This is a genomic window from Streptomyces sp. NPDC028314 (assembly GCF_055565795.1).
The window spans coordinates 1-57,671 of sequence record NZ_JBVHTP010000004.1; the positions used below are offsets into that span (position 1 = coordinate 1).

The 57,671-nt window shown below is 72.7% G+C and carries 43 protein-coding genes, 1 rRNA gene, 1 other RNA gene and 1 pseudogene; 26 read left to right on the forward strand and 20 right to left on the reverse strand.

Annotated elements, in window-relative coordinates; all coding sequences use genetic code 11:
* Positions 1-137: 137 nt before the first annotated feature.
* Positions 138-255 (forward strand): 5S ribosomal RNA (gene rrf / locus ACZ4TG_RS10945).
* Positions 256-383: 128 nt separating this feature from the next.
* Here rrf and ACZ4TG_RS10950 read toward each other — a convergent pair.
* From ACZ4TG_RS10950 to ACZ4TG_RS10970, 5 genes are read right to left on the reverse strand one after another with little or no spacing between them, the layout of a single operon-like run.
* On the reverse strand, positions 384-1,694 hold the full coding sequence (locus tag ACZ4TG_RS10950) for a DUF58 domain-containing protein (protein WP_468161500.1): 1,311 nt from the start codon (positions 1,692-1,694) through the stop codon (positions 384-386).
* Positions 1,694-2,656, reverse strand: coding sequence for an AAA family ATPase (locus ACZ4TG_RS10955; RefSeq protein WP_468161502.1), 963 nt, complete (start codon positions 2,654-2,656; stop codon positions 1,694-1,696). Before ACZ4TG_RS10955 ends, ACZ4TG_RS10950 begins: the two co-directional genes overlap by 1 nt.
* Positions 2,653-3,873: a DUF4350 domain-containing protein gene (locus ACZ4TG_RS10960; RefSeq protein ID WP_468161504.1), complete on the reverse strand. Its 1,221-nt coding sequence runs from the start codon at positions 3,871-3,873 to the stop codon at positions 2,653-2,655. The genes ACZ4TG_RS10955 and ACZ4TG_RS10960 overlap by 4 nt, the downstream gene beginning before the upstream one ends.
* The gene (locus tag ACZ4TG_RS10965; RefSeq protein WP_468161506.1) at positions 3,870-4,550 is read right to left on the reverse strand and encodes a DUF4129 domain-containing protein; all 681 of its coding nucleotides are present in this window, start codon (positions 4,548-4,550) and stop codon (positions 3,870-3,872) included. The genes ACZ4TG_RS10960 and ACZ4TG_RS10965 overlap by 4 nt, the downstream gene beginning before the upstream one ends.
* A gap of 7 nt (positions 4,551-4,557) precedes the next feature.
* Positions 4,558-5,874: a hypothetical protein gene (locus ACZ4TG_RS10970; RefSeq protein ID WP_468161508.1), complete on the reverse strand. Its 1,317-nt coding sequence runs from the start codon at positions 5,872-5,874 to the stop codon at positions 4,558-4,560.
* A 235-nt stretch (positions 5,875-6,109) separates the two neighbouring features.
* On the opposite strand from ACZ4TG_RS10970, the gene mtrA reads away from it, so the two are divergent.
* From mtrA to ACZ4TG_RS11000, 6 genes are all read left to right on the forward strand, one after another.
* Positions 6,110-6,799, forward strand: a complete 690-nt coding sequence (gene mtrA, locus ACZ4TG_RS10975) for a two-component system response regulator MtrA (RefSeq protein WP_189973359.1) — start codon at positions 6,110-6,112, stop codon at positions 6,797-6,799.
* A gap of 1 nt (position 6,800) precedes the next feature.
* Positions 6,801-8,792 (forward strand): MtrAB system histidine kinase MtrB, encoded by a 1,992-nt coding sequence (mtrB, locus tag ACZ4TG_RS10980; RefSeq protein WP_468161510.1) that lies wholly within the window; start codon positions 6,801-6,803, stop codon positions 8,790-8,792.
* Complete coding sequence (locus ACZ4TG_RS10985; RefSeq protein WP_468161512.1) at positions 8,773-10,626, forward strand: LpqB family beta-propeller domain-containing protein; 1,854 nt, start codon at positions 8,773-8,775, stop codon at positions 10,624-10,626. Before mtrB ends, ACZ4TG_RS10985 begins: the two co-directional genes overlap by 20 nt.
* Before the next feature lie 77 nt (positions 10,627-10,703).
* On the forward strand, positions 10,704-11,438 hold the full coding sequence (locus ACZ4TG_RS10990) for a ComF family protein (protein WP_468161514.1): 735 nt from the start codon (positions 10,704-10,706) through the stop codon (positions 11,436-11,438).
* A gap of 353 nt (positions 11,439-11,791) precedes the next feature.
* Positions 11,792-12,487, forward strand: coding sequence for a ribosome hibernation-promoting factor, HPF/YfiA family (gene hpf, locus ACZ4TG_RS10995; RefSeq protein WP_468161516.1), 696 nt, complete (start codon positions 11,792-11,794; stop codon positions 12,485-12,487).
* 192 nt (positions 12,488-12,679) lie between these two features.
* Complete coding sequence (locus ACZ4TG_RS11000; protein ID WP_468161518.1) at positions 12,680-13,453, forward strand: response regulator; 774 nt, start codon at positions 12,680-12,682, stop codon at positions 13,451-13,453.
* Positions 13,454-13,474: 21 nt separating this feature from the next.
* Here ACZ4TG_RS11000 and ACZ4TG_RS11005 read toward each other — a convergent pair whose 3' ends face one another.
* Together ACZ4TG_RS11005 and ACZ4TG_RS11010 are read right to left on the reverse strand one after the other, a co-directional pair.
* On the reverse strand, positions 13,475-14,650 hold the full coding sequence (locus ACZ4TG_RS11005; RefSeq protein ID WP_468161520.1) for a winged helix-turn-helix domain-containing protein: 1,176 nt from the start codon (positions 14,648-14,650) through the stop codon (positions 13,475-13,477).
* A gap of 48 nt (positions 14,651-14,698) precedes the next feature.
* Positions 14,699-15,271, reverse strand: coding sequence for a GNAT family N-acetyltransferase (locus tag ACZ4TG_RS11010; RefSeq protein WP_468161522.1), 573 nt, complete (start codon positions 15,269-15,271; stop codon positions 14,699-14,701).
* Between the two features lie 228 nt (positions 15,272-15,499).
* Here ACZ4TG_RS11010 and secA point away from each other — a divergent pair, with 228 nt between their 5' ends.
* Positions 15,500-18,280 carry a preprotein translocase subunit SecA gene (gene secA, locus ACZ4TG_RS11015; RefSeq protein WP_468161524.1) on the forward strand — a complete coding sequence of 927 codons (2,781 nt, stop codon included), beginning with the start codon at positions 15,500-15,502 and terminating at the stop codon, positions 18,278-18,280.
* Positions 18,281-18,402: 122 nt separating this feature from the next.
* Here the strand turns inward: secA and ACZ4TG_RS11020 are convergent, their stop codons facing one another.
* Entirely contained in the window at positions 18,403-18,798 is a 396-nt protein-coding gene (locus tag ACZ4TG_RS11020; RefSeq protein ID WP_468161526.1) for an Rv3235 family protein, read from the reverse strand.
* Between the two features lie 394 nt (positions 18,799-19,192).
* Here ACZ4TG_RS11020 and ACZ4TG_RS11025 point away from each other — a divergent pair, with 394 nt between their 5' ends.
* From ACZ4TG_RS11025 to ACZ4TG_RS11035, 3 genes are all read left to right on the forward strand, one after another.
* Positions 19,193-19,693 (forward strand): DUF6912 family protein, encoded by a 501-nt coding sequence (locus tag ACZ4TG_RS11025; protein WP_468161528.1) that lies wholly within the window; start codon positions 19,193-19,195, stop codon positions 19,691-19,693.
* Positions 19,694-19,698: 5 nt separating this feature from the next.
* On the forward strand, positions 19,699-20,385 hold the full coding sequence (locus ACZ4TG_RS11030) for an HAD family hydrolase (RefSeq protein ID WP_468162096.1): 687 nt from the start codon (positions 19,699-19,701) through the stop codon (positions 20,383-20,385).
* Between the two features lie 376 nt (positions 20,386-20,761).
* Complete coding sequence (locus ACZ4TG_RS11035; RefSeq protein ID WP_468161530.1) at positions 20,762-25,729, forward strand: NAD-glutamate dehydrogenase; 4,968 nt, start codon at positions 20,762-20,764, stop codon at positions 25,727-25,729.
* A 104-nt stretch (positions 25,730-25,833) separates the two neighbouring features.
* Here ACZ4TG_RS11035 and ACZ4TG_RS11040 read toward each other — a convergent pair whose 3' ends face one another.
* Both ACZ4TG_RS11040 and ACZ4TG_RS11045 read right to left on the reverse strand, forming a co-directional pair.
* On the reverse strand, positions 25,834-26,649 hold the full coding sequence (locus ACZ4TG_RS11040) for an ABC transporter ATP-binding protein (RefSeq protein ID WP_468161532.1): 816 nt from the start codon (positions 26,647-26,649) through the stop codon (positions 25,834-25,836).
* Positions 26,642-27,538: an ABC transporter permease gene (locus ACZ4TG_RS11045; RefSeq protein ID WP_468161534.1), complete on the reverse strand. Its 897-nt coding sequence runs from the start codon at positions 27,536-27,538 to the stop codon at positions 26,642-26,644. Before ACZ4TG_RS11045 ends, ACZ4TG_RS11040 begins: the two co-directional genes overlap by 8 nt.
* A gap of 159 nt (positions 27,539-27,697) precedes the next feature.
* On the opposite strand from ACZ4TG_RS11045, the gene ACZ4TG_RS11050 reads away from it, so the two are divergent.
* Positions 27,698-28,333, forward strand: a complete 636-nt coding sequence (locus tag ACZ4TG_RS11050) for a TetR/AcrR family transcriptional regulator (RefSeq protein WP_468161536.1) — start codon at positions 27,698-27,700, stop codon at positions 28,331-28,333.
* A 31-nt stretch (positions 28,334-28,364) separates the two neighbouring features.
* On the opposite strand, the gene ACZ4TG_RS11055 is transcribed toward ACZ4TG_RS11050, so the two are convergent.
* The 5 genes from ACZ4TG_RS11055 to ACZ4TG_RS11075 form a co-directional block, all read right to left on the reverse strand.
* Positions 28,365-30,626: a bifunctional glycosyltransferase/CDP-glycerol:glycerophosphate glycerophosphotransferase gene (locus ACZ4TG_RS11055; protein WP_468161538.1), complete on the reverse strand. Its 2,262-nt coding sequence runs from the start codon at positions 30,624-30,626 to the stop codon at positions 28,365-28,367.
* Between the two features lie 128 nt (positions 30,627-30,754).
* Positions 30,755-31,609: a carbohydrate ABC transporter permease gene (locus tag ACZ4TG_RS11060; RefSeq protein ID WP_468161540.1), complete on the reverse strand. Its 855-nt coding sequence runs from the start codon at positions 31,607-31,609 to the stop codon at positions 30,755-30,757.
* A complete protein-coding gene (locus ACZ4TG_RS11065) occupies positions 31,606-32,970 on the reverse strand; it encodes a carbohydrate ABC transporter permease (protein ID WP_468161542.1) in 1,365 nt (454 codons plus the stop codon). The genes ACZ4TG_RS11060 and ACZ4TG_RS11065 overlap by 4 nt, the downstream gene beginning before the upstream one ends.
* 4 nt (positions 32,971-32,974) lie before the next feature.
* On the reverse strand, positions 32,975-34,381 hold the full coding sequence (locus tag ACZ4TG_RS11070) for an ABC transporter substrate-binding protein (protein WP_468161544.1): 1,407 nt from the start codon (positions 34,379-34,381) through the stop codon (positions 32,975-32,977).
* A gap of 113 nt (positions 34,382-34,494) precedes the next feature.
* Complete coding sequence (locus tag ACZ4TG_RS11075) at positions 34,495-37,632, reverse strand: FHA domain-containing protein (protein WP_468162097.1); 3,138 nt, start codon at positions 37,630-37,632, stop codon at positions 34,495-34,497.
* Positions 37,633-38,089: 457 nt separating this feature from the next.
* Between ACZ4TG_RS11075 and ACZ4TG_RS11080 the strand changes: the two genes are divergently transcribed.
* Entirely contained in the window at positions 38,090-39,850 is a 1,761-nt protein-coding gene (locus ACZ4TG_RS11080; RefSeq protein ID WP_468161546.1) for a serine/threonine-protein kinase, read from the forward strand.
* Positions 39,851-40,039: 189 nt separating this feature from the next.
* Positions 40,040-41,287, forward strand: a complete 1,248-nt coding sequence (locus tag ACZ4TG_RS11085) for a serine/threonine-protein kinase (protein WP_468161548.1) — start codon at positions 40,040-40,042, stop codon at positions 41,285-41,287.
* An 18-nt stretch (positions 41,288-41,305) separates the two neighbouring features.
* On the opposite strand, the gene ACZ4TG_RS11090 is transcribed toward ACZ4TG_RS11085, so the two are convergent.
* Positions 41,306-42,343: an isopenicillin N synthase family dioxygenase gene (locus ACZ4TG_RS11090; RefSeq protein WP_468161550.1), complete on the reverse strand. Its 1,038-nt coding sequence runs from the start codon at positions 42,341-42,343 to the stop codon at positions 41,306-41,308.
* A gap of 314 nt (positions 42,344-42,657) precedes the next feature.
* On the opposite strand from ACZ4TG_RS11090, the gene prfB reads away from it, so the two are divergent.
* Entirely contained in the window at positions 42,658-43,767 is a 1,110-nt protein-coding gene (prfB, locus tag ACZ4TG_RS11095) for a peptide chain release factor 2 (RefSeq protein WP_468161552.1), read from the forward strand.
* A gap of 88 nt (positions 43,768-43,855) precedes the next feature.
* Here the strand turns inward: prfB and ACZ4TG_RS11100 are convergent, their stop codons facing one another.
* Positions 43,856-44,044 (reverse strand): hypothetical protein, encoded by a 189-nt coding sequence (locus tag ACZ4TG_RS11100; RefSeq protein WP_468161554.1) that lies wholly within the window; start codon positions 44,042-44,044, stop codon positions 43,856-43,858.
* Positions 44,045-44,267: 223 nt separating this feature from the next.
* Between ACZ4TG_RS11100 and ftsE the strand changes: the two genes are divergently transcribed.
* From ftsE to ssrA, 5 genes are all read left to right on the forward strand, one after another.
* Positions 44,268-44,957, forward strand: coding sequence for a cell division ATP-binding protein FtsE (ftsE, locus tag ACZ4TG_RS11105; protein WP_468161556.1), 690 nt, complete (start codon positions 44,268-44,270; stop codon positions 44,955-44,957).
* Positions 44,958-44,966: 9 nt separating this feature from the next.
* A complete protein-coding gene (ftsX, locus tag ACZ4TG_RS11110; RefSeq protein WP_468161558.1) occupies positions 44,967-45,938 on the forward strand; it encodes a permease-like cell division protein FtsX in 972 nt (323 codons plus the stop codon).
* 67 nt (positions 45,939-46,005) lie between these two features.
* Positions 46,006-47,205 (forward strand): S41 family peptidase, encoded by a 1,200-nt coding sequence (locus ACZ4TG_RS11115; protein ID WP_468161560.1) that lies wholly within the window; start codon positions 46,006-46,008, stop codon positions 47,203-47,205.
* Between the two features lie 18 nt (positions 47,206-47,223).
* Positions 47,224-47,709 (forward strand): SsrA-binding protein SmpB, encoded by a 486-nt coding sequence (gene smpB, locus ACZ4TG_RS11120; RefSeq protein WP_468161562.1) that lies wholly within the window; start codon positions 47,224-47,226, stop codon positions 47,707-47,709.
* Between the two features lie 84 nt (positions 47,710-47,793).
* Positions 47,794-48,182: a transfer-messenger RNA gene (gene ssrA, locus ACZ4TG_RS11125) on the forward strand.
* A gap of 67 nt (positions 48,183-48,249) precedes the next feature.
* On the opposite strand, the gene ACZ4TG_RS11130 is transcribed toward ssrA, so the two are convergent.
* The 3 genes and pseudogenes from ACZ4TG_RS11130 to ACZ4TG_RS11140 all read right to left on the reverse strand — a co-directional run bounded on the left by ACZ4TG_RS11130 (position 48,250) and on the right by ACZ4TG_RS11140 (position 49,975).
* A complete protein-coding gene (locus ACZ4TG_RS11130; RefSeq protein WP_468161564.1) occupies positions 48,250-48,507 on the reverse strand; it encodes a Txe/YoeB family addiction module toxin in 258 nt (85 codons plus the stop codon).
* Positions 48,504-48,713 (reverse strand): annotated as a pseudogene (locus tag ACZ4TG_RS11135) (type II toxin-antitoxin system Phd/YefM family antitoxin); the annotation flags it as partial. The pseudogene ACZ4TG_RS11135 and the gene ACZ4TG_RS11130, both read right to left, overlap by 4 nt.
* 14 nt (positions 48,714-48,727) lie before the next feature.
* A complete protein-coding gene (locus ACZ4TG_RS11140; protein ID WP_468161566.1) occupies positions 48,728-49,975 on the reverse strand; it encodes an MFS transporter in 1,248 nt (415 codons plus the stop codon).
* An 84-nt stretch (positions 49,976-50,059) separates the two neighbouring features.
* On the opposite strand from ACZ4TG_RS11140, the gene ACZ4TG_RS11145 reads away from it, so the two are divergent.
* The 6 genes from ACZ4TG_RS11145 to ACZ4TG_RS11170 all read left to right on the forward strand — a co-directional run bounded on the left by ACZ4TG_RS11145 (position 50,060) and on the right by ACZ4TG_RS11170 (position 57,406).
* The gene (locus tag ACZ4TG_RS11145; protein WP_468161568.1) at positions 50,060-51,025 is read left to right on the forward strand and encodes a LysR family transcriptional regulator; all 966 of its coding nucleotides are present in this window, start codon (positions 50,060-50,062) and stop codon (positions 51,023-51,025) included.
* A 97-nt stretch (positions 51,026-51,122) separates the two neighbouring features.
* Positions 51,123-52,493, forward strand: coding sequence for a nitrate/nitrite transporter (locus ACZ4TG_RS11150; RefSeq protein ID WP_468161570.1), 1,371 nt, complete (start codon positions 51,123-51,125; stop codon positions 52,491-52,493).
* 105 nt (positions 52,494-52,598) lie between these two features.
* Positions 52,599-53,765: a uroporphyrinogen-III synthase gene (locus tag ACZ4TG_RS11155; RefSeq protein WP_468161572.1), complete on the forward strand. Its 1,167-nt coding sequence runs from the start codon at positions 52,599-52,601 to the stop codon at positions 53,763-53,765.
* 9 nt (positions 53,766-53,774) lie between these two features.
* Positions 53,775-54,317, forward strand: a complete 543-nt coding sequence (locus ACZ4TG_RS11160; RefSeq protein WP_468161574.1) for a GNAT family N-acetyltransferase — start codon at positions 53,775-53,777, stop codon at positions 54,315-54,317.
* 78 nt (positions 54,318-54,395) lie between these two features.
* A complete protein-coding gene (locus ACZ4TG_RS11165) occupies positions 54,396-54,965 on the forward strand; it encodes a CGNR zinc finger domain-containing protein (RefSeq protein WP_468161576.1) in 570 nt (189 codons plus the stop codon).
* A gap of 134 nt (positions 54,966-55,099) precedes the next feature.
* Positions 55,100-57,406, forward strand: coding sequence for a HelD family protein (locus tag ACZ4TG_RS11170; protein ID WP_468161578.1), 2,307 nt, complete (start codon positions 55,100-55,102; stop codon positions 57,404-57,406).
* The last annotated feature ends 265 nt before the right edge of the window (positions 57,407-57,671 follow it).

Sequence of the window (57,671 nt, forward strand, 5' to 3'; positions counted from 1 at the left end):
CAGATGTGGAAGCCCGGTAACGGGTGGAGCTGACTGGTACTAATAGGCCGAGGGCTTGTCCTCAGTTGCTCGCGTCCACTGTGTTAGTTCTGAAGTAACGAACTGTGTCCATATCCGGTTGGTTAACTTCATAGTGTTTCGGTGGTCATAGCGTTAGGGAAACGCCCGGTTTACATTCCGAACCCGGAAGCTAAGCCTTTCAGCGCCGATGGTACTGCAGGGGGGACCCTGTGGGAGAGTAGGACGCCGCCGAACAATCATTGTGGGAAAGCCCCGCACCTTATGGTGCGGGGCTTTTCTGCGTTCCGGGGTCTTTTTGCGGCCGGGGTCGAGTACGGAAACGCCGTACTCGACCCCGGCCGTTGGCCGTTGTGCCGAGGCTGTCAGAGTCGGCCGGCGGACTTGAGGGCGAGGTAGGCGTCCGCGAGCGCGGGGGCCAGGGTGTCCGGGGTGGCGTCGACGACGTGGACGCCGTGGCGGGTGAGCTGGTCGGCCGTGCGGCGGCGCTGGGACTGGGTCTGCGTGCCCGCGGCGGCCTCGTAGACGGCGTCGATGCTGCCGCGGGACTTCGTCATCTCCGTGACGTGGGGGTCCGCCACCGAGGCCAGGAGGACCGTGTGGCGCTGAGTGAGGCGGGGGAGCAGCGGGAGCAGGCCCTCTTCGATGGGGGCGGCGTCCAGGCTGGTCAGGAGCACCACCAGGGAGCGGCGCGGGGCGCTGCGCAGGATGGTGGAGACCAGGGAGCGGGAGTCCGTCTCGACGAGCTCCGGTTCCAGGGTGGCCATGGCGTTGACGAAGGCCGGGAGGGTGTCCGCTGCCGAGCGGCCCTGGACCTGGGTTCGCAGGCGGCGGTCGTGGGCCAGCAGGTCCACGCGGTCGCCGGCCCGGGTGGCCAGGGCGGTGAGGAGCAGGGCCGCGTCCATGGCGGAGTCCAGGCGGGGGGCGTCGCCGACGCGGCCCGCCGAGGTGCGGCCGGTGTCCAGGCAGATCAGGATGTGCCGGTCGCGTTCGGGGCGCCAGGTGCGGACGGCGACCTTGTTCTGGCGGGCGGTGGCCCGCCAGTCGATGGAGCGGGTGTCGTCACCGGGGACGTAGTCGCGCAGGCTGTCGAACTCGGTTCCCTCACCGCGCGTCAGGACGCTGGTGCGGCCGTCCAGTTCGCGCAGTCGGGCCAGGCGGGACGGCAGGTGCTTGCGGCTCGTGAACGGGGGCAGGACCCGGACCGCCCACGGGACGGTGTGGGCGCCCTGGCGGGCCATCAGGCCGAGGGGCCCGTACGAGCGGATGGTGACGCGGTCGGCCTGGCGGTCGCCGCGGCGGGTGGGGAACAGCCGGGTGGTCAGGCGGCGGCGTTCGCCCGCGGGGATCGACACCGTGTGGCGGGACGCCGCGCTCTCGGTGCCCGGGTGCCAGCTGCTCGGGGGCCAGGCGTCGCGGACGCCGGCGCGGAGCTTGCGGGTGCCCGGGTTGGTGACGGTGAGGTGGACGTCCGCGGCCTCGCCGAGGCGGACCGAGGTGTCGCCGGAGCGGGTCAGCCGGAGCGGGCGGACCGGGGCCGCGAGGGCGTAGTCCACCGCGCAGGCCAGGGCCAGGGAGCCGTTGACCGCCAGCATCCCCGTCCAGCTGGGTTCGAGGATGCCGACGGGGATGCTGCCGAGTGCCGCGAGCAGCGCGGCGCGTCCGGTGAGGGCCATCAGCGCGGGACGGGGACGTGGGACAGGATCGCGGTGATGACGGCGTCGGCCGTGACGCCCTCCATTTCCGCCTCGGGGCGCAGCTGGACGCGGTGGCGGAGGGTGGGCAGGGCGAGGGCCTTCACGTCGTCGGGGGTGACGTAGTCACGGCCGACGAGCCAGGCCCAGGCGCGGGAGGTGGCCAGCAGGGCGGTCGCGCCGCGGGGGGAGACGCCCAGGGTCAGCGACGGGGATTCGCGGGTGGCGCGGCAGATGTCGACGACGTACGCGGCGATCTCGGGGGAGACGCTGGTGAGTTCGACGGCCTTGCGGGCGGCTTCGAGTTCGGCCGGTCCGGCGACCGGGCGGACGCCGGCGGTGTGCAGGTCGCGCGGGTTGAAGCCGGCGGCGTGCCGGGTCAGGATGCCGATCTCGTCCTCGCGGGAGGGCAGGGGGACGGTCAGTTTGAGCAGGAAGCGGTCCAGCTGGGCTTCCGGGAGGGGGTAGGTGCCCTCGTACTCGACCGGGTTCATGGTGGCGGCGACGAGGAACGGCTCGGGGAGCTTGCGGGGGACGCCGTCGACGGTGACCTGGCGCTCCTCCATCGCTTCGAGGAGGGAGGACTGGGTCTTGGGGGGCGTGCGGTTGATCTCGTCCGCGAGGAGGAGGTTGGTGAAGACCGGGCCGTTCTGGAAGGAGAACTCGGCGGTGCGGGCGTCGTAGACGAGCGAGCCGGTGACATCGCTGGGCATCAGGTCCGGGGTGAACTGGACGCGCTTGGTGTCGAGTTCGAGGGAGGCGGCCAGCGCCCGTACGAGGAGGGTCTTCGCGACGCCGGGGACGCCTTCGAGGAGCACGTGGCCGCGGCAGAGGAGCGCGACGACGAGACCGGTGACGGCGGAGTCCTGGCCGACCACGGCCTTTCCGATCTCGGTGCGGAGCGCTTCCAGCGAGGAGCGGGCGCTGTCCGTGGTGGCCGTCATGAGGTGCGGACCTCTCTTTCGAGGGCGTCGAGGTGGTCGGCGAGCGCGACGAGTGCCGCGTCGTCGGCGGGTGTGGTGCCGAAGAGCAGGTGGGTGAGGTCCTGGGGGCCGTCGGCCGTGAGGCGGGCGGAGACGGCGGGGACCAGTGCGGTGGGTTCGTGGGCCTGGACGGCCGGTACGCCGACCAGCGCGGCGAGGCGTTCGCGGGTGGCGGCGCGCAGCACGGTGGCGGCGCGGTCGCGGGCTGCGGCCTTGCGGTAGAGGCGGGCGCGGCCTTCGGTGGCCTCGGAGGCGCGGATGGCGACGGGGAGCTTCTCGGTGACGAGCGGGCCGAGTCGGCGGGCCCGCCAGAGGGCGGCGAGGACGGCGGCCGCGAACAGCTGGAGCAGGGCCCAGTTCCAGCCGGCGGGGATGAGGTCGAAGAGGGACTTCTCCTCGGGGGCCTGGTCGGACTGGTCCGCGAGGCTGGGCATGTACCAGACGAGTTCCGGGCGGGAGCCCAGGAGTTGGAGGGCGAGGGAGGCGTTGCCCTGCTCGGCGAGTTCCTGGTTCAGCAGGATCGTCTCGGAGCCGAGGAGGACGGTGTCGCCGCCCTTGGTGGTGCTGGGCAGCACGAGGAGGGTGGGGTCGCCGTCGTGGGGGTAGCAGCCGGTGGCGCCGGGGAGGTCGGTGGCGTAGCGGGCGCCGCCTCCGGTGGCGGCGCGGCCGGCTGCGACGGCGGCGGGCAGGGTGCAGCCGGGGTCGAGGTCGTCCTGGCCGGTGAACGACTTGAGGCGTACGCCGGGGGCCAGGTCGGGGAGGCTGCGGCTGCCGGGGCCCAGGAGGACGGTGCGGCCGCCGGAGAGGTCGATGGTGGAGCGGATGGCGCGCTGCTGGGTTTCCCCGAGGGAGTCGGGGTCGGTGATCAGCAGGGTGGTGCGGGGGCCTGCGGCGTCGGCGGCTTCGCGGGCGGTGGTGACGACGCGGGTGGTGACGCCGCGTTCCTTGAGGAGCTCGGCGACGGCGCGGCTGCCGTAGGGGTCGGCGGCGCGCGGGTCGAGGTAGCCGTGGTGGCCGTCGGACTGGAGGGCGGCCAGGGTGACGGCGCCGACGATCAGGATGGCGAGGGCGATGAGGAAGCCGCGGGCGCGGACCCACCAGTGGGCGGCGCCCGTGGCCGCGCCGGGCGCGGCGAGGGGCGCGCGGGGCGTGCCGGTCGGGGCGGTGGTGCCGGTCATGCCGTGGGTCCCGTCAGGAGCGGCTTGGCGCGTTCCAGGGTGAGGTCGAGGGTGCGCAGGCGGTCGTAGGTGTCGGCGTCGCCGCTGCGGCCGCCGTAGGTGACGTCGTCGAAGGCGCGGGCCGCGGCGCGCAGGCCGTCCCGGTGGTCGGGGAGGGAGACGGCGGCTTCGGCTGCGGCTTCGTCGGCGGTGCGGCCGGGGCGCGGGTCGAGCAGGGTGCGCTCCTCCAGGGAGCGGACGACGGCCCGCATGCGTTCCTGGACGGCTTCGGTCCAGCGGCCCGCCGCGGCGTGGGCGTCGGCGGCCGCGCGGTGGTCGGCGGAGCTGCGGATGCCGTCGTCGAAGAGGACGCCGGTGCTGGTGGCGGCCCGGCGGGGGGAGCCGAGGCGCCACCAGAGGGCGGCCACGGCGAGGACGACCAGGACGAGGATCACGAGGAGGCCGACTCCGCCGCCGGGGGTCGCCCCGGAGGCGGAGTCGAAGAAGTCGCCGATCCAGTCCCAGAACTTGTCGAGGGCGCGCTGGACCGGGCTCGGGTCGTTCTGGTGGTAGGCCGGCTTGGACAGCTCGCGTTCGGCCGCCTCGCGGGCGGCGTCGCGCGGTGTCGTCAGCGGCGGCTCCTCGCCGCCGGGCAGCAGGGCCGTGGCGGCCGTGGTGATGAGTCCCCCCGTGCTCATCGGTGTGTCAGCCTCCGTAGCCCGGGCCGCCGGGCGTGGTGTGGTCCGCCAGGCCTGCGGCCCGGGCGAGTTCCAGGTCGAGGGCTTCGCGGCGGATGCGCTGGTCGACGTACAGGAGTCCGGTCACGCCCGTCTGCATGGGCAGGGTGACGGCGAGGCCGATGACCGAGCCGATCGAGCTGATGATCAGGAAGGTCCAGCTCTGCGTCATGCCACCGTCGAGGAAGCCGGAGACGCCGCCGGGGGCGACGAAGACGGCGATGACCGCGAACGGTACGACGATGATCCCGGCCGTGATCTTGGCCATGGCCGAGGTGAGCAGGCTGATGCCGAACATCCGCCACCAGGAGCCCTTGACCAGCTTCGCGGAGCGCTTGAAGGCGGCGCCCACACTGCCGCGCTCCAGCATGAGCGCGGGCGGCGCCAGCAGGAAGGTCACGTAGAACCAGACCACGAGGACGAGGCCGATCAGGCCGCCGAGGACGATCAGGCCGATGCTGCCCATCAGGAGGCCGGGGAGCATCGGGACCACCAGCGCGGCCACCGAGCCGAGGAAGAGGAGCAGCGTCAGGGCGAGGGCGCGGCCGGCCACGGGGCGGATGGCGCGCCAGGTGTCGGCCAGGGTGGCGCCGCGGCCCAGGACGGCGCGGCTGAGGACGGGCATGAGCAGGGCGGTGCCCAGCATCAGTCCGAGGGCTTCGATGTAGACGCTGAGGCCGTTGACCAGGTAGATGTCGCCCATGAAGCGGAGGGTTTCCGACGGGGTCGCCGTGTCCGCGGTGGCGATGTCGAAGCCTTCCAGCATGAAGCGCTGCAGGAGTACGACGCCCAGCTGTACGAGGACGGCGATGGCGAGGCTGATGGTGAGGACCGGGCGCCAGTGGCTGCGCAGGGTGGTGACGGCGCCGTCGAGGATCTCGCCGAGGCCCAGGGGGCGCAGCGGGATCACGCCGGGCTTGGCGGCCTGGGGCGGGCCCCAGGGGAGGCCGGGGCCGCCGGGGCCGCCGGGGTGGCCGTACTGGCCGGCGTACGGGGAACCGTACGGGGGCTGACCGGGCTGGCCCGGCTGCTGGCCGTGGGATCCCCATCCCGCGCCCTGCTGCGGTGCCTGTGCGGGGGCGGGCGTCTCCGTGCCGGGGCTGGACCACTGGCCGGGCGGCGGCTGGGCGGCGGACCACTTGGGGTCGCCGGCGGGCTGTGCGGGCGGCTGTGTGCCGTCGGCGGCGCCCTCGCCGCCCGCGCCCTGGCTCGCCTGGTCGCCCTGGCCGCCCTGACCGTCGGACGGGGAGGATCCGGGCGAAGCCCAGCCCGGAGTGTCGTTCATGTCGCTCCTTCACGTGCGTCTGCTGCGGCGGGGGCGCTGGTTTGGCTGCCATCGTGCCACGTGGGAACGTCGAGCGGACCGGGTGTCCCCCATGAACCGGGACCGCTCGTGCCGTCAATTGTCGCGCGGATCCGGGGCAGACTGGTCGCCCTGATCACCACGCAGGTCCGAGGGGCGATTTCCAGCCCTTTTGGCTGTGGGACAGCTCACCGCCAGGTAACGATTAGCTAATGGGATGATGTCAAGCATGAAGGGACGAGTCCTTGTCGTCGACGACGACACCGCGCTGGCCGAGATGCTCGGCATTGTGCTGCGTGGAGAAGGTTTTGAGCCGTCGTTCGTAGCGGACGGTGACAAGGCGCTGGCTGCCTTCCGGGAGGCGAAGCCGGATCTGGTACTGCTCGACCTGATGCTGCCCGGACGGGACGGCATAGAGGTCTGCAGGCTGATCCGGGCCGAGTCCGGGGTGCCCATCGTCATGCTCACGGCGAAGAGCGACACGGTGGATGTGGTGGTGGGCCTGGAATCCGGGGCCGACGACTACATCGTCAAGCCGTTCAAGCCGAAGGAGCTGGTGGCCCGCATCCGGGCCCGCCTGCGCCGGTCGGAGGAGCCCGCGCCCGAGCAGCTGGCCATCGGTGACCTGGTCATCGACGTGGCCGGGCACTCGGTCAAGCGGGACGGTGCCTCCATCGCGCTGACCCCGCTCGAGTTCGACCTGCTGGTCGCCCTCGCGCGCAAGCCCTGGCAGGTGTTCACCCGCGAGGTGCTGCTGGAGCAGGTCTGGGGCTACCGGCACGCGGCGGACACCCGCCTGGTCAACGTGCACGTGCAGCGCCTGCGCTCCAAGGTCGAGAAGGATCCCGAGCGCCCCGAGATCGTCGTGACGGTGCGCGGTGTCGGCTACAAGGCCGGACCGAGCTGACATGCAGCCCGGCACGCCCCGGGGCGGCTCCCGCGGGGGAGTCCTGCGGGGCGGCCGCCAGCTCCGCCAGATGACCGACGGAGCGCCCGGCGGCCCCGTGCTGCGGCTGTTCGTACGCCTCCTGCGACGGCCGCTGCTTCCGGCTGTCCGGATCTGGCGGCGCAACATCCAGCTCCGGGTGGTCGCCGCCACCCTGCTGATGTCGCTCGCCGTGGTCCTCGCGCTCGGTTTCGTCGTCATCGCCCAGGTCAGCATGGGACTCCTCGACGCCAAGGAGGAGGCCGCCCAGAGCCAGGCCGCCGGAGGCTTCGCGGTCGCACAGGAGAAGGCCAACACGCCCTTCGCCGCGGACGGCGCCGACGCCACCGACAACAAGGTCGGCCGGGACGCCAGCACCTGGATGAACTCCCTCGTCAAACAGCTCGCCAGTGGTGGCCAGACCGCCTTCGAGGTCGCCGCGCTCGGCGCCGGCACCGGAACCGGGGAGACCGGGCCCGCCACCCAGGGCGTCAAGGGCGCCCGCGCCTCCGGCAACGTCGACCCGACCGCCAGCGTCCCGCTGACCCTGCGCCGGGCCGTCAACCACGCCACCGGCACGTTCAAGACCTTCTCCAAGATCCGCTACACCGCCGGGGCCGGGGAGAAGGCGCCCCAGCCCGCGCTCGTCATCGGCAAGCGGCTCACCGACATCAACGGCGACCCCTACGACCTGTACTACCTCTTCCCGCTGACGCAGGAGGAGGAGTCCCTCAACCTGATCAAGGTCACCATCGCCACCGCGGGCGTCTTCGTGGTCGTACTCCTCGGCGCGATCGCCTGGCTCGTCGTGCGCCAGGTCGTGACACCCGTCCGGATGGCCGCCGGGATCGCCGAGCGGCTCTCCGCCGGGCGGCTCCAGGAACGGATGAAGGTCACCGGCGAGGACGACATCGCCCGGTTGGGTGAAGCCTTCAACAAGATGGCGCAGAACCTCCAGCACAAGATCCAGCAGCTGGAGGACCTGTCCCGGATGCAGCGCCGGTTCGTCTCGGACGTCTCGCACGAGCTGCGGACCCCGCTCACGACCGTCCGCATGGCCGCCGACGTCATCCACGACGCCCGGGTGGACTTCGACCCCGTCACCGCCCGCTCCGCCGAACTGCTCGCCGGGCAGCTCGACCGCTTCGAATCGCTGCTCGCCGACCTGCTGGAGATCAGCCGCTTCGACGCGGGCGCGGCCGCCCTGGAGGCGGAGCCCATCGACCTGCGGGACGTCGTACGCCGCGTCATCGACGGCGCCGAACCGCTCGCCGAGCACAAGGGCACCCGCATCCGCGTCCTCGGCGACACCCAGCCCGTCATCGCCGAGGCCGACTCGCGGCGCGTCGAGCGGGTCCTGCGCAACCTCGTCGTCAACGCCGTGGAGCACGGCGAGGGCCGCGACGTGGTGGTCCGCCTCGCGTCCGCGGGCGGTGCCGTCGCCGTCGCCGTACGGGACTACGGGGTCGGGCTCAAGCCCGGCGAGGCCACCCGCGTCTTCAACCGCTTCTGGCGCGCCGACCCGGCCCGCGCCCGCACCACCGGCGGCACCGGCCTCGGCCTGTCCATCGCCGTCGAGGACGCCCGGCTGCACGGCGGCTGGCTCCAGGCGTGGGGCGAGCCCGGCGGCGGCTCGCAGTTCCGCCTGACCCTGCCCAGGACCGCCGACGAACCGCTGCGCGGATCCCCGATCCCGCTGGAGCCCGAGGACTCGCGCTCCAACCGGGCCCGCGCCGCCGCCGAGGCCGCCGGACGCGGCAACGCGAACGGGCAAGGCCACGGGAACGGCAACGGGCGCGGCCCCGGCGGCCACGGAGCGGCCCCCGCCGAGCGCTCCGCCATACCGTCCCGCTCGGCCGTCGCCGGCGCCCTGCCCGTGCCCGCGGACCCGACGGCACTGCCCGGCAGCGGAGCCCGGGTCGTGGCCAGGCCCGCCGACCAGGCAGCACAGGAGGATGGAACCGGTGGACGCTGAGCGCGAGCTCGCAGACGTACGGACCGCACGGCGCGGCAGCGCCCGGGCGTACACGGCCCTCGGCGCGGCAGGCCTGCTGCTGGCCGGCTGCGCCTCGATGCCCGACCGGGGCGAGATCCGCGAGGTGCGGGCCTCGCAGGGCGTCGACTCGCAGGTACGGGTCTTCGGCGTGCCGCCGGCCGACAAGGCCGGCCCGGCCGACATCGTCGACGGCTTCCTGGAGGCCATGACCAGCGACGACCCGCAGCTGGAGACCGCCCGCAAGTACCTCACCGACGAAGCCGCGAAGAACTGGAAGCCCAGCTCGGCCGTCACCGTCCTGTCGGCGGGCCTCGACCGGTTCCCCGTCCAGGGCGACAAGGAGCCCGAGGGGCCCCGCTGGAAGGTCACCGGCAAGAAGCTCGCCACGGTGGACGAGCGCAGCGCCTACCAGCCGGAGACCGGCGGCGGGCGCTACGAGGAGTACCTCCAGCTGGTCCGGGTCAAGGAACAGTGGCGGATCGCGACGCCGCCCAGCAGCCTCGTGCTCAGCGAGTCCGACTTCCAGCGCATCTACAAGCCCGTCAACAAGTACTACTTCGCCGACGGCACGCTGGTCAACGACCCGGTGTACGTGCGCCAGCGCAGCGATCCCGACTCGCGGATGGACCCGACCACCCAGACCGTGCAGTCCCTGCTCGCCGGTCCGTCCAAGTGGCTCGCACCGGTCGTCACCAGCAACTTCCCCACCGGGACGGAACTTCCGCCGGGCACCAAGTCCCTCTCCCTGGACGGCCAGAACACGCTGCGCGTGCCGCTGAACGACAAGGCGGAGAACCTCGCGCAGCCGCAGTGCCAGAAGATGGCCACCCAACTCCTGTACACCGTCAAGGACCTGACGGCCTCCCGGCTCGACCGGGTCGAACTGCTGCGCGCCAACGGCAAGACCCCGCTGTGCTGGGTGACCCGCGCGTCCGCGGCGGCGCTCGCCAACCGGGCCCCGATCCCGGAGCACCAGTACTACGTGGACAAGGACCTCCGGCTCGTGCGGATGTCGCTCAACGTCAACGCCGAGGAACAGCAGCAGCAGGAGAAGGCCGATCCGGTGCCCGGACCGCTGGCCACCGCGAACGGGTTCAAGGTGGGCTCGGCGGCGATCACGTACGACGAGAAGCGCGCCGCGGTCGTCTCCGAGGACGGGCACGGGCTGTACGTGGTGACCCTGACGACCGCCGGAGCGATGCCCCAGCCGCTGCTCGGCAGCAAGGGCAAGCTGACCGCACCCAGCTGGGACGCCCGGGGCGACCTGTGGATCGCGGACCTCGATCCGCAGAACCAGGGGCTGTGGCGGGTGCCCGGCGGGACCGGGGCACCGCAGAAGGTCGACGTGGCCGGGCTGGACGGCGGGAAGATCACCGGGCTGAAGGCCTCCCCCGACGGAGTGCGGATCGCGCTGCTCGTCGAGAAGGACGGCAACCGCAAGAACCTGTACATCGGGCGGATCGAGCGGCCCGAACGCAAGGGCGACGCCTCACCGGTCTCGGTGCGCGAGCTGCGCCCGGCGGCCCCGCAGATGGCGGACGTGGTGGCGATGAGCTGGGCGCCGCGCGGCCGGCTGCTGGTGGTGGGCAAGGAGAACGGCGGGGTCATGCAGGCCCGCTACATGCTGGCCGACGGGTCGATGGTCGCGGCGAGCCTGCCCGGGGCGGCCGCGCTGACCGCGATCGGGGCGTCCGAGGACGAGGGCCAGCCGGTGGTGGCGTCCTCCGACGAGGACGGGATCGTGTGGCTGCCGCCGGGTGCGCAGTGGCGCACCGTGGCAGCGGGCGGCCGGGCGCCGGTCTACCCCGGCTGACCTGCGATTTTCCGCCATCTTGGGGAGGTTTTCCACAGGGGTGGCGGGCTCCCGGTCCGCCCGGGCAGAGTCCTCGTATGCGGGGCTGGTGGCAGGAGCTGTCCGGGCTGCTCCTGCCGGTCGACTGCGCCGGCTGCGGGGCGGCGCGGGTGCTGCTGTGCGCGGACTGCCAGGAGGCCCTGAGCGGGGCCGCAGCGGGGCCTGTGCGGCCGTTCCGGGCGCCGCCGGGGCTACCTGTCGTGCAGGCGGGCGCGGTGTGGGAGCGGGCCGTACGGGCCGTCGTGCTCGCGCACAAGGAGCGCGGCGCGCTCGCGCTGGCCGGCCCCCTCGGCGCCGCCCTGACGGCGGCCGTGCTGGCGGGCGGGGCGGGTGGGCGGGGTGAGGGGGAGGTGGCCCTGGTCCCCGTACCCTCCGCGCGGAGCCGGACCCGGGCGCGCGGGCACGATCCGGCGCGCAGGATCGCGCTGGCGGCGTCGGCGGGGCTGCGGCGGGCGGGTGTTCGCGCGCGCGTGGCGCCCGTACTGCGGCAGCGGCGCCGGGTGGCGGACCAGGCGGGCCTGGGGGCGCGGGAGCGCCGGGAGAACCTCGCCGGGGCGCTGGAGGCGGGCCGGTACGGGGTGCGGCTGACCGCCGGGGCGGGGATCGTGCTGGTGGACGACCTGATGACGACGGGGGCCACGCTGGCGGAGGCGGCCCGGGCGCTGCGGGCGGCCGGGCTGCGCGTGGGCGGGGCGGCGGTGGTCGCGGCGCCGGCGGAGTCTTTCGGCCGGAACCGGCCGACAACTCGTACAGAGCAAAAATCTCGTGAATAGTCTCGGAACTGCTGGGGAAGGCGCATCGTTGCAGGTAGTAAGAGGGAACAGCCACCTGAACGGAGGTACGTTCCGGTAGCGGGTGCCGACAACCGCCATTGAGGGATATGTTCGGTTGTGAGGAACTGGCGATCCTTGGGCCCCACGCCATCGGAGCACCAGTCCGCCCGTTTTTGGAATCTTCGTGTCAGAGGGTGTCTCTCTACTCCCAAGTCGGTGGGATGTGGATCTTGCCGATGGGGGAGGAGGAGGTGAAAGTCGCCAAGTCCGAGGCTCCGGTGTTCACCGGAGTCTGGTGCGAAAGGGAGACGCTTCGCCCTTAGCGGCGGAGCTATCCGGGAACGGAGTTCTGCGTGGACATCGTCGTCAAGGGCCGCAAGACCGAGGTGCCCGAGCGGTTCCGCAAGCACGTGGCCGAGAAGCTGAATCCCGAGCGGATCCAGAAGCTCGACGCCAAGGTGATCAGCTTGGACGTCGAGGTGTCCAAGGAGCACAACCCGCGCCAGGCCGACCGTTCCGACCGCGTGGAGATCACCCTGCACTCGCGGGGCCCCGTCATCCGGGCAGAAGCCGCAGCCGCAGACCCGTACGCGGCGCTGGACCTGGCTCAGGACAAGCTGGAGGCCCGGCTGCGCAAGCAGCACGACAAGCGTTACACCCGCCGCGGCAGCGGCCGGCTGTCGGCCGCAGAGGTCGCCGACGTCGTGCCGGGCGTCGCGCAGCTCAACGGGAACGGCCAGGTCATCACCGAGGAGAGCACGGAGGGGGTACCGACCACCCGGATCGGATCCCTCGAAGTGCAGGGCGAAGGCCCGCTGATCGTCCGCGAGAAGACGCACGCGGCCGCGCCCATGTCGCTCGACCAGGCTCTGTACGAGATGGAGCTGGTCGGCCACGACTTCTATCTGTTCGTCGACTCCGAGAGCAAGCTGCCGAGCGTCGTCTACCGGCGGCACGCCTACGACTACGGCGTCATCCACGTGAACCCGGACGGAGCCTCCAGTTCGGAGGAACCGCGCGGGGGCGCCGGCGGATCGCTCGGCGGCTGAACACCCGACCGTTGCCCCCGCGGGACGCCGTCCGGGCGTCCCGCGGGGGCACCCGTATGGCTCGTATGAGCCAGTCGGGCCCTCGGCGGGCCCCCTTGCGGTGGCGCGGGCATGGAATCATGGCGGGCAGTCAAGCGGCGGCCGACCCCGTCGGGTTGGCCCAGCAGCTCAGCACATGCAGGGGGAGGAACGATGGCGGACAGCTTCGGGCCGGTGCGCGGTGACGACGGCGCGGGCTGTCGTGAGGCGGAGCGCGGGGTGCCGGGCGCGGACCCGGGCGCCGCCGGTTCCGGCGATCCGGGCGGGGAGCCCATCCGGGTGCTCGTGGTCGACGACCACGCCCTCTTCCGGCGCGGGCTGGAGATCGTCCTGGCGCAGGAGGAGGACATCCAGGTCGTCGGTGAGGCCGGGGACGGGGCGGAGGCGGTGGACAAGGCCGCCGATCTGCTGCCGGACATCGTGCTGATGGACGTACGGATGCCGAGGCGCGGCGGGATCGAGGCGTGCACCTCGATCAAGGAGGTGGCCCCCTCCGCGAAGATCATCATGCTGACGATCAGCGACGAAGAGGCGGACCTCTACGACGCGATCAAGGCGGGTGCGACGGGATATCTGCTGAAGGAGATCTCGACGGACGAGGTCGCCACCGCGATCCGGGCCGTGGCGGACGGGCAGTCGCAGATCAGCCCCTCCATGGCGTCGAAGCTGCTGACCGAGTTCAAGTCGATGATCCAGCGGACCGATGAGCGGCGCCTGGTTCCGGCGCCGCGGCTGACGGACCGGGAGCTGGAGGTCTTGAAGCTGGTCGCCACCGGGATGAACAACCGCGATATCGCGAAGGAGTTGTTCATCTCGGAGAACACCGTGAAGAACCACGTGCGGAACATCCTGGAGAAGCTGCAGCTGCATTCCAGGATGGAGGCCGTGGTGTACGCGATGCGGGAGAAGATCCTGGAGATCCGCTAGCCGCGCGATCCGTCGGCCCGGTCAGAGGGCGGCCAGTTCCGAGGTGACGGCCGCCGCTTCGGCCGGGGTGGTGGCGCGGTCGACGCGGACGGAGTCGCAGCCGACCCAGGAGGCGGCCTCCCGCAGGGCCTCGGCCATCGGGCGGGCGGCGCCCGGGGTGGCCAGGGAGAGCTGGCGGGCCACCAGGGTGGTGCCCTCGCGGCCCGGGTCCACGCGGCCCTGGAGGCGGCCGCCCGCCAGCAGCGGCATGGCGAAGTAGCCGTGTATCCGCTTGGGCTTGGGGACGTACGCCTCCAGGCGGTGCGTGAAGCCGAAGATCCGCTCGGTGCGCGGCCGGTCCCAGACCAGGGAGTCGAAGGGGGACAGCAGCGTCGTGCGGTGGCGGCCGCGGGGCGTGCTCGCCAGGGCGTCCGGGTGGGCCCAGGCGGGCTTGGACCAGCCCTCCACCTCCACCGGGACCAGGCCCGAGTCCGCGACCACGGCATCGAACTGGTCGCCCCTGAGCCGGTGGTAGTCCGCGATGTCCGCGCGGGTGCCGACCCCCAGGGACCCGCCGGCCAGCGCCACCAGGCGGCGCAGGCACTCCCGGTCGTCGAGGTCGTCGTGGAGCAGGGCGTCCGGGACGGCCCGCTCGGGGAGGTCGTACACGCGCTTCCAGCCGCGCCGTTCGGCGCAGACCACCTCGCCGGTGTCCAGCAGCCACTCCACCGCGATCTTCGTCTCGGACCATTCGAACCACTCGCCGCCGTTCTTGGCGCCGCCCAGCTCGGTGGAGGTCAGCGGGCCGTCGGCCCGGAGCCGGTCCAGGACGGCCCGCGTCGAGCGCTCCTTGTCCTGCAGGACGTGCCAGCGGTGGCCGCGCGCCCGGCGGGCGCGGCGGCGGAAGGCGAAGTGCGGCCACTCCTCGATGGGCAGGATGCAGGCCGCGTGCGACCAGTACTCGAAGGCGTGCCGGTCCGACCAGTACGCCGCTTCGACGGCGGGCCGGCCCACCGCGCCCAGGCGCGCGTACGGGATCAGCTCGTGCGAGCGGGCCAGGACCGAGATGGTGTCCAGCTGTACGGCGCCCAGGTGGCGCAGCACGCCGCGGACCCCGCCCCGGCGGTCGGGCGCGCCCAGGAACCCCTGCGCGCGCAGGGCGATCCGGCGGGCCTCTGCGGCGGACAGGGACAGGGCCGGCGGCGGCGTCGTGGTCATGTCCGCACCCTAGAGGGCGGCACTGACATCACCGGGTCGCACCGGCCTTCAGGCCGGGGGAGACGCCAGGTAGGGGAGGCGGGACGGCAGTCCGAGGTCCTCGGGGAGGAGGCCGCCGACCCAGCAGTCGCGTACGGTGCCGGCCCGGTGCGCGGCGGCGCGCAGCAGGCCCTCGAAGCGGAAGCCGGCCTTCTGGGCGACGGCGCGCGAGCCGTGGTTGCCGACCTCGGCGCGCCATTCCAGGCGTGCGGCGCCGAGCTCGGTGAAGGCCCAGCGGGCCACGGCGCCGACCGCCTCGGTCATGTAGCCCCGGCCGCGGTGCTCCTTGACCGCCCAGTAGCCGATCTCGTAGCCGTCGGTGCGGACGTGGACGCCGACGGCCGCGACCAGCGGGCCCCGGGGGCCGAGGCGCACGCCGAAGCTGTAGCCGGTGTCCTCGCGCCAGCCGTTCGGGGAGAGCTCGCCCGTGAAGGCGTCCGCGTGTTCCCGCTCGTACGGGGAGGGGACCATGGTCCAGCGCTGGATGTCGGGGTCCTGGGCGGCGGCGTACACCTCGTCGGCGTCGGCGGGTGCGAAGGGCCGCAGGTGCAGGCGTGCCGTGCTCAGTGTCGTGGGTTCCATGGACGGATTCTGGTACGGCGCGGACGCCGGGCCCAACAGTTTTCGCTCACACCCCGGCACCTTCCGTGCCCCCCGTACGTTCTCATTCCGGGCACCCGCGCCCTGCGGATAGTGCGGACCTCCCGACGCGACCGCGTCCTCGCTTACGATGGCCGTTGCGGTGGGGCCCACCCTCCGTGCCCGTGTACGAACCAGTGCCAGGCCCGACCGGCAAGGAGACAAACCTCGGTGTCCGTCTTCAACAAGCTCATGCGTGCAGGCGAAGGCAAGATCCTGCGCAAACTGCACCGCATCGCGGACCAGGTCAACTCCATCGAAGAGGACTTCGTCAACCTCTCCGACGCCGAGTTGCGGGCGCTCACGGACGAGTACAAGCAGCGCTACCAGGACGGCGAGAGCCTGGACGACCTGCTGCCCGAGGCCTTCGCGACCGTTCGCGAGGCCGCCAAGCGCGTCCTCGGCCAGCGGCACTACGACGTCCAGATCATGGGTGGCGCGGCGCTGCACCTCGGCTACGTCGCCGAGATGAAGACCGGTGAGGGCAAGACCCTCGTCGGCACGCTGCCCGCGTACCTGAACGCGCTGTCCGGCAAGGGCGTCCACCTGATCACGGTGAACGACTACCTCGCCGAGCGCGACTCCGAGCTCATGGGCCGGGTGCACAAGTTCCTCGGCCTCGAGGTCGGCTGCATCCTGGCGAACATGTCTCCGGCCCAGCGCCGCGAGCAGTACAACGCCGACATCACGTACGGCACGAACAACGAGTTCGGCTTCGACTACCTGCGCGACAACATGGCGTGGTCGAAGGACGAGCTGGTGCAGCGCGGCCACAACTTCGCCGTGGTCGACGAGGTCGACTCGATCCTGGTCGACGAGGCCCGTACCCCGCTGATCATCTCCGGCCCGGCCGACCAGGCCACGAAGTGGTACGCCGACTTCGCGAAGCTCGTCACCCGCCTGACCAAGGGCGAGGCCGGGCAGCCGCTGAAGGGCATCGAGGAGACCGGCGACTACGAGGTCGACGAGAAGAAGCGCACCGTCGCCATCCACGAGGCCGGTGTCGCGAAGGTCGAGGACTGGCTCGGCATCGAGAACCTCTACGAGTCGGTGAACACCCCGCTCGTCGGTTACCTGAACAACGCCATCAAGGCCAAGGAGCTCTTCAAGAACGACAAGGACTACGTCGTCATCGACGGCGAAGTCATGATCGTCGACGAGCACACCGGCCGTATCCTCGCCGGCCGCCGCTACAACGAGGGCATGCACCAGGCGATCGAGGCGAAGGAAGGGGTGGACATCAAGGACGAGAACCAGACCCTCGCCACGATCACCCTGCAGAACTTCTTCCGCCTGTACTCGAAGCTGTCGGGCATGACCGGTACGGCCATGACCGAGGCCGCCGAGTTCCACCAGATCTACAAGCTCGGTGTCGTCCCGATCCCGACCAACCGCGACATGGTCCGCAAGGACCAGCCGGACCTGATCTACCGGACCGAGGTCGCGAAGTTCTCCGCCGTCGTCGACGACATCGCGGAGAAGCACGAGAAGGGCCAGCCGATCCTCGTCGGTACGACGTCGGTCGAGAAGTCCGAGTACCTCTCGCAGCAGCTCTCCAAGCGCGGCATCCCGCACGAGGTGCTGAACGCGAAGCAGCACGAGCGCGAGGCCTCGATCGTCGCCCAGGCCGGCCGCCGCGGCGCCGTCACGGTCGCCACGAACATGGCCGGCCGCGGTACCGACATCAAGCTCGGCGGCAACCCGGACGACCTGGCCGAGGCCGAGCTGCGCCAGCGCGGCATCGACCCGGAGGAGCACATCGAGGAGTGGGCGCAGGCCCTGCCCGAGGCGCTCCACCGCGCGGAGGCGGCCGTGAAGGCCGAGTTCGAAGAGGTCAAGGACCTCGGCGGGCTGTACGTGCTGGGTACCGAGCGGCACGAGTCGCGCCGTATCGACAACCAGCTCCGCGGCCGCAGCGGCCGGCAGGGCGACCCGGGCGAGTCCCGTTTCTACCTGTCGCTGGGCGATGACCTGATGCGTCTGTTCAAGGCGCAGATGGTCGAGCGCGTCATGGCGATGGCGAACGTGCCGGACGACGTCCCGATCGAGAACAAGATGGTGACGCGCGCGATCGCGTCCGCCCAGTCGCAGGTCGAGACCCAGAACTTCGAGACGCGCAAGAACGTCCTGAAGTACGACGAGGTGCTCAACAACCAGCGCGAGGTCATCTACAGCGAGCGCCGTCGCGTCCTGGAGGGCGAGGACCTCCAGGACCAGGTGCGCCACATGATGGACGACACCATCGACGCGTACATCGCGGCCGAGACGGTCGAGGGCTTCGCCGAGGAGTGGGACCTGGACCGGCTGTGGGGCGCCTTCAAGCAGCTCTACCCGGCGAAGGTCACCGTGGAGGAGCTGGAGGAGGCCGCCGGCGACCGTGCGGGCATCACCGCCGAGTTCATCGCGGAGTCCGTCAAGGACGACATCCACGAGCAGTACGAGGCGCGCGAGAAGACGCTGGGCTCCGACATCATGCGTGAGCTGGAGCGGCGCGTGGTGCTGTCGGTGCTGGACCGCAAGTGGCGTGAGCACCTGTACGAGATGGACTACCTGCAGGAGGGCATCGGCCTGCGGGCGATGGCCCAGAAGGACCCGCTGGTCGAGTACCAGCGCGAGGGCTTCGACATGTTCAACGCCATGCAGGAGGGCATCAAGGAGGAGTCCGTCGGCTACCTGTTCAACCTGGAGGTCCAGGTCGAGCAGCAGGTCGAGGAGCTTCCCGTGCAGGACGCCGTGCCGGCGGCCGCCGCACGGCCGGAGATCCGCGCCAAGGGTCTGGACGCCCCGCAGCGGCCGGACCGGCTGCACTTCTCCGCTCCGACGGTGGACGGCGAGGGCGGTGTCGTCGAGGGCGACTTCGACAGTGACGCCGCGGGTGACGGCGACGGCATGACGCGGGCGGAGCGCCGCAAGGCGCAGAAGGCGTCCGGCGGGCGACGCCGCAAGAAGTAGCCCCGCGCGCCAGGGGCACCCCGCCGGGGCCGGACACCGCTGTACGGGTGTCCGGCCCCGGCGGCGTTGTAGGGGGCCGTCGTACGGGCCGTCGTACAGGGCCCCGGCGGCGGGGTGCGCGCTCACGCGCGCGGGCCGTGGACCTCGACCGCCGCGCAGCGCCAGCGGCGGTCGGGGCCCTGTTCGAGGCGGAAGGCCATCGCCGAGACGCGGTCTCCCGTGGCGATGCGGGCGAAGGCTTCGATGACGCCCGGGCCGGGGTGGAAGCGGCCGCAGTGGCGCAGCACGGGCCGGCGGCGGTCGAGGAGGGGGCCGGTGGGGGCCAGGGTGACCAGCTGCTCGTACGCGGGCCCGATGGTCAGGCCCAGCAGCGAGTGGACGGGCCGCTGGCCGCTGAGGACCGCCAGGAGGCGTTCGGCGAACCAGTCGTGGGGGCCGCGGGCCGTCCGGGGGCTGCCGGGGCGCCGCTGGTCGTGGCGGCCGGGTGGGCGGGAGGTGGTGGTCCTGGTCCTGGTCATGGCGGTCGTCCCCGAGGAGGCCGGGCCCGGCGCGCATACCGGGCGGTAACTTGGTTGGGGATCTTCTACGTTCCGCCGCGGACGCACCGCAACGCCCTCCCGCTCCCCGCCCCTTCGGGCCGCCGTTCACCTATCCGGGGCGGGCGGCTCGCGCGCCCCGGGGTGCGCGGGGCCCGTACGAGGGCCGCGGTGGACGGGAACCGGCCGCGGGGCCGCCGTCCGAAGGGGGACGGGCGGCTGCTCCCGTCGGGCGGGTGCGGCTGCTTCCGCCGGGCGGGTGCGCGGGGTGCCACGTCGTCGGCGCCGCTGCGGCCGGGAGCCTGCGGGAGGCATCGGGAAATCGGCCCGCCGGTCGTATCCTGGGGGCGTTTCCGACTACCGAAAGCAGCCGGCCATGCGCGTGTACGTCCCCCTGACCCTCCCCGGACTCGCCGAGGTGCACAAGGCGGGCGAGCTGGGCCCCGCCCCGCTGCGCGCGTTCGCGGTCACCCCCGGGCTGCGCGAGTGGTACGTGTCCGACGACATCGAGGAGCTGGAGTACGCGGCCCTCAGCCGGGCCGCCGCCGCCTCCCTGCGGATGATCGCCGCCGATGCCGGTGCCCCGCGCAGGCGCGTCGTCGTGGCGCTCGACGTCGACGACAAGGCCGCCACCGCCACCCCCGGACTCGACGAGGCCACGCTCGGGCAGGTGTCCCTCGCGAACGCCGTACGGCTCTCCGTGGCCGCCGCCGTGCACGTGGACGCCGATGACGCGCACGAGGACGTGGCCGCCGCCGCCGGAGCCGTCGAGGCCGCCGACGGCGGGGACGACGACGCGCGGTTCCTGGTCGACGGGGCCGAGGACCACGAACTGCTGTGGTTCGGGGTGCAGGAGATCCCGGGGCTGCTGAAGTGAGCGCGATCGTCGAAGTGACCGGTGGGATACCGGTCGGCCCGCACATCGTGTGGGACTGGAACGGGACGCTGCTGCACGACCTCGACGCCGTCATCGCCGCGACCAACGCCTCCTTCGCGGAGTTCGGCTTCGCCCCGATCACCGTGGAGACCTACCGCGAGCTGTACGTCGTACCGGTCCCGAAGTTCTACGAGCGGCTCATGGGCCGGCTGCCCACCGAAGCGGAGTGGCTCGTCATGGACGAGACCTTCCACCGGCACTACTGGGCCTCCGCCGAGGACGCCGGGCTGGCCGAAGGCGCCCTGGAGCTGCTGCGCGGCTGGCAGGTGGCCGGGTCCACGCAGTCCCTGCTGTCGCTGGCGCCCCACGAGAAGCTGGTCCCGCTCGTGCGCACGCACGGCATCGACGGGCACTTCCTCCGCGTCGACGGGCGCACCGGGCCCTCGCACACCACCAAGGCCGGGCACCTCGTACGCCATATGGCCGCCATGGAGGCGGCCGGGGTGACCGCAGCCCGTACGGTACTCATCGGAGACGCCGTGGACGATGCCCTCGCGGCCGCCCACGTGGGTGCCCGGGCCGTTCTGTACACGGGCGGCTCGCACAGCCGCCGCAGTCTGGAATCGGCCGGTGTGCCCGTGGTCGACACCCTGGCCGAGGCCGTAGCCACAGCTCGGGAACTGGCCGAATAGGTACTTGATGCGGGCGCCGGACAGCACGTGCACGTACGGCCGGGCGCGTCGCTGTCCAGAGTGTCAAAGTTCCACCCCCGGATTTGTACACATACAGCTCATGACGAGCACGGGGTGGGTGGGGATAGCCTGGTACCCGTGATCAGCGCGATAGTCCTCGGGGGCACTGAAGCCCCCGGCACGCGCCCGGCGCACGACCGTGCCCGGGCCTTCGCTGATTTCCGCTGCCGGGACCTCATGCCGATCATGGCCGGTTCCCGTGCGGCCTCTCTCGACGACGTAGCGTCGATCCCGAACGGACACCCCGCCTCGCGGCGCTATGTCATTCCTTCCTTCACCTACGTCACGCAACGGCGCGCGACAGGAGCCAGAGGACATGCAGACCAAGCTGGACGAAGCAAAGGCCGAGCTGCTTTCACGGGCGGCCCGGGTAGCTGAGAACAGCCCGGCCGGGGGGCTACTTCCGACTGGGTCCGAGCCGGGGGGGCGTCCCGACCAGGGCACGACGCTCGCCTACCTCCAGCGCTACTACCTGCACACCGCACCGGAGGACCTCGCCGACCGGGACCCGGTCGACGTGTTCGGTGCGGCGCTCTCGCACTACCGGCTCGCGGAGAAGCGCCCCCAGGGCACCGCGAACGTCCGCGTACACACCCCCACGGTCGAGGAGAACGGCTGGACCTCCAGCCACTCGGTCGTCGAGGTGGTCACCGACGACATGCCGTTCCTCGTCGACAGCGTCACCAACGAGCTGTCCCGCCAGGGACGCGGCATCCACGTCGTGATCCACCCGCAGGTCGTCGTACGCCGTGACATCACCGGCAAGCTGATCGAGATCCTCGGCCCCGACTGCGACGCGCACGGACCCAGGACCGCGCGCCCCCACGACTCCCTCGTCGAGTCCTGGATCCACGTCGAGATCGACCGCGAGACCGACCGCGCGGACCTCAAGCAGATCACCGCCGATCTGCAGCGCGTCCTGTCCGACGTCCGCGAGTCCGTCGAGGACTGGGAGAAGATGCGCGACGCCGCGCTGCGCATCGCGGAAGAGCTGCCGAACGAGCACACCGCGCCCGACCTGCGCGAGTACGAGCTCGAAGAGGCCCGTGAGCTGCTGCGCTGGCTCGCCGACGACCACTTCACCTTCCTCGGCTACCGCGAGTACAACCTCGTCGACGGCGACGCGCTCTCCGCCGTCCCCGGCACCGGCCTCGGCATCCTGCGCTCCGACCCGCACCACAGCGGCAAGGACGACGGCCACCCGGTCTCGCCGTCCTTCAACCGGCTGCCCGCCGACGCCCGCGCCAAGGCGCGCGAGCACCGCCTGCTGGTGCTGACCAAGGCCAACAGCCGCTCCACCGTGCACCGCCCCTCGTACCTCGACTACGTGGGCGTCAAGAAGTTCGACGCCGACGGCAACGTCGTCGGCGAGCGCCGCTTCCTCGGCCTGTTCTCCTCCGCCGCGTACACCGAGTCCGTGCGCCGCGTCCCGGTCATCCGCCGCAAGGTCTCCGAGGTCCTCGAAGGCGCCGGCTTCGCGCCGTCCAGCCACGACGGCCGCGACCTGCTGCAGATCCTGGAGACCTACCCGCGCGACGAGCTGTTCCAGACCCCGGTCGACAAGCTCCGCGAGATCGTCACCTCCGTCCTGTACCTCCAGGAGCGGCGCCGGCTGCGGCTGTACCTGCGCCAGGACGAGTACGGGCGCTACTACTCCGCGCTGGTCTACCTGCCGCGCGACCGCTTCACCACCGGTGTCCGGCTGCGCCTGATGGACATCCTCAAGGAGGAGCTCGACGGCATCAGCGTCGACTTCACCGCCTGGAACACCGAGTCGATCCTCTCCCGCATCCACTTCGTCGTCCGCGTCCCGCAGGGCAAGGAACTGCCGGTCCTGACCGACTCCGACGTCGAGCGCATCGAGGGCCGGCTGGTCGAGGCCGCCCGCTCCTGGGCCGACGGCTTCGGCGAGGCGCTCATCGCGGAGACCGGTGAGGAGCGCGCCGCCGAACTGCTGCGCCGCTACGGGTCCTCCTTCCCCGAGGGCTACAAGGCCGACCACTCGCCGCGCTCCGCCGTCGCCGACCTGGTCCGGCTGGAGCGGCTGTCCGCCAGCGACAGCGACTTCGACCTCTCCCTGTACGAGCCGGTCGGCGCGGGTCCCGGCGAGCGCCGCTTCAAGATCTACCGTCAGGGCGAGCAGGTCTCCCTGTCCGCCGTGCTGCCGGTCCTCCAGCGCCTCGGCGTCGAGGTCACCGACGAGCGCCCGTACGAGCTGCGCTGCAGCGACCGTACGAACGCCTGGATCTACGACTTCGGCCTGCGGATGCCCGTCTCCGCCGGCGGCGGCGACAGCTACCTGGGCGACGACGCCCGCGAGCGCTTCCAGGAGGCCTTCGCGGCGGTCTGGCAGGGCGACGCGGAGAACGACAACTTCAACACCCTGGTGCTGAGCGCCGGGCTCACCTGGCGGCAGGCCGTGGTGCTGCGCGCCTACGCGAAGTACCTGCGCCAGGCCGGCTCCACCTTCAGCCAGGACTACATGGAGGACACCCTCCGCAACAACGTCCACACCACCCGGCTGCTGGTCTCGCTGTTCGAGGCCCGGATGTCGCCCGGCCGTCAGGCCGCCGGCAGCGAGCTCGTCGACGCGATGCTGGAGGAGCTGGACGGGGCCCTGGACCAGGTCGCCTCGCTGGACGAGGACCGCATCCTGCGTGCCTTCCTCACCCTCATCAAGGCGACCCTGCGCACCAACTTCTTCCAGCTGAGCGACGCGGGCGAGCAGCACGCGTACGTGTCGATGAAGTTCGACCCGCAGGCCATCCCGGACCTGCCGGCGCCCCGCCCGGCCTTCGAGATCTGGGTGTACTCCCCGCGCGTCGAGGGCGTCCACCTGCGCTTCGGCAAGGTCGCCCGAGGCGGCCTGCGCTGGTCCGACCGCCGCGAGGACTTCCGTACGGAGATCCTCGGCCTGGTCAAGGCGCAGATGGTCAAGAACACCGTCATCGTGCCGGTCGGCGCCAAGGGCGGCTTCGTCGCCAAGAACCTGCCCGACCCGTCGGTGGACCGTGACGCGTGGCTCGCCGAGGGCATCGCCTCGTACAAGATCTTCATCTCGGCGCTGCTCGACATCACCGACAACATGGTCGGCGGCGAGGTCGTGCCGCCCAGGGGCGTGGTCCGCCACGACGAGGACGACACCTACCTCGTCGTCGCCGCCGACAAGGGCACCGCGACCTTCTCCGACATCGCCAACGGTGTCGCGGAGTCCTACGGCTTCTGGCTGGGCGACGCCTTCGCCTCGGGCGGCTCGGCCGGCTACGACCACAAGGGCATGGGCATCACCGCCCGCGGCGCCTGGGAGTCCGTCAAGCGGCACTTCCGCGAGCTCGGGCACGACACCCAGACCCAGGACTTCACCGTCGTCGGCGTCGGCGACATGTCCGGTGACGTCTTCGGCAACGGCATGCTGCTCTCCGAGCACATCCGCCTGGTCGCCGCCTTCGACCACCGCCACATCTTCATCGACCCGGACCCGGACGCGGCCACCTCGTACGCCGAGCGCCGGCGCCTGTTCGACCTGCCGCGTTCCTCGTGGGCCGACTACAACAGCGAGCTGCTCTCGCAGGGCGGCGGCATCCACCCGCGTACCGCCAAGGCCATCCCGGTCAACGCGCAGGTCCGCGCGGCGCTCGGGATCGAGGCGGGCGTCTCCAAGATGACCCCGGCCGAGCTGATGCAGGCCATCCTCCAGGCCCCCGTGGACCTGCTGTGGAACGGCGGCATCGGTACGTACGTCAAGGCGACCGCCGAGACGCACGCCGACGTCGGCGACAAGGCCAACGACGCCATCCGCGTCAACGGCTCGGACGTCCGCGCGAAGGTGATCGGCGAGGGCGGCAACCTGGGTCTGACCCAGCTCGGCCGCATCGAGTTCGCCCGCACCGGCGCCGGCGGCGAGGGCGGCAAGATCAACACCGACGCCATCGACAACAGCGCCGGCGTGGACACCTCCGACCACGAGGTGAACATCAAGATCCTGCTGAACTCGGTCGTCACCGACGGGGACATGACCGTCAAGCAGCGCAACAAGCTGCTCGCCGAGATGACCGACGAGGTCGGCAAGCTGGTGCTGCGCAACAACTACGCGCAGAACACCGCCCTGGCCAACGGCGCCGCCCAGGCCCCGAGCCTGCTCCACGCCCAGCAGCGCTTCATGCGCCGCCTGGAGCGCGAGGGGCTGCTCAACCGCGAGCTGGAGTTCCTGCCCACCGACCGGCAGATCCGCGAGCTCCTCGGCAACGGCAAGGGCCTGACCCAGCCGGAGCTGGCCGTCCTGTTCGCCTACACCAAGATCACGGTGTCGGACGAGCTGATCGCCACCGGGCTCCCGGACGACCCGTACCTGCGCCGTCTGCTGCACGCCTACTTCCCGGGCGCCCTGCGGGCGAAGTTCCCCGAGCAGATCGACGGGCACGCGCTGCGCCGCGAGATCGTCACCACCCTGCTGGTCAACGACACCGTGAACACGGGCGGTTCGACCTTCCTGCACCGCCTGCGGGAGGAGACCGGCGCGTCCACGGAGGAGATCGTCAGGGCCCAGCTCGCGGCCCGCGAGATCTTCGGCCTGGCCGAGGTGTGGGACGCGGTCGAGGCTCTGGACAACGAGGTCGCGGCCGACGTCCAGACCCGGGTGCGGCTGCACTCGCGGCGCCTGGTGGAGCGCGGCACCCGCTGGCTGCTGAACAACCGGCCGCAGCCGCTGCAGATCACCGAGACGATCGAGCTCTTCTCCGAGCGGGTGACCGACGTCTGGGCCCAGCTGCCCAAGCTGGTGCGCGGCGCCGACCTGGAGTGGTACCAGTCGATCATGGACGAGCTGATCGGCGAGGGCGTGCCGGAGGAGCTGGCGGCCAAGGTGGCCGGCTTCTCGTCCGCCTTCCCGACGCTCGACATCGTCGCGATCGCGGACCGGACGTCCGTCGACCCGCTGGACGTCGCGGAGGTCTACTACGACCTCGCGGACCGGCTGAACATCACCCAGCTGATGGACCGGATCATCGAGCTGCCGCGGTCCGACCGCTGGCAGTCCATGGCCCGCGCCTCCATCCGCGAGGACCTGTTCGCGGCGCACGCGGCCCTGACCGCCGACGTGCTGTCGGTGGGCAACGGCGACTCGACTCCCGAGGAGCGCTTCAAGGCGTGGGAGGAGAAGAACGCGGCGATCATCGGGCGCGCGCGGACGACCCTGGAGGAGATCCAGGGGTCGGACGACTTCGACCTGGCGAACCTGTCCGTGGCGATGCGGACGATGCGCTCGCTGCTGCGCGCACACGCGTAGTGCGCGCGCTCCGCTGACGCGGGGTGCGTGAACGGGGCGGCCCCCGGGACCATCCGGTCCCGGGGGCCGCCCCGTTCGTGCCCGTGCCCCGGGCGCGGCCGGGTCTACCGCTTCGTGAAGGCCTCGTACGCGTCGCAGACCTCGGCGGAGGGGCCGTCCATGCGGAGCACCCCCGACTCCAGCCAGATCGCCCGGTCGCAGGTCTGGCGGACCGTGCCGATGCCGTGGCTGACGAGGAAGACGGTGCCGGCGCGCTCGCGCAGCTCCTCGATCCGGGCCTGGCTGCGGCGCTGGAAGGCGGCGTCGCCGGTGGCCAGGGCCTCGTCGATCATCAGCACGTCGTGGTCCTTGGCGGCGGCGATGGAGAACCGCAGCCGGGCGCCCATGCCGGAGGAGTACGTCCGCATGGGCAGGGAGATGAAGTCGCCCTTCTCGTTGATCCCGGAGAAGTCGACGATGTCCTGGTAGCGCTCGCGGATCTGCTGCCTGGACATGCCCATCGCGAGGCCGCCGAGGACCACGTTGCGCTCGCCGGTCAGGTCGTTCATCAGGGCGGCGTTCACCCCGAGCAGGGACGGCTGCCCGTGCGAGTAGATCGTGCCGCGGGCCACCGGCTGGAGGCCGGCGATGGCCGCGAGCAGGGTGGATTTGCCGGAGCCGTTGGAGCCGATGAGGCCGATGGCCTCGCCCTTGTACGCGGTGAAGCTGACGCCCTTGACGGCGTGCACCTCACGGATGCCGGGGGCGGGCCGGCGGGAGAAGATCCGGCTGAGGGCCGCGGTGGCGCCGCCCTTGCGGGCGCCGGAGCCGTGGACCTTGTAGACGACGTGGACCTCGTCCGCGATGACGGTCGGGACGCGGGTCCCGGGGGCGTGCCCGGTGGTGGGGGCGGTGCGGGGCAGGGTTGCGGTGTCAGCCACGGCCGTACTCCTCCTCAGCCTTCCAGAAGTAGATGAAACCGCCGACGCCGGCGAGCAGGGCCCAGCCGGCGGCGATCGGCCACACGTGGTGGGGGAGCGATCCCGCCTTGAAGCTGTCGATCAGCGCGAACCGCATCAGGTCGATGTAGACGGCCGCCGGGTTGAGCTTGAGGGCCATCGTGACCCAGTGCGGGAGGTGGTCCGTCTTCAGGATCGAGTCGATGGACCACATCACGCCGGAGGAGTACATCCAGGTGCGCAGCACGAACGGCATCAGCTGGCTGACGTCCGGGCTCTTGGAGCCGATGCGGGCCATGACCATGGCGCAGCCGGCGCAGAAGACGGCCGTCAGGGCGAGGGCGGGCAGGGCCAGGAGCCAGGACGGGCCCGGGGTCTGGCCGAAGGCGAGCAGCAGGACGACCAGGGCGCCCATGGTGACGAGCAGCTGCTGGAAGAGCTGGACGACGGTGGAGATGGGCAGGCTCGCGCGGGGGAAGTGCAGGGCGCGCACCAGGCCCAGGTTGCTGTGGACGGAGCGGGTGCCGGCGTTGATCGAGCTGCCGATGAAGTCCCAGACGAACACGCCGGTGATCAGGAACGGCACGTAGTCGGGCACGTCGTGGCTGGCCCGCATGACGATGCCGAAGATGAAGTAGTAGACGGCCGCGTTGAGCAGCGGGGTCACCAGGTGCCAGACCTGGCCGAGTCTGGCGGTGCTGTACGTGGCATGCATGCGGGCGGTGGCGTACGCCGTCACGAAGTGGCGGCGGCCCCAGAGCTGGGCGATGTAGCGGGGGAGGGAGGGGCGGGCGCCGCTGACGGTCAGGCCGTGGGCGGCCGCCAGTTCCGCCGCCGAGGGGGGCGGGCTGGTCACGGTCACGGTGGTCACGGGAGGTCGCTTTCGACGGGGGCGGGCGTCGGCTGTGCGTCGGCTGTGCGTCGGGACGGTTCCGTATCGTCGCTACGGCGAGGTTAGGGCGTGGTGCGTCGGAACGCAACCGTATCGTCGTGACGGGAGGGTGCCGGCGTGCGCGGCTATGCTCTGTGCATGACCAACGAGCCTGCCCCCGCCCCCTCCGCCGCCCCCGCCCGCCGCGCCCCCGCCGGGGCCGCCGTCCTGCGGGAGGACGTGACCGAGGCGATCCGGGCCGCGGTGGTCGAGGAGCTGGCCGCGGTCGGCTTCGCCCGGATGTCGATCGAGGGCATCGCGCGGCGCGCCGGGGTCGGGAAGACGGCCGTGTACCGGCGCTGGAAGTCCAAGCTCCACCTGGTGCTGGACCTCGTCGGCGCCTTCGCGGCGGACGGCCTGCCGGTGCCGGCGACGGGATCGCTGTACGGGGACGTACGGGCGCTGCTGGAGGTCATGTCGCACGTGCTGCGGCACCCCGTCGCCTCGGCGGTGATCCCGGACCTGCTGGTGGAGGCCGCCCGGAACCCGGAGATCGCGGACGCGGTGCGCGGTGCGCTGCTGGACGGGGAGCGGCGCATGGCGCAGGGGATCATCTCCGACGCGGTGTCGCGCGGCGAGCTGCCGCGCGGGGTGGACCCGTCCCGGGCGCTGGACCTGGCGATCGGGCCCCTGTACTGGCGGCAGGTGGTGGTGCGCGAGCCCGTGCCGGGGCCGTACCTGGACGAGCTCGCCCGCTCGGTGGTCGCGGGCCTCCAGTCCGGCCCGCAGGCCTAGGCGGGGACGGCCCCTACGGCTCCTACGGCCCCTACGGCCAGAGGCCCGACGTGAGGTGGGCCAGCGTGGGTTCCGGGGCGGGGGCCGGGGCCGCGGGGGTGGGGCGGCGGTCCGGCAGCGGGGTGATCGCGGGGACCGGGGCGGACTGGCCCATGAAGACGCGGCGTACGACGCGCTCGGCCGCGTGGCCGTCGTCGTACGAGCAGAAGCGCGCGCGGAACGCCGCGCGCAGCTGCGCCGAACGCGAGCCCTGCCAGTGGCCGGTGGCGAAGATGTCCACCAGCTCGTCCTCGGTGCGGGCGATCGCGCCCGGCGGGCACGCCCGCAGGTCGAAGTACGTCCCGCGGGCGGCCTCGTACGCCTCCCAGTCGTCCGCGTGGATCACGATCGGCCGGTCCAGCGCCGCGTAGTCGAACATCAGCGACGAGTAGTCCGTCACCAACGCGTCCGAGGCCAGACAGAGTTCCTCCACCGACGGGTGCGCCGAGACGTCGATCAGCCGCGGATGGGGGTCCGGGGAGAAGGTCCCCGCGTACGTCAGGTGGGTGCGGGCCAGCAGCGTGAAGCGCGGGCCCAGGTCGCGCAGGACCCGCTCGAAGTCCAGGTGTTCGGGCCGGCTGCGCCGGTAGTCGCGGTGCGTGGGCGCGTAGAGGATCGCCGTCGAGCCCGGCGGGATGCCCAGGCGCTCGCGCAGCTCCAGCACCTGCGCCTGCGTGGTCCCGTGGAAGACGTCGTTGCGCGGGTAGCCGTACTCCAGCGTCGTGTACGAGGACGGCACGGCCCGCTCCCACACCAGCGTCGAGTGGCGGTTCGAGGAGAGCAGGTAGTCCCACTGGTCCGCGCCCCGCAGCAGGCCCGCGAAGTCCGTCGTCGGGGTGGCCGCCGGGCGGTCCTGGAGGTCCAGGCCGACCCGCTTGAGCGGTGTGCCGTGCTGGGTCTGGACCAGGATCTGGCCGGGGCGCTTGACCAGGGCGCGGTCGAAGTTGACGTTCGTGGTGAGGTACGTGGCGCGGGCGAGGGCCGTCCAGTACGCCGCCGAGCCCGGGCGCAGCGCGGTGGTCTGCGGCGGCAGGGTCGGCGCGTGGCGCGGGTCGCAGATCCAGGCGGTGCGCATCCGGGGCGCGAGTTCGCGCAGCTTGGCCTCGATGGCCGCCGGGTTGCAGGCGTACCCGCCGTGCCAGTAGGCGGAGAACACGGCCAGTTCCGGCCGTAGCGGCAGCGTCCGCTGGATCCGGTAGTGCAGCCGCAGGGCCGCCTCGCGCAGGCCCCGGCCCGCCGAGGCGCCCCCGCGCCCCAGGGCCAGGGCGCCCGAGCGCAGCACCGACAGCAGGCCGTACGCGCGGCGCGCGCCCAGCCGCATCAGGGTGTGCCGCAGCTGGTCGGTCCGGGACAGGGAGAGCGGCAGGGCCTGCGGGCCCCGGGCGCGGTAGCGGCGCAGCAGGGCCGAGGCCCGGCCGAAGAACTCGGCCCGGCTCGCGCGCGGCAGGCGGCGCGGGTCCGCGTACAGGGCGCAGAAGTGCTCCGCCATCCGCCGGTGCACCGCCGGGCGCCAGCGCTCCAGCTCGGGACGGCCGGCGAGGAAGCCGAAGACCCGGTCGTACTGGTCGAAGATGTCGAGGTGGCGGCGGCTGGAGGTGGTCAGGATCGAGCCCGTGCGGCGCTGGCGGTAGTGCACGCAGACCCGGTCGAGGACGGCCACGGACTCCGCCGCCAGCAGCGCCGGGTAGGTCCAGGGGGTGTCCTCGTAGAAGCCGGGCGGGAAGGCGAGGCCCTCGCGCTCCACGTACTCGCGGCGGTACGTCTTGTTCCAGACCACCATCAGCATGCCGAGCAGCGCCGGGCGGTCGGTGAGCCGGAAGCTGGCCGGGCCCTCCTCGGAGAGGCGGTGGGAGAGGCGGTTGCGGGTGGTCTCGCCGGTCCAGAAGGTGCGCGCGTAGTCGTAGACCAGGACGTCGGGGGAGCCGGTGGCCTTGAGGCGGTCGGTGATGGCCTGGAGGGCGCCGGGGGCCAGGGTGTCGTCGCCGTCGAGGAAGACCAGGTAGTCGCCGGTGGCCCGGGCCAGGCCCGCGTTGCGGGCCGGGCCCAGGCCCAGGTTGTGCGCCAGGTGCACGGCGGTGACCCGCGGGTCCCGGGCCGCGTACTCGTCGATGATCGAACCGCAGGCGTCGGGGGAGGCATCGTCGACCGCGATCAGTTCCAGATCCGGGTACGACTGGGACAGGACCGAGTCCAGGCTCTCCTGGAGGTACGCCTGAACCTTGTACGCGGGCACGATGACGCTGAACCGGGGCACGGCACATCCAGGGGTCGGCGCGGGCATATTGCCCAGGAACCCCCCGTGTGGTGATCGGGTTACGCGCGGTGTGGCATTCGGGTTACCCGGTGTCAACACCGCACGTCAACCCCGTGATCAGCGGCGGATCACTTGATCGCTCCGGCCATCACCCCCGAGACGAACTGCCGTTGGAAGGCGAAGAAGACCACGAGCGGCACCAGCATCGACAGGAAGGCGCCGGGCGCCAGTACGTCGATGTTGTTCCCGAACTGCCGTACCTGCTGCTGGAGCGCCACCGTGATCGGCGGATGCGCCGAATCCGCGAAGACGAGCGCGACCAGCATGTCGTTCCACACCCACAGGAACTGGAAGATGCCGAGCGAGGCGATCGCCGGACCGCCGAGCGGCAGCACCACCCGGGCGAACAGCCGCAGTTCGCCCGCCCCGTCGAGGCGGGCCGCCTCCAGCAGCTCGCGCGGGATCTCCGCGAAGAAGTTCCGCAGCAGGAACACCGCGAACGGCAGCCCGAAGGCGGTGTGGAAGAGCACCACCCCCGCCGTGGTCTCGAACAGGCCGATGGACCCGAAGAGTTCGGACACCGGGATCAGGGCCACCTGGACGGGGACCACCAACAGCCCGACGACCACGAGGAACAGCCAGTCCCGGCCCGGGAACTCCAGCCAGGCGAAGGCGTACCCGGCGAACGCGCCCAGCACGAGCACGAGGAGCGTCGCCGGGACGGCGATCGCCACGGTGCTGAGCAGCGAGCCGGTGATCGTGTCGTTGGCCAGCAGCCGCTCGTAGTTGTCCGCCGTCAGCCGGGACGGCGCGGTCAGCGCCTTCCACCAGCCGCCCCTGTTGAGGTCGGTCGGGGAGAGGAACGAGGAGATCAGCAGCCCCACCGTCGGCATCAGCCAGAACAGGCCCGCCAGGACCAGGAAGACCCGCAGCGCCCCGCCCGCCACGCGGGAGGCGGCGGTGGAGATGGACCGTGCGCTCATCGGCGGGCCTCCCGGCGCATCCGGCGGATGTTGTAGAGCATCACCGGCACCACCAGCACCAGCAGCAGCACCGCGATGGCACTGCCCAGCCCAGGGTCGGCGTTCGTGCCGAACGAGGTGCGGTACAGCTGGAACGCGAGCACGTTCGCGTCGTCCTGGACCGCGCCCGGCGCGATCACGAACACCAGGTCGAAGATCTTCATCACGTTGATGACCAGCGTCACGAGCACCACCGCCAGCACCGGCGCCAGCAGCGGGACGGTGATCCGGCGGAACACCTGCCACTCGTTCGCACCGTCCACCCGCGCGGCCTCCAGCAGCTCCCGCGGTACGGCCGCCAGCCCGGCCCCGATCAGCACCATCGCGAACCCGGCCCACATCCACACGTACGCCCCGATGATCGCCGGGGTCACCAGCGCCGGACCCAGCCACTGCACCCCCGCGTACGCCTCCCGGAAGTTCGACGCGGGCAGCCGCAGCAGCGCCCCGTCGGCCCTCGCGGACAGGGTGAACGTGCCGTCGGCCCGGGCCGACGCCGAGTCGACCACCTTGCCGTCCTTGACCGCCTCGATCCGCATCCCGGCGAAGGCCGACTCCGTCGGGTCGACCGCGTTGGTCCGGCCGCCTCCGCCGCGCGTGAAGTCCTGCCAGGCGGTGCCGGTGACCTTCCCGGGCTCGGCCGCGGCGGGCTTCGCCGTACGGGTGCCCTCGGGCAGGGCCTCCGGAGCCACGCCGACCAGCGGGAGCAGCGCCGGCACGCCCGCCCGTACGGGATCACGCGTCACGTACGCGCCCCCCTCGGCCGGGACCAGCGGGGAGTCCCGGCCCGGGCGGGCCTTGGGGAACGCCGAGGACTGGGCGAAGGTGTCGTGCACCCCCACCCAGACCGCGTTGGCCACGCCCCGGTCGGGGTCGTGGTCGTAGACGAGCCGGAAGATGATGCCCGCCGCCAGCATCGAGATCGCCATCGGCATGAAGACGAGCAGCTTGAACGCCGTTCCCCAGCGGACCCGCTCGGTGAGCACGGCGAAGATCAGGCCCAGCGCGGTGGCCGTGGTCGGGGCCAGCACCACCCACAGGGCCGTGTTCCGCAGCGCGGTACGGATGGTCTGGTCGTGCAGGATCTCCCGGTAGTTGCCGCCGCCCACGAAGGTGTCGCCGGTGCGGTCGAAGAAGCTGCGGTACACCGAGTAGCCGATCGGGTGCACGACGAGCGCGCCGAGCAGCAGCAGGGCCGGGAGCAGGAACGCGGCCGCGACCAGCCGGCGCCGCCGCGCCTCCGCCGAGCGCCCGGGCGCGGGCCGGCCCGGGGCACCGGCCTCGGCCGCTTTGCCGGCGGTCGCCCTGGCTTGGGTGGCCACGGGATCAGTTCCCGTAGGCCTTGGCCGCGTCGGCCTCCAGTTTCGCCTGGGCACCCGCCACGTCCGCCGGGTTCGCCAGGAAGTCCTGGAGCTGCTTCCACTCACCGGCGCCCGGAGTCCCGCCGAAGGCCGCCGGAGCCTGGTCCGACATGTCGAAGCGGAAGTCGTCGCCCGCCGCGATCAGCGCCTTCGCGATGTCGCGCTGGATGTCGTTCGGATAGGAGGCCGGGTTCACCGACTTGTTCGGGGAGACGAAACCGCCCTCGCGGGCCTGGATCTCCGCCGCGTCCGCCGACGCCAGGAAGGTCAGCAGGGCCTGCGCTCCCTTCGAGGGCTTCAGCGCGACCGCCACGTCACCGCCCGAGACCACCGGCGCCTTGTCGCCGACCGCCGGGAAGGGGAACACCAGCGCGTCCTTGCCCACCTTCGCGTCGGTCTGCGCGATGTTCACGGCCACGAAGTCCCCCTCGAAGACCATCGCGGCCGCCGGCCGGTCGCCGCCGGTGAAGGTCTGCGTCACCGACTTCGGGAACTCCGTGGACAGGGCCCCGTTCGGCCCGCCCGCCAGGAAGTCCTTGCGGCCGAACAGCTCCCCGAGGGTGGTCAGCGCCTGCTTGACGCTGTCGTCCGTCCACTTGATCTGGTGCTTCGCCAGCTTGTCGTACTTCTCCGGGCCCGCCTGGGAGAGGTAGACGTTCTCGAACCAGTCCGTCAGGGTCCAGCCGTCCGCACCCGCCACCGAGACCGCCGGGGTACCGGACGCGGACAGGGTGTCGGCCGCCGTCAGCAGGTCCTTCCACGTCTTCGGGGGCTGCACGCCCGCCGCCTCGAAGGCCTTCGCGTTGTACCAGATCAGCGACTTGTTGGCCGCCTTGTAGTAGACGCCGTACTGGGTGCCCCCGACCGCGCCCAGCGTCTTCCAGCCGGCCGAGTAGTTCTTGTCCAGCTGGGCCTGCGCCTCCGGCCCCACCGGCTGCGCCCACTTGTTCTGCACCGCCGAGACCAGCGCCCCGACCTGCGGGAGCAGCGCCACGTCCGGCGGGGCGCCGCCCGCGATCTTCGTACCGAGGAAGGTGACGATCGGGTCCTGCGCCGGAACGAAGGTGACGGTGGCGCCGGTCCGCTTCTCGAACTCCTTGAGCACCTTCGAGAAGTTGGCCTGTTCCGGGCCGGTCCACACCGCGGCGACCTCCAGCTTCTCGCCGGGCAGCTGCGGCAGTTCGACCCGGGGGGCGGACTGGCTCTCGCCGGAGGGCGCCGGATCCCCCTTCTTGCCGTCGCCGTCGCCGCCGCACCCGGTGAGCGCGAGCGCGCCCGCCGCGATCAGCGCGGCCCAGGCACGGTTCCTCGTACGGCTTCTGAGCTGGTTCCTGCGGCTCTTGGTGCGGCTGGTTCCCTGCTGACTGCGCATGGCTCTGCCCCCGATGCCTGTCCGGCCTTGGTGGTGTGTCCCGTGCCACAAGGTCTACGCCGTACCCGCGCACCCCCGCAATACCGCCTCGCGGTACGCGGGGGCCGGAGGGCTCAGGGAGCGGGCGGGAACAGCACCGGTATCGCCGAGACCAGGTGCGAGGCCCGGTCCAGGGCGCTGGCCAGCAGCGCCAGGTCGGTCGGGCCGTTGCCCAGCTCGCGCACCGGGCGGCGGGCCGGCGGATCACCCATCCGCTCCCACTCCACCGGCACCACGGTCGGCCTCGAGGTCGCCGTCCGCGGGATCCGGCCGGTGACCCGGCCCGCCTGGAACGGGACCGCGCGGCCGTCGGCGTGCCGGAGCAGCCCCCGGCCCGGGCCGGGCTGGTCCGGGGCGTCCAGCTCGACCCGCAGGGTGGCCAGCCGGGACAGTTCGGTGTCGGCCGTGCGGTCCGGGCGGGCGCTGGTGGCGACCAGGTGCACCCCGAGCCGGGCGCCCTCGCGGGCCACCCCCTCCAGGATCCGCACCAGCGAACCGGCGGCGGGGCGGCCCGTACTGCCGAGCCCGGGCGCGACCAGCGCGTCGAAGTCGTCGACCAGCAGCACCAGCCGGGGCAGCGGACCGGGGCCCGCGGCCGGGTCGGTGCGGGCGGCGGCGGAACGCAGCCGCAGGGTGCCCGAGCGCTGCGGGTCGAGATCGCCGCCGAGCTCGCCGGAGGGGGGCCGGCGGGGCGAGACCATCCGGTCGGACACCTCGCGGCGGGCGTGCCACTCGCTGAACGGGACGCCGTCCAGCAGCTCGTGGCGGCGCTTCAGCTCGGCGCCCAGCGCCTGGGCGAACTCCCGCATGCGCAACGGGTCCGAGGCCACCAGATGGGCCGACACGTGCGGCAGTTCGGTACAGGGCAGCAGCCCGTCGCCGCGCTCCCCGCCGGCCCCGTCCAGGAGCACCAGGCCGAGCCGGTCGGGCCGGGCCGCGGCGGCGAGGGAGGCCGCCACCGAACGCAGCAGCTCGGTGCGGCCGCTCCCGGCGGGCCCCTCGATCAGCAGGTGCGGGCCCTCGTGGACCAGCTCGGCCCCGACCGCCCCGCGCCGGCCGGTGCCCAGCACCACCTCGGCGAGGCCGCCGACGCCCTGGCCCTGCTCGGTGGCGGCCGCCCAACGGGCCATCAGCGAAGCGGGGGTGGCCCGGGCCAGGCCCAGCTCGTCGAGGAGCCGCGCGGTCTGCGGCAGCTGGGCGGCGGCCGGCCGGTAGCCCTCGGTGGCCGCCGATTCCGCCCGCAGCGGGGCGAGGGCGCGGGCGAAGCGCTCCGCCCAGGCGGCGGAAACGGCGTCCGCGACGGCGGTCGTGCCCGGCGGGACGGGGCGGCCGCCGCTGACCGCGAAGGTCCGTACGGCGGTGGCCACGTCCCCGCTCAGCAGGGCGGCCGTACCGCAGTCCCGGAAGGCCGGGGAGCCCGCGCACGCGGCCTCGAACGTCTCGGAGACCGGACTGGCGGGGGTCGCCGCCGGAGCCTCGGCGAGGGCCAGCACGTGGATCCCGGCGGCGGGCCCGTGCGAGGCCAGCCGCCCGGTGACGTCGCGGAGCGGGCCGGCGCCGGGGTCGCCGTCCAGGACGAGCAGCGTGTACGGGCCCTCGTACCCGGCCGCGGCCTGCCGGACCGCCTCCGGTCCGGCGGAGGCCCAGCCGCCGCCGAGCGGGCCCTCGTCGAGCCGGCGGGTCAGCTCACCGGTGCGGGCGGCGGCCTGGTCGCGGTCGTACGCGAGGAGCAGCCGGCAGTCCTGGCCGTGCGCGGGCCGGACGTGCGGGAGCCAGCCGAGCCAGCCCCAGTCGGCGCGCCGCTCCTGGACGGTGCGGGCCCGGTCGGCGGCGATCAGCACGACCTCCAGCTGCCCCGGCGCGTGCAGCGCGGCGAGCTGGGCGATCACGGACCGGGCCACGCCGGTCAGGCGGGCCCGCGGCCCGGCGATCCCGAGCGCCCCCGTCTCGTGCAGCGCGACCCTGCTGCCGGCGCCCAGGCCGACGTCGAGGGCGCCGGGGGCGCGGGACCAGAGCCGCCCGGTCGGCCCGAGCGCGGCGAGCAGCAGCGCCGCGGGGTCGTCCTCGTCGGGCCGGGCGGCCACCGCCACCTCGGCGTCGACGGCCGCCCCGGGGGACTCTTCGCCGCGCACCCACTTGCGGGCCCAGGCGCCTATGCCCCGTCGCCGGGGGGCGTTCGCGCCCCCGCTGCCCCAGTCCGCGCCGGGCGTACCGGGCGTACCGGGCGCGGGGCCGGCGGGGCCCGGTGCGGGCGGGCCGGACCACTCGGCCGCCCCGGGGGCCGGGTACCGCTGGGGCCCGCCCCCGAGCTGCGCTGCGGGCCCGGCGCCCTGGCCGGCGCCGTACGGGCCGGCGTCCCGGCCGGCGCCGTGCGAGCCCGCGCCGTACGGGCCGCTTCCGGCTCCGGCGGCATGCGCCCCCGAGCCGGGGCTGCCCGTGCCGGGGCTGCCCGTGCCGGGGCCGCCTGCGCCGGGGCTGCCCGTGCCGGGGCCGCCCGTGCCGGGGCCGCCCGCGCCGGTCGGCTGCGCGCCGGGGGTGCCCGATCCGCCGGAGGTGCCCGGCAGGCACAGGTGGCCCTCCAGGTCGGGCACCGCGGCCAGCACCGCTTCCGAGCCCCCGGCGGCCAGCCGGAGCGTCGATTCGCCGATCCGCAGCAGCGCCCCCGGTGCCAGTGCCACCGCGCGCGGTCCCACCGGGGCGCCGTCCAGCGTCGTGCCGTTCGTCGAGCCGAGGTCGGCCACCGCCACCCGCCCGTCCGGCATCACCGTCACCGCGCAGTGCAGCCGTGACACGTCGGGGTCGTCCAGCGGGACGTCCGCGTCGGACGAGCGTCCGATCCGGACCGCCCCGGGGTGCAGCAGGTGCACCCCGCCCGCGTCCGGACCGGCCACCACGTGCAGTTGAGGGGCGTCCAGCCCGTCCTCGGGCAGGGCCGGCGAGCCGTCCGGCACGGGGACGTGCAGCGCCAGCACGGCCCCGTCCACGAGCGGAGGTTCGCCCAGCACCCGCCGCTGGAGGTCGAGCCGTTCGGCCCCGGCGTACAGCACCACGGTGCCGCCGGTGTCTGGGCCGCCCACGGTCGCCGCGAGCCCGGAGGCGACCGCGGCCAGCGCGGTCCCGGCGGGCGCGGTGACGAGCACGTCACAGCCGGCGGGCGCGGTGGCGGTCTGGTGGCCGCTGCGCGACCCGAGGACGGTCAGCCGGATCTGCATCGCCGTCAGCGGTCCCTTCTGCGCGGTGCGCAGTGCACGGTGCGTGCGCCCGGCAGGGGAACGGCGGGACATGCCTGCCCGATCGACCCCCCGCCCGGCACGGACGCGTCGTCCGGTCAGGTCTGCCGGAAGGCGGGGCTCCCGTCCCTGCCGTTCCGTACGGGTGCATCCTCGCACCTGTCACGGACAACACGCCCGGCACCCGGCAACAAATGATCTTGATCGATCGTGACCCGATCCACTCCTGGCACGAATACGGACAAGTGAGCCGACGAAAGCCGAGGAAAATCGCCTCCGGCATACCCGGTAAAACTCACTCTTCGTACATATGTACGGCAACCAACCTTCGGCACCCGGCGTCTTCCACCGGGACACCCCCTAGAGTGGGCCGGAAAACCAAACAGCGGAAACACCCGAAACCAGACGACAGACAGACGACAGCAGGGGAGCGCGAGACGTGCGGCCAGTCGGCAGCAAGTACCTGCTCGAGGAGCCGCTCGGGCGCGGCGCCACGGGCACCGTCTGGCGTGCCCGCCAGCGGGAGACCGCCGGTGCGGAGGCAGCCGTCGCCGGGCAGCCCGGCGAGACCGTGGCCATCAAGGTCCTCAAGGAGGAGCTGGCCCAGGACGCGGACATCGTCATGCGCTTCCTGCGCGAGCGCTCGGTCCTGCTGCGCCTGACCCACCCCAACATCGTGCGCACGCGCGACCTCGTCGTCGAGGGTGATCTGCTGGCCCTGGTCATGGACCTGATCGACGGCCCCGACCTGCACAGGTACATCCGGGCGAACGGCCCCTTCAGCCCGGTCGCGGCGAGCCTGCTGACCGCCCAGATCGCGGACGCGCTCGCCGCCAGCCACGCCGACGGCGTGGTCCACCGCGACCTGAAGCCCGCCAACGTGCTGCTCGACGAGCGGAACGGCCAGATGAAGCCGATGCTCACCGACTTCGGCATCGCGCGCCTGGCCGACTCCCCGGGGCTCACCCGCACCCACGAGTTCGTCGGCACCCCCGCCTACGTGGCCCCCGAGTCCGCCGAGGGGCGCCCGCAGACCTCCGCCGTCGACATCTACGGCGCGGGCATCCTGCTCTACGAGCTGGTCACCGGCCGCCCGCCGTTCGCCGGCGGCACCGCGCTCGAAGTGCTCCACCGCCACCTCAGCGAGGACCCGCAGCGCCCCGCGAACCTTCCCGAGCCGCTCTGGACGGTCATCGAGCACTGCCTGCGCAAGGAGCCCGACGAGCGCCCCAGCGCCGAGAGCCTGGCGCGCGGGCTGCGCGTGGTCGCCTCCGGCATCGGCGTGCACTCCTCGCCCGACGAGGTCGAGGCCGCGCTCGGCGTCGCCGCCCTGCTCGCGCCCGACCCCTCGCCCGCGCCGGTCCCGGCGACGCCCGGGGCCGCCGACCCGACCCAGATGCTCCCCGCCGGCGCGGGCTCCCCGATGGGCGCCTACGACCCGAACGGCATGACCAGCGTCCTGCCGCCGGTCGGCGGGGCCGACGCGACCAGCGTGCTGCCCAGCACCGGCGCCGGCGGCGGCCCGGACCCGACGTCCGTCATGCCGCCCGTGCAGCAGCCGGACCAGCCGCACCCGTGGCAGTCGCAGATGCGGGCCGCCCGGGACCGCAACGAGCAGACCCAGATGCAGTACCTCGACCCGAGCGAGGACCCGCTGCGCCGCCGGCCGCAGCGCCAGGCGCCCCCGCCGCCGCAGCAGCGGCCCCAGCAGCAGCCGTACCGCCAGGGCCCGCCGCCGCAGCAGTACCAGCAGCCGCAGCAGCCCCCGCATCAGCCGCAGTACCAGCAGCCGCCGCAGCAGCAGTACTCCCCGCCGCAGCACTACCAGCCCCAGCAGCACCAGCCCCAGCACCAGCCCCAGTACCAGCAGCCCCCGCAGCAGCAGCCGTACCAGCAGCCCCGCCAGCCCCAGGGTCCGCCGCCGCAGCAGCCGGCCCCCCGGGCGCCGAGGGAGCCGCGCGAGCCGCGCCGCCGCAGCGCCAACCCGGTCCGGATCCCCGGCCTCGGTTGCCTCAAGGGCTGCCTGGTCATGATCCTGCTCTTCTTCGTGGCGGGCTGGCTGGTGTGGGAGCTGACCCCGCTCCAGGAGTGGGTCGGCACCGGCCGCGGCTGGTGGGACCAGGTGTGGACCTGGGGCTCGGAGGCCGTCGACTGGGTCAGCGCCATCGGCGACTCCACCGGCGGAGGCTCCACCCCCTGAGCCGCCATCGGCGTCCTGACGCTCCGACAAAGGGGCCTCGGGACGCCCCGGTAGCGCTTGGTTCGTGGATTTGTCGACTTCCGGGACGTGATTTCGCCCGCAGAAGTGAAGGTCGCCGCGATGCGGGGCGTCCAACGCCCACCCGGCCGCGTAGCTTTGGTGCGTACGCCAGCCGCTGAGGGAGCAGTCGTGGCACGGAAGATCGGCAGCCGGTACACCGCGCACCAGATCCTTGGACGCGGCAGCGCGGGCACGGTGTGGCTGGGCGAGGGGCCTGACGGCCCCGTCGCCGTCAAACTCCTGCGCGAGGACCTCGCGTCCGACCAGGAGCTGGTCGGACGGTTCGTCCAGGAGCGCAGCGCGCTGCTCGGGCTGGACCATCCACACGTGGTGTCCGTCCGCGACCTCGTCGTCGACGGCAACGACCTCGCCCTCGTCATGGACCTCGTCCGCGGTACGGATCTGCGCACGCGCCTCGACCGCGAGCGGCGGCTGGCCCCCGAGGCGGCCGTGGCCATCGTCGCGGACGTCGCGGACGCCCTGGCGGCGGCGCACGCGGCGGGGGTGGTGCACCGCGACGTCAAGCCGGAGAACGTGCTGCTCGACATGCAGGGCCCGCTGGGCCCGGGCGGCGCGCACCCCGCGCTGCTGACCGACTTCGGCGTGGCCAAGCTGATCGACTCCCCGCGGCGCAGCGCCGGCGGGCGGGCCTCGACGCCCACCACCCGGATCATCGGCACGCCGGACTACCTGGCCCCGGAGATCGTGGAGGGCCTGCCCCCGCGGGCGGCCGTCGACATATACGCGCTGGCCACGGTGCTGTACGAGCTCCTGGCGGGGTTCACGCCCTTCGGCGGCGGGCACCCTGGGGCGGTGCTCAGGCGGCACGTGACGGAGACCGTCGTGCCGCTGCCCGGGATCCCGGACGAGCTCTGGCAGCTGATGGTGCAGTGCCTCGCGAAGGCCCCCGCCTCGCGGCTGCGGGCCTCGGAGCTGTCCGCCCGGCTGCGGGACCTGCTGCCGATGCTGGCCGGGATGCCGCCGCTGGACGTGGACGAGCCGGACGACGCCGAGCCGGAGCCGGAGGAGCCCGAGGAGGCGTCCGCGGACCCGGTGCGCCGTCGCGGGGTGGTGCCCCTGGTGCCGGGCTCCGCGACGGACTCGAACCGGGACACGCACACCTCGATGCGGGTGCCGGGGCCGGACGAGCTCGCCGGGGGTGCGCTGGGCACGGCCCGGGTCCCGCGCCCCGCGGGCGGCCACCGGCCGGGTTCCGCCCGGCACCGGGCCGAAGCCGCCCGCAAGCGGCGCCTGGTCATGTCGGCGTCCGCGCTGGCCCTGGCCGCCGCCGTGGGCCTCGGCACCTGGCTGGCCGTCTCCGGCGACGACACCCCGCCTCCCCAGGACAGCAAGCGGTCGGTCCCCCGCACCCCCTGAAGGGTGCGGGAGGAGGGGCTACGCCGGGACGAGTTCCGGGTGCCAGCGCCGCGCCACGGTGGGGTGGGCGCGGACCCAGCCCTTCAGCTCGTTGCGGCCGTACTCCGCGTGCAGCGGGTTCGACGCGTCGTGGGCCACTCCCGGCGCCGAGCGCAGGTAGTCGCCGGGGACCGTGTCGACGACCGCGTCCAGGCGCGGGTTGTAGAAGAACGGCACCGAGAACCGCTCCACCGCCCCCGGCGGGCTCACCACGCGGTGGTCGGTGGCCCGCAGGTAGCCCTCCGTGGCGATCTCCAGCAGCTCGCCCAGGTTGACCACGAACGCCCCCGGGAGCGGCGGTATGTCGACGTACTCCCCGTCCCGTACGACCTGGAGCCCGCCCACCGAGTCCTGGAGCAGCAGGGTCAGGAAGCCGTAGTCCTTGTGCGCGCCCACGCCCTGGTCGGCGCCGGTCGGGGCGGATCCGGGGTAGCGGATCAGCTTCGTGTGCAGGTGCGGGCGCTCGGCGAAGGCCGCGTCGAAGAAGTCCGGGGGAGCGCCGATCGAGGCGAGCAGCTCCCGCAGCAGGCGGTGGGCCACGGAGGCGAGGCGGGACTGCCAGTCGAGGACCACCTCGCGCAGCTCCGGCAGGGCCGCCGGCCACAGGTTCGGGCCCTCCAGCCACAGGTACGCCGGGTCGTCCGGCCCCAGCGCCGGCGCGGGCCGCTCGGCGCCCACGTCCAGCTGGTCGCGCCAGTCGGAGGCCCCGCCGGTGAGCTCGTGCCCGATCCGGGTGTAGCCGCGGAAGTGCGGGGAGTTCAGATTGCTCACGGCCAGCCGGTCGGCCTCCGGGAGGGCGAAGAAAGCCCTGGTCAGCTCCAGGATGCGGGCGGTTTCCGACTCGCTGATCCCGTGCCCGGTCAGGTACAGGAAACCGGTGTCCCGGGCGGCCGCGTGCAGCTGCCGCAGGAAGTCCTCCCGCTCGGCGGGGTCGTCGGCCCGGGACAGGTCGATGACGGCCAGCGAGGTGGCGAGAGAGTCGGCACGGGAGGAAGAGGAAGGGTGCGCGGACGGCATGACGGCTCCGTTTCGGATGTCACGGGGTCCTGTTCCCCAGAGATGGCGGGGCAGCGGGTGGGGAAGGCCGCCGGCAGGGATGGCGCCGGGGCCGCGTGTCCGCGTTCAGGACCGAAGTCGGATCGGGGTGGATCAGGCTCGTGCGAGGTCCGGCGGCAGACAGCTCGTGGTGGTGACACGCATGTGGTCCACATGGCGGCGCTTCACGAGTAGGACGGTCATATGGTGAGGGTACGCCCGTGCGAACCCCTCTCCGTACGGACCGATCCAGCCTGGCCGGAGAGTGCCGTCCGATGACCGGCTACGCTGGACCCGTGGCAGTCGTCGATGTTTCCGAAGAGCTGAAGTCCCTCTCCTCGACCATGGGGTCGATCGAGGCCGTCCTGGACCTCGACAAGCTGAGGGCAGATATCGCCGTGCTCGAGGAGCAGGCCGCCGCGCCGTCCCTGTGGGACGACCCGGAGGCCGCCCAGAAGATCACGAGCAAGCTTTCGCACCTCCAGGCCGAGGTCCGCAAGACCGAGACCCTGCGCGGCCGCATCGACGACCTCTCCGTGCTCTTCGAGCTCGCCCAGGAGATGGACGACGCGGACACCCTCGCGGAGGCGGAGAGCGAGCTGGTCTCCGTGCGCAAGGCGCTGGACGAGATGGAGGTCAGGACCCTGCTCTCCGGCGAGTACGCCGAGCGCGAGGCCCTGGTCAACATCCGCGCCGAGGCCGGCGGCGTCGACGCCTCCGACTTCGCCGAGCGCCTCCAGCGCATGTACCTGCGCTGGGCCGAGCGGCACGGCTACCCCACCGAGGTGTACGAGACCTCCTACGCGGAAGAGGCCGGCATCAAATCGACCACCTTCGTGGTCAAGGCCCCGTACGCCTACGGCACCCTCTCCGTCGAGCAGGGCACCCACCGGCTGGTCCGGATCTCGCCCTTCGACAACCAGGGCCGCCGCCAGACGTCCTTCGCGGGCGTCGAGGTGCTGCCGGTCGTCGAGTCCAGCGACCACGTCGAGATCGACGAGGGCGAGCTGCGCATCGACGTGTACCGCGCCTCCGGCCCCGGCGGCCAGGGCGTCAACACGACCGACTCGGCCGTGCGCATCACGCACATCCCGACCGGCATCGTCGTCTCCTGCCAGAACGAGCGTTCGCAGATCCAGAACAAGGCCAGCGCGATGAACGTGCTCCAGGCCAAGCTCCTGGAGCGGCGCCGCCAGGAGGAGCAGGCCAAGATGGACGCCCTCAAGGACGGCGGCAGCTCCTGGGGCAACCAGATGCGGTCCTACGTCCTGCACCCGTACCAGATGGTCAAGGACCTGCGGACGGAGTTCGAGGTCGGCAACCCGCAGGCGGTGCTCGACGGCGAGATCGACGGCTTCCTGGAGGCCGGGATCCGCTGGCGCAAGCAGCAGGAGCAGACCGCGTAACGACGCGGCGTAAACACGGCAAGGGCCCGGACACCCCAAGGTGTCCGGGCCCTTGCGCGTAGCGTGTGATCGGGACGCGGCAGAAGAACTACGCGGTCTGGGCCACCAGCGCCAGAGCTGCCACCAGCACCACCAGAAGCGCGATGAGCGCCATGGGGTTCAGGCCGGCGAAGGGGCTCTCCTGCTGGAGGCGCTCCCGGTTCGCCCGGCACACCGGGCAGCGGCCCTGGCTGACGGGTGCGGCGCAGTTCGCGCACACGAGCCGGTCATATGTCATGCGCTCCTCCTCTCGTCCCCTGGTACAACGGCAAGGGGAACGAGTCCGTTCCCCCTACCACTGTGCCAGCTTCGGCGACATTCGGCGCGGCCCGTCCGGGCAATCGCGATCCGGCTCCTCCAGGACCCGGGGATAAATCGGGCAACTCCGGATGCCGGGTCCACACCCCGCGCCCGTTCGCGTATGGTCACGCACACCTACTCCCGGCGACCGTGGTGCACCCGTGATCCGATTCGACAACGTCTCCAAGTCCTACCCGAAGCAGAGCCGCCCCGCACTCAGAGATGTCTCGCTGGACATCGAGAAGGGTGAGTTCGTCTTCCTGGTCGGCTCCTCCGGCTCCGGCAAGTCCACCTTCCTGCGGCTGGTCCTGCGCGAGGAACGGGCGAGCCACGGCCAGGTCCACGTCCTGGGCAAGGACCTCGCCAAGCTCTCCAACTGGAAGGTCCCGCACATGCGGCGCCAGCTGGGGACCGTCTTCCAGGACTTCCGGCTCCTCCCCAACAAGACGGTGGCCGAGAACGTCGCCTTCGCGCAGGAGGTCATCGGCAAGCCGCGCGGCGAGATCCGCAAGGCCGTTCCGCAGGTCCTGGAGCTGGTGGGGCTCGGCGGCAAGGAGAGCCGGATGCCCGGTGAGCTCTCCGGCGGCGAGCAGCAGCGCGTGGCCATCGCCCGCGCCTTCGTCAACCGCCCCGCCCTGCTGATCGCGGACGAGCCGACCGGCAACCTCGACCCGCAGACCTCCGTCGGCATCATGAAGCTGCTGGACCGGATCAACCGGACCGGCACCACGGTGATCATGGCGACGCACGACCAGCAGATCGTGGACCAGATGCGCAAGCGCGTCATCGAACTCGAACAGGGCCGTCTCGTACGCGACCAGTCGCGCGGCGTCTACGGCTACCAGCACTGAAAGGACGCCATGCGCGCCCAGTTCGTCATGTCGGAGATCGGCGTCGGTCTCCGTCGCAATCTCACCATGACCTTCGCGGTCATCATCTCCGTGGCCCTGTCGCTGGCCCTGTTCGGTGGCTCCCTCCTCATGCGCGACCAGGTCAGCGCGATGAAGGGGTACTGGTACGACAAGGTCAACGTCACGGTCTACCTCTGCAACAAGAGCGACGCGAAGGACGCGGCGGACGCCGCGACCGACGCCGCCGCCAAGGGGAACGCCGGGGCCGGCCCCAAGGGGCCCTGCGCCAAGGGCGCGGTGACCCCCGAGCAGAAGCAGCAGCTCGAAGCCGAGCTCAAGAAGATGGACCTCGTCCAGACCGTCATGTACGAGTCCTCCGACGAGGCCTACAAGCACTACCAGGAGCGGTACGGGGACACCGCGCTGGCCTCGGTCGTCACCCCGGACCAGATGCCCGACTCCTTCCGGGTCAAGCTGAAGGACCCGGAGAAGTACGAGGTCATCACCACCGCCTTCGCCGGGCGGGACGGGGTCCAGTCGGTCCAGGACCAGAACCGCGAGGTGGACAACCTCTTCAAGCTGCTCGGGCTCCTCAATGTGGCCGCGCTCGGCATCATGCTGATCATGCTGATCGTGGCGCTGCTGCTGATCGTCAACACGGTGCGCGTCTCCGCCTTCAGCCGTAGGCGGGAGACCGGCATCATGCGGCTGGTGGGAGCGTCCAGCTTCTACATCCAGGTGCCGTTCATCATGGAGGCGGCCGTCGCCGGCCTGATCGGCGCGACGCTCGCCTGCCTGATGCTGGGGGCCGGCCAGTACTTCGTGATCGACCACGGCGTGATGCTCCGCTCGAAGCTGGAACTGATCAACTTCATCGGGTGGGATTCCGTCGTCACCAAGCTGCCGCTGGTGCTCGTCATCGGTCTGCTGATGCCCTCGCTGGCCGCGTTCATCGCGTTGCGCAAGTACCTGAAGGTGTGACAAGCGCCCCGTGTGCGGTCCGGCCAACCATCCGTGCTGCCGCGGGGCTTGTCCTAGACTCGGCGCCATGCCGGGTCTGCCCGCTCTCTGTCTCCGGCCCCGCGACCTGCGTCGCGGGGCCGTCTTGACGTTGGTCTTCCTCGCGGCCGTCGGTACCGCCGCGAGCACCGGCTGCTGGGAGCGCGCGGCGGGCGCGGACGCGGGGGGCGCACTGGTGGCCCGTACGAGTGACCCCGCCGCCTTATCCGCGCCCCTTCCGCCCGGGGCGGGCACCGCCGACCGGGACGCCGTCGCACGCGCCGCCGCCGAGGCCGTGGCCGAGGGCAAGTCCGGCAAGAAGGCCGCCCAGGAAGTGGTCAGCCGCAGCGGGGACCGCTGGGGCACCGTGTACGACCAGGGCGAGTACGCGGCCTTCGCCGATGACCTCGACGGCCGCTGGACCGGCGTCGGGCTCTGGGCCGAGCGCCTGCCCGACGGCCGGATCGGGGTCGACCGGGTGCAGCCCGGCGGTCCGGCCGCGAGGGCCGGGCTGCGCGGCGGCGACCGGCTGCTGAGCGTGGACGGCCAGGGCGTCACGGGGCTGTCCGTCACCGATGTGGTGGCCCTGCTGCGGGGCGAGGCCGGCACCCCGGTGGTGCTCGGCCTCAGCCGGGACGGCGCCGACCTCACCGAGACCGTCCGCCGGGAGCAGCTGCGGACCGAGCCCGTGACGGTACGGCAGCTCGCGGGCGGCATCACGCTCATCAAGGTCGCCTCGTTCACGCGCGGTTCGGGGGACCGCGTCCGGGCCGCCGTCCGCGCGGCCCCGCCCGGCGCCGGGCTGATGCTGGACCTGCGCGGGAACCCGGGCGGGCTGGTTGCCGAGGCGGTGACGGCCGCCTCCGCGTTCCTGGACGGCGGGCTGGTGGCGACGTACGACGTACGGGGCTCCGAGCGCGCCCTGTACGCGGAGCCCGGCGGGGACACCGCGAGGCCGCTGGTGGCGCTGGTCGACGGGGGCACGATGAGCGCGGCCGAGCTGGTCACGGGCGCCCTCCAGGACCGCGGCCGCGCGGTGACGGTCGGCACCCGCACCTTCGGCAAGGGCTCGGTGCAGATGCCGACGCCGCTCCCGGACGGCTCGGTGGCGGAGCTGACGGTCGGCACGTACCGCACTCCGGCGGGCCGCAGCCTCGACGGCGGCGGCATCACCCCCGACCTCGCGGCGGGCGAGGGGGCCGAGGAGCGGGCCCGCACGGTATTGGGTGGCCTCGGGGTGGGTCCGTAGTGCGAAAATGACCGCACTATGGCTAAGGAAACAGGGCGCAAGATGATCGCCCAGCACAAGAAGGCGCGGCACGACTACACGATCCTCGACACCTACGAGTGCGGTCTCGTGCTCACGGGCACCGAGGTCAAGTCCCTGCGCCAGGGCCGGGCCTCCCTGGTGGACGGCTTCGTGTCGATCGAGGGCGGCGAGGCCTGGCTCTACAACGTGCACGTGCCGGAGTACAGCCAGGGCACGTGGACCAACCACAGCGCGCGGCGCAAGCGGAAGCTCCTCATGCACCGCGAGGAGATCGACAAGCTGGCGCGGAAGGCGGAGGAGTCGGGGCACACGGTCGTACCCCTGTCCCTGTACTTCAAGGACGGCCGCGCGAAGGTCGAGATCGCGCTGGCCAAGGGCAAGAAGGAGTACGACAAGCGGCAGACCCTGCGGGAGAAGCAGGACACCCGCGAGACGAACCGGGCGATCTCGGCCATCCGTCGCAAGCAGCGCGGCACGGTTTAATCGCCTGGCATCCCGTGGTCCACTTCGCGTACCATGGCGTCAGCACCACACGTTCGCGGGTGGGGCACGTTGATAAAAAAACATGGGGATGATCGGTTTCGACAGCGGATGTCGATGCAGGGGAAGCGAGCCGAGGAAGCGGCAATGATCTCGTAAACCATATGTCGCAAAAAATAATCGCCAACTCCAAGAGCGATAACTCCCGCTTCACCCTCGCTGCCTAATAACAGTGAGCTGAAGCCTCTGTGAGGAGCGTCAGCCCGGAAGTGGTCCCGGTCCGGATCCTGGCGTCAATTAGGGATCTAAACCTCTAGCCCCGGTCACGGGGGTTGGAGGGAAACCAAACAGTGACTGAGCCCGTCGGAGACTTGTCCGTGTGATCTCCGGGGCCGAGAAAAGCGCAGCGGAATGCGCTCGGAGAAGCCCTGCTTCTGCACCGTTGGACGCGGGTTCGATTCCCGCCATCTCCACTCATCCCATGTGGGCGAAGGCCCCGCAGCTCCTGCTGCGGGGCCTTCGTCATGCCCGGGGTCTGCGGCGTCAGTAGTGGTAGCGGGCTTTGAGGATCTTCACTTCCTCGTCGTCCGCCCGGTACACGAGCCGGTGTTCGTCGTCGATGCGGCGAGACCAGTAGCCCGACAGTTCGCCCTTCAGCGGCTCGGGCTTGCCGATCCCGGTGAACGGGTCGCGCTGGATCTCGCCGATCAGGCGGGTGATGCGGCGAGCCATCTTCCGGTCGGAGGCGAGCCGGAACAGGAAGTCCTCCCATGCGGCGGGGTCGAAGCGAATGCTCCTCACTCCTCGCCCCCGGCCAGCTCCCTCAGCTCATCCAGATTCCTGGTGACCGTGGACGCGCCTTCGCGGTCGCGACCGACAGCCTCCATCAGCCGCTGGGCGTTGGCAGGGGAGCGCAGCAGATAGACGGTCTCCTGCCAGGAGTCGTAGTCGTCGGCGGACATGAGGACGGCGTCGCCGTTCTTGGAGGTGATGCGCACCGGGCCGTGTCAGCCCTGTGTGTTCAGCGCGCCCGGCGCTGCTGGGTGTGGGCGGCCGCGAGGGCCAGGAGGGCTGCCGCGGCGGGGAGGGCGTAGGACGTCGTGGTGCCGAGGTGTTCGACGGCGGCGCCGGCGGTGGCGGAACCGGCGGCGATGCCCGTCAGGATGGCGGTGACCGCGAGGGTCATGCCCTCGTTGAGGCGGTCCTGCGGGGTGCGGGCGTGGACCTGGGACATGGCCGTCACCATCGTCGGGGCCGTGGCCATGCCCGCCAGGAGGAGGGCCAGGGCCAGCAGGGCGAGCGAGCCGGTGGCCGCCGCGGCCCAGGGCAGGGCCATCGCGGCGCACAGGGCGGCCAGACAGGTGCGCAGCCCGAGGGGGCGCAGGGCGCCGTAGAGCAGGCCCGCGGCGCAGGAGCCGGCCGCCTGGAGGGCCAGGACCAGGCCGGAGGCGGCGCCGAGGCCGTGTGCGTCGAGGTGGGCGATCGAGGTGACCTCCAGCGAGCCGAAGATCATGCCGGTGGCCGTGAAGAGCCCGAGGAGGGGCAGGAGGGCGCGCAGCGGCGAGGTCGAGGGCGCCGGGCGGACTCCCGTGGGCGGCGGCTCCGTGGCCCGCTGCGCGGTGAAGACCAGCATGCCGGTGAGCAGCAGGGCGGCGGCGGTGAGCGTGCCCGCCTCCGGGAAGGCGAGCGTGCACAGGGACGCGGCGACGACCGGCCCGAGCATGAAGCAGAGCTCGTCGGCGGCCTGCTCGAAGGACATCGCCGTGTGGTGCTCGCGCGGGGAGCCGCGCAGCAGCAGGGTCCAGCGGGCCCGGGACATGCCGCCGATGTTGGGGGTGGTGGCCGTCGCCGCGTACGAGGCGAACAGGGTCCACGCCGGAGCGTCCCAGCGGACGCAGGCGATCAGGGACAGCGAGCCGAGCACCGCGACCAGGGTGGCCGGGACGGCGATCCTGGCCTGCCCGAACCGGTCGACCAGCCGGGCCGTCCAGGGCGCCACCAGCGCGGTGGCGGCGAGGCCGGTGGCGGTGACCGCCCCGGCGAGGGCGTACGAGCCGCGCTGCCCCGCGATCATCATCACCGCGCTGATCCCGAACATGCCCATCGGGAGGCGGGCGATGAGGTTCCCGGCGGTGAAGGCGCGGGTGCCGGGCAGGGCGAAGAGGCGGCGGTACGGGCCGGGGGCGCGGGGCGGGCGGGGCGGGGCGGCCAGGACCAGGGTGGAGCCGGTGACGGTCATCAGGGGGGTCGCGGAGATCGTTGCGGGCATGGACCAAGGCTGCGGGCGGGGCCGGAGCGGCGTCCAACACCTGTTCAGGGGCGATTGACCGCTTTCCGTTGTTAGTCTCCCGGGGTGACCTCCCGTGATCTGGAACCCCGGCTGCTGCGCGGATTCGTGGCCGTGGCCGAGGAGCTGCACTTCTCCCGCGCCGCCGCCCGCCTCTACGTCGCCCAGCAGGCCCTGAGCCGGGACGTCCGGCGGCTCGAAGAGCGGCTGGGCACGGGGCTGTTCGTACGGACGACCCGGGCCGTGGAGCTCACCGCCGACGGGGAGCGGCTGCTGCCGCTGGCCCGCAGGGTGCTGGGCGCGCACGCGGAACTGGCCGCGGCCTTCGCCGAGCCCGGACCGCTGCTGGTCGACCTCAACACCGACGGGCCGAGCTCCGGGCGCACCGTGCTGGAGCGGGCCCGCGAACTCGCCCCGGGCTGCGAGCTGATGGCCCGCTTCGAGAGCGGGCTGACGCACGCCGCGGCGGAGGTGGCCGCCGGGCGCCTCGACGTGTCCTTCGGCTACGCGCACGGGCTGGAGCCGGCGCTGCGCGCCCGCCTCGCGCACCTGCCCGTACGGTACGAGCCGCTCGCCGTGCTGCTGCCCGACGGGCACCCGCTGGCGGCGCGGCAGGACGTACCGCTGGAGGCGCTGGCCGGGGAGAGCGTCTACGCCGGGGCCGGCAATCCCCGCACCCTGGAGTGGACCGGGCTGGCGCGGGAGCTGTTCGCGGGGCGCGGCATCGGGCTGGCGCCGCCCGCGCCGGTGGCGGTAGGCAAGGAGGAGTTCGGGCGGGTCATGGCCAAGACCCGCAACCCGGTCCTGGTGACCGTCGACTTCACCGACATGCCCGGCTGCGCGAAACGGCCCCTGGTCGCCCCCGTGCCGCTGTCCCCGCTGTCGATGGTCTGGCGCAAGGGCTTCCGGCACCCGGGGCTGGACGCCCTCGCCCGGGCGGCCGCCGAGCTCGCGGGGGAGCGCGGGTGGCTGGACGTACCGGCCGGGAGCTGGCTCCCGGCGGCGCTCACAGGCGGCTCCGGCGGCGGGTGAGTGCAAGGTTTCCCGGCGGTCATCCGGCGGGGACCGGGGTGGAAACGCGCCGTTCCTACGGTCGTCACCAAGGACGCGACAGCTGTGGAGGCGTGTGATGACCGGTACGACCGCACCGCGCAAGGGGGGCCGCTGGATCGAGCGGTGGGATCCCGAGGACGAGACGTTCTGGAAGGAGACCGGGGAGCGGATCGCCCGGCGCAACCTCCTCTACTCCGTGCTCTCCGAGCACATCGGGTTCTCCATCTGGTCGCTGTGGTCCGTGATGGTGCTCTTCATGGGCCCCGAGTACGGGATCGACCCGGCCGGCAAGTTCGCCCTGATCGCCACTGCCACGGCCGTCGGCGCCCTCGTCCGGATCCCCTACACGTTCGCCGTGGCCCGGTTCGGCGGGCGCAACTGGACCGTCGTCAGCGCCCTGCTGCTGCTCGCGCCGACCGTGGCCGCACTGGTGGTCATGGAGCCCGGCACGCCGTACGGCACCTTCCTCGCCGTCGCCGCCCTGACCGGCGTGGGCGGCGGCAACTTCGCCTCCTCCATGACCAACATCAACGCCTTCTTCCCGCTGCGGCGCAAGGGCTGGGCGCTCGGGCTGAACGCGGGCGGCGGGAACATCGGCGTACCGGTGGTGCAGCTCGTCGCCCTGCTGGTCATCGGGACCGCCGGGGCCGCCCACCCCCGGCTGCTGCTCGCCGTCTACCTCCCGCTGATCGTGGCCGCGGCCGCGCTGGCGCTGGTGCGGATGGACAACCTGGCGCCCGTACGGGGAGACGCGGGCGCGGTGCGGGAGGCGGCGCGGGACGCCCACACCTGGATCATGGCGTTCCTGTACGTCGGCACCTTCGGGTCCTTCATCGGCTACAGCTTCGCCTTCGGCCTGGTGCTCCAGACGCAGTTCGGGCGGACCCCGCTCCAGGCCGCCTCGCTGACCTTCGTCGGTCCGCTGCTCGGCTCGCTGGTGCGGCCGGTGGGCGGCGCGCTCGCGGACCGGCTGGGCGGGGCCCGGATCACCCTGGCGGCCTTCTTGGCGATGGCGGCCGCGACCGGGGTGGTCGTACTGGCCTCCGTACGGGAGTCGCTCGCGGTGTTCCTGGTGGGCTTCGTGGCGCTGTTCGCGCTGAGCGGCATCGGCAACGGCTCCACGTACAAGATGATCCCCGGCATCTTCCAGGCCAAGGCTCTGGCCCGGGGCATGAGCGGCGAGGAGGCGGCCGCCTGCGGGCGGCGGCTGTCCGGGGCCTCGATGGGCCTGATCGGGGCCGTCGGCGCGCTCGGCGGACTCGGCATCAACCTGGTCTTCCGGGAGGCGTTCCTGAGCTCCGGGTCCGGGACGGCCGCCTTCGTGACCTTCCTCGGCTTCTACGCCGCGTGCTGCGCGGTGACGTGGGCGGTATACCTTCGCCGCCCCGCCGCCGCGGCGGTACCGGGGCCCCAGGAAGTGGGGAAACCGCAGCTCACCTCCGTGTAACGGTGGTTAACGGCCACGAAATACGGCTGAACCGAGCCTGACACGGCGACTTGGCAGGCTCGGCACCCGCTACGCGTAACCCCTCGGGCAAGTCAGGACACCACCATGGACGCTACGGACACCGGCCCCCTCTCCGGATTCACCGTCGGGGTGACCGCCGCCCGGCGGGCCGACGAGCTGATCGCCCTGCTGCGCCGGCGGGGGGCGTCCGTGCTGCACGCGCCCGCCCTGCGGATCGTGCCGCTGGCCGACGACGGCGAACTCCTCGCCGCCACCAAGGAGCTCATCCACTGCGCACCGGACGCGGTGGTGGCCACCACCGCCATCGGCTTCCGGGGCTGGATCGAGGCGGCCGACGGATGGGGGATCGGCGAGGAGCTGCTCGCCCGGCTGCGCGGCACCGAACTGCTGGCCCGCGGACCGAAGGTGAAGGGGGCCGTACGGGCCGCCGGGCTGGTGGAGGCCTGGTCCCCGCGGTCGGAATCGCTCGCCGAGGTGCTGGACCGGCTGCTCGCGGGGGGAGTGGCCGGGCGGCGCATCGCGCTCCAGCTGCACGGGGAACCGCTGCCCGGGTTCGTCGAGACGCTGCGGGCGGGCGGGGCCGACGTGGTGGTGGTCCCGGTGTACCGGTGGATGCCGCCGCAGGACCTCGGGCCGCTGGACCGGCTGCTCGACGCGGTGGCCTCCGGCGGGCTGGACGCCGTCAGCTTCACCTCCGCCCCGGCCGCGGCCTCGCTGCTGTCCCGGGCGGACCGGCTCGGGATGCGGGAGGCGGTGCTGGACGGGCTGCGCGGGAACGTGCTGTCGGCGTGCGTGGGCCCGGTCACCGCGCTGCCCCTCCAGGCGGAGGGGGTGCCCACGGTGCAGCCCGAGCGGTTCCGGCTGGGGCCGCTGGTGCAACTGCTCTGCCAGGAGCTGCCGGGCCGGGCGCGGGTGCTGCCGGTCGCCGGGCACCGGCTGGAGATCCGCGGCCACGGGGTGCTGGTCGACGCCGAGCTGCGGACCGTACCGCCGGCCGGGATGGCCCTGCTGCAGGCGCTGGCGCGGCGGCCCGGGTGGGTCGTGGGCCGGGCGGAACTGCTGAGGGTGCTGCCGGGGGCGGGGCGCGACGAGCACGCCGTGGAGACGGCGATGGCGCGGCTGAGGGTGGCGCTGGGGGCGCCGAGGCTGATCCAGACGGTGGTCAAGCGCGGGTACCGGCTGTCGGTGGACGCCGGTGCCTCCGGCGGTACGGACGGCTGCGGGGTGCCGCCGGCGCGGCCCGTCGGCTAGCGTGCCGGGATGATCATCGACGGGGTGGAGATGAGGGGCGTCCGGATTGGGGACGCCGCCGGGCTGGCCGAGGCGCTCGGGCGCAACCGGGCGTACCTGGCGCCCTACGAGCCGTACCGGAGCGAGGAGTTCTACACCGAGGCGGGCCAGCGGGCCCGGGTGGAGGGGCTGCTGGCCGAGCGGGACGGGGGACGCCTCGTACCGTTCGTCCTGGTCGCCGGGGACGCGCCGGTCGGGGTGATCAACCTCGGCGACATCGTCCTCGGCCCGCTTCGCAGCGCGGGCGTCGGCTACTGGGTCGACCAGGGGTGGGCCGGCAAGGGGCTGGCCACCGCCGCGCTGGAGGAGGTCTGCAGGCTCGCCCGGGACGAGTACGGGCTGCACCGGGTCGAGGCCGGGACCCTGGTCGACAACCTGGCCTCGCAGCGGGTGCTGGCCAAGGCCGGCTTCGAGCAGTACGGGCTCGCGCCCCGGTACCTCCACATCGCCGGAGCCTGGCGCGACCACCGCCTCTTCCAGCGGCTCCTGCACGACGACCCGCCCGCCCCGTAGCCGTCCGCCCTCTAGCCGGGTGGCCACGGGACGGGCACTCTGGGGAGGCGGCCCACGGCAACCGAGGCGGTGACCGGTATGTGGTTCGACTCCGGGCGGGTCTGCCTGGACCTGGTGGCCACCTTCGCTGCCCACCAGCACACCGAAGGCATCCGCGACGGCGACGAGCTGCGCCTGTGGCTCGTCGGGGCCGGGCTGGTGCCCGACCGGACCCCGCTCGGGCGGCTGGGGCCCGACTGGGTCCAGGCCTTCCGGGCACTGCGCGCCGACGTGGAGAGCCTCGTACGGGCCGAGCTGGACGGCGCCGGCCCCGAGGAGGAGGCCCTGGCCCGGGTCAACGCGGCGGCCGCCGGTCCACCCCCGGGCCTGTGTGCCGTTCGGGACCAAGAAGGTCACCTCGTACGGGAGTTGTGCGGCGGGGTGGAGTGCGCCGGGCTGCTCGCCGCCGTGGCCCGGGACGCGGTGGAGCTGCTCACCGACCCGGGCGACCGGGCCCTGCTGCGCGCCTGCGAGGGGGAGGGCTGCGCCCGGGTCTACCTCGACACGTCGAGGGGGCACCGGCGGCGCTGGTGCTCCAGCGAGCTGTGCGGCAACCGGGAGCGCGTCGCCCGGCACCGGCGCAGGGTGCTGGCCGGCGGATCGGCGTAGGCCGGCCCCATCCTGGCGGACGGCGGATGCCGCCGTTCGTAGTGATCTACGAACGGTCCCGGAACGGGCGTGCGGACAAGGCCCTGGTTCGCGTACGGTTGACGGTCGCCCATGCACGTCAGAAGGGGGCCTTGGTGGCCGCGCAGAATGCCGCTGTCGACAGCACGGCGGATTCCGTCCGCGATCGGGAGATCGCGGTCGAGCAGACGCATCTCGATCACGTGTACCGACGCCTTGAGGAGAAGATCCACGAGGCCGAGTTCCTGATGAACGACGCCGCCAAGCGCGGGCAGGTCGGTACGCCCGGCGCGCTCGCCGAGCGCGACGCGCAGGTCTTCCGCGCGGGGATCCACCTCAACCGGCTCAACAACGAGTTCGAGGACTTCCTGTTCGGCCGGATCGACCTGGTCCTCGGCAAGGACGGGGAGCGCGGCCCGGACGGCGCGTACACCTCCGTCGAGCCCGCCGACGACGCGATCCGCGCCGACCTCACCGCCGACATCGCCGAGACCCTGCACATCGGGCGGATCGGCGTACTCGACTCCGACTACGCGCCGCTCGTCATCGACTGGCGCGCGCCGGCGGCCGCGCCGTTCTACCGGTCCACCCCGAAGGATCCGGGCCGGGTCGTACGCCGCCGCGTGATCCGCTCCAAGGGCCGCAAGGTGCTCGGCGTCGAGGACGACCTGATGCGCCCCGAGGTCACCGCCTCGCTGGATGGGCAGGAGCTGCCCGCCATCGGCGACGGCGCCCTGATGGCCGCCCTCGGGCGGGCCCGTACGCACTCCATGCGGGACATCGTCTCCTCGATCCAGGCCGAGCAGGACCTGGTCATCCGGGCACCCGCCGCGTCGGTCGCGGAGGTGGCGGGCGGACCCGGCACCGGCAAGACGGCCGTCGCCCTGCACCGGGCCGCGTACCTCCTCTACCAGGACCGGCGGCGCTACTCCGGCGGCATCCTGATCGTCTCCCCGACCCCGCTGCTCGTCGCGTACACCGAGGGCGTGCTGCCCTCGCTCGGCGAGGAGGGCCAGGTCGCCATCCGGGCGCTGGGCTCGCTCGTCGACGGGGCCGAGGCGACCACGTACGACGACCCGGGCGTGGCCCGGATCAAGGGCTCCTCCCGGATGCTCAAGGTGCTGCGCAAGGCGGTACGGGGCGCCCTGGAGCTGGGCGGGGCCCCGGACCGGCTGCGGGTGGTGGCCTTCGGGCGGCGCCAGGAGCTGGAGTCCGAGGAGCTCAACCGGATCCGGCAGAACGCGCTCAGCGGCACCGCCCCGGTGAACCTGCTGCGCCCGCGCGCCCGCAAGCTGCTGCTCGACGCCCTGTACGCGAAGTCGGGGGCGAACGGCAGGCACAGCGACCCGGAGCTCGCCGCGGAGCTGCGGTCCGCCTTCGACGAGGACATCTCGACGGAGGACGCGTTCATCGACTTCCTCGACGCCTGGTGGCCCGAGCTCACCCCGCGCGGGGTGCTCGCCTCCATGGCCGACGAGCGCAAGCTGGGCCGCTGGTCGCGCCGGGACCTGAACCCGCGCGAGACCCGACAGCTGGCGCGCTCGCTGCGGCGGGTCGGCCCGGAGGGCAAGGGGCCGCTGTCGGTGCACGACGTGGCGCTGCTCGACGAGCTCCAGCAGCTGCTGGGGGCGCCCGCGCGGCCGAAGCGCAAGCGCGAGCTCAACCCCCTGGACCAGCTGAGCGGGCTGGAGGAGCTGATGCCCACCCGCGAGGAGACCCAGTGGGAGCGGGCCGAGCGGCTCGCGGCGGAGCGCACCGAGTACGCGCACGTGATCGTGGACGAGGCCCAGGACCTGACGCCCATGCAGTGGCGGATGGTGGGCCGCCGGGGCCGGATGGGCACCTGGACGGTGGTCGGCGACCCGGCGCAGTCCTCCTGGACGGATCCGCAGGAGGCCGCGGCGGCGCGCGACGAGGCGCTGGGGTCGAGGCCGCGGCGGCGGTTCACCCTGACCGTGAACTACCGCAACCCGGCCGAGGTGGCCGAGGTGGCGGCCCGGGTGCTGAAGCTGGCGATGCCGGGGATGGAGCCGCCGAGCGCGGTGCGCTCCACGGGCCTGGAGCCGCGTTTCACGGCCGTCGGGGGGGATCTGGGAGAAACGGTCCGGGAGGAGACCCGGCGGCTCCTGGAGCAGGTGGACGGGACCGTGGGCGTGGTCGTGGCCATGGACCGCCGGGCCGAGGCGGCCGGGTGGCTGGCGGACCTGGGCGAGCGGGCCGTGGCGCTGGGCAGCCTGGAGGCGAAGGGACTGGAGTACGACGCCACGGTGGTGGTCTCCCCGGCGGAGATCGCCGACGAGTCCGCGGCCGGGCTGCGGGTGCTGTACGTGGCCCTGACGCGCGCGACGCAGCAGCTGACGGTGGTCTCCGCGCCCCGGGACGCCCCGGACGCCTCCGGCGTTCCGGCGCTCCTCCAGCCGTAGGCATCCGGCAGCCGTAGCCATCCGGCCACCGGTCCCGTCCCGGCCATCCGCCCGTCCCGGCCACCGGTCCCGTCCCGGCCATCGGTCCGTCCGGCCATCGGTCCGTCCGGGCCTCGGCCGGGCGATGGGCCGGATGGCCCGCGGCCAAGGGCGTGGTCCCCGAGAGAAGTCCCCGGAGGGGGGATCGCTTCCGGCGATCCTTTGTTAGCCTGGTTACGACACCGGCTCGATCCAAGCCCCCGGGCCCAACCTTCGTCGCTTAGAG

Bases quoted from the DNA above. Each gene is read 5' to 3' on its own strand.
- ACZ4TG_RS11140 (WP_468161566.1), bottom strand. From the start codon at position 49,975: ATGCCCGCAACGATCTCCGCGACCCCCCTGATGACCGTCACCGGCTCC.
- mtrB (WP_468161510.1), top strand. From the start codon at position 6,801: ATGCAGCCCGGCACGCCCCGGGGCGGCTCCCGCGGGGGAGTCCTGCGG.
- ACZ4TG_RS11070 (WP_468161544.1), bottom strand. From the start codon at position 34,381: ATGCGCAGTCAGCAGGGAACCAGCCGCACCAAGAGCCGCAGGAACCAG.
- ACZ4TG_RS11005 (WP_468161520.1), bottom strand. From the start codon at position 14,650: ATGACCACGACGCCGCCGCCGGCCCTGTCCCTGTCCGCCGCAGAGGCC.
- ACZ4TG_RS10960 (WP_468161504.1), bottom strand. From the start codon at position 3,873: ATGACCGGCACCACCGCCCCGACCGGCACGCCCCGCGCGCCCCTCGCC.
- ACZ4TG_RS10990 (WP_468161514.1), top strand. From the start codon at position 10,704: ATGCGGGGCTGGTGGCAGGAGCTGTCCGGGCTGCTCCTGCCGGTCGAC.
- ACZ4TG_RS11000 (WP_468161518.1), top strand. From the start codon at position 12,680: ATGGCGGACAGCTTCGGGCCGGTGCGCGGTGACGACGGCGCGGGCTGT.
- ACZ4TG_RS11150 (WP_468161570.1), top strand. From the start codon at position 51,123: ATGACCGGTACGACCGCACCGCGCAAGGGGGGCCGCTGGATCGAGCGG.
- ACZ4TG_RS11060 (WP_468161540.1), bottom strand. From the start codon at position 31,609: ATGAGCGCACGGTCCATCTCCACCGCCGCCTCCCGCGTGGCGGGCGGG.
- ACZ4TG_RS11050 (WP_468161536.1), top strand. From the start codon at position 27,698: ATGACCAACGAGCCTGCCCCCGCCCCCTCCGCCGCCCCCGCCCGCCGC.
- ACZ4TG_RS10950 (WP_468161500.1), bottom strand. From the start codon at position 1,694: ATGGCCCTCACCGGACGCGCCGCGCTGCTCGCGGCACTCGGCAGCATC.
- ACZ4TG_RS11010 (WP_468161522.1), bottom strand. From the start codon at position 15,271: ATGGAACCCACGACACTGAGCACGGCACGCCTGCACCTGCGGCCCTTC.
- ACZ4TG_RS10955 (WP_468161502.1), bottom strand. From the start codon at position 2,656: ATGACGGCCACCACGGACAGCGCCCGCTCCTCGCTGGAAGCGCTCCGC.
- ACZ4TG_RS11155 (WP_468161572.1), top strand. From the start codon at position 52,599: ATGGACGCTACGGACACCGGCCCCCTCTCCGGATTCACCGTCGGGGTG.
- ftsX (WP_468161558.1), top strand. From the start codon at position 44,967: ATGCGCGCCCAGTTCGTCATGTCGGAGATCGGCGTCGGTCTCCGTCGC.
- mtrA (WP_189973359.1), top strand. From the start codon at position 6,110: ATGATGTCAAGCATGAAGGGACGAGTCCTTGTCGTCGACGACGACACC.
- ACZ4TG_RS11090 (WP_468161550.1), bottom strand. From the start codon at position 42,343: ATGCCGTCCGCGCACCCTTCCTCTTCCTCCCGTGCCGACTCTCTCGCC.
- ACZ4TG_RS11100 (WP_468161554.1), bottom strand. From the start codon at position 44,044: ATGACATATGACCGGCTCGTGTGCGCGAACTGCGCCGCACCCGTCAGC.
- ACZ4TG_RS11165 (WP_468161576.1), top strand. From the start codon at position 54,396: ATGTGGTTCGACTCCGGGCGGGTCTGCCTGGACCTGGTGGCCACCTTC.
- ACZ4TG_RS11035 (WP_468161530.1), top strand. From the start codon at position 20,762: ATGCAGACCAAGCTGGACGAAGCAAAGGCCGAGCTGCTTTCACGGGCG.
- ACZ4TG_RS11115 (WP_468161560.1), top strand. From the start codon at position 46,006: ATGCCGGGTCTGCCCGCTCTCTGTCTCCGGCCCCGCGACCTGCGTCGC.
- ACZ4TG_RS11160 (WP_468161574.1), top strand. From the start codon at position 53,775: ATGATCATCGACGGGGTGGAGATGAGGGGCGTCCGGATTGGGGACGCC.
- ACZ4TG_RS10985 (WP_468161512.1), top strand. From the start codon at position 8,773: ATGGAACCGGTGGACGCTGAGCGCGAGCTCGCAGACGTACGGACCGCA.
- ACZ4TG_RS11025 (WP_468161528.1), top strand. From the start codon at position 19,193: ATGCGCGTGTACGTCCCCCTGACCCTCCCCGGACTCGCCGAGGTGCAC.
- ACZ4TG_RS11020 (WP_468161526.1), bottom strand. From the start codon at position 18,798: ATGACCAGGACCAGGACCACCACCTCCCGCCCACCCGGCCGCCACGAC.
- ACZ4TG_RS11075 (WP_468162097.1), bottom strand. From the start codon at position 37,632: ATGCAGATCCGGCTGACCGTCCTCGGGTCGCGCAGCGGCCACCAGACC.
- ACZ4TG_RS10970 (WP_468161508.1), bottom strand. From the start codon at position 5,874: ATGAACGACACTCCGGGCTGGGCTTCGCCCGGATCCTCCCCGTCCGAC.
- smpB (WP_468161562.1), top strand. From the start codon at position 47,224: ATGGCTAAGGAAACAGGGCGCAAGATGATCGCCCAGCACAAGAAGGCG.
- ACZ4TG_RS10965 (WP_468161506.1), bottom strand. From the start codon at position 4,550: ATGAGCACGGGGGGACTCATCACCACGGCCGCCACGGCCCTGCTGCCC.